Genomic DNA, 41154 nt, shown 5'->3' on the forward strand with positions numbered 1-41154 from the left:
AGGACCTCCGGTGCTCGTGGAATGGGTGCCTTCGACAGCTCCACTCCACGCCCGGAGGTCCTCCCCGGACAAGACCTACTCAGATCTCGTCGTCACACGTCCTTGACCAACGTCTCCGGTCAGTACACCTAGCGAAGCGTGGCGATGGGACGGGAGAGGTTGAAACGTTCAGTCACCAGGGCGACCGTCCAGTGCCCCGCCGCTGGCGTCCTACCGGCGTCTCGCAAGCCGAGCCTCAACCGAGACATCGCCGGACACTGCAGGTGACGTCTCCTGCGACCAATCGGGGCACCTGTCCCGACAACGCCAGGCCGCCATGACCGCGTTCGCGGTGGTCTGCCAACGTTCCGCAAGCGCGTTGACGTGCCGGTTCGACCACGGGGGACATCCGCGCACGGACACGAACGCCGCCAACTGCAACCAGTTCGGGCCGAGGCACGTCAGTCGGAGCCTCTCTCGCCGGCGAAGCCGCAAACATCCGGTGTCTTTCAAGGCGGCTTCGGAGACACCCGTCAGGGTGCCGTCTCACATCGGAGGCTCGGCGGCGCACATCAACCGGGACGCATGGAGCCGCAGCCCTCACGAGCAGCGGGGCGCGCACATATCCTTGGGCCGCTGAGGTCCGTTTGCGGGAGATACGTCGTCAGCCCGGACCGGAGGCCGAAGTCGCTGGGCATACGCGTCATGGGCAACGTCTCTTCCCGCACCGTTGTGATCGTCACGGACGGCAGCTTCTCCGGCGGCAAGCTAACGACGCCGCCAAGTACGCATCCGCTTGTGCACCCCGGGTGACCTCACAATCCTCCGCCATCTGCAGCCGGCGGTTCACAAGGCTGCGGCTTCAGCCCCACGGCCCCACACCAGCGCGGCCCGACCGTCGCCACCCGTCATCTCACTCAGCAGCTCGGGCACGCGGGCCCTGCCGGACGCACCTGTGTCCGCGTCGGCAGCGCTGTACGCGCATGGGCGCGGGCGACCCGGACACAACGTCGGTGAGCACGGCCATTCGCCGGCAGACGTTACCGTCGCCTACCGACGTGCCTACGAGGTCATCGACGACACCCGCGCACCGCAGTCTGCGACCAGAGCGCCGGGCACCGCGAGAGACACCTGTCGGCCCGGGCACCAAAGCTCTACTGTCGGCGAGCGAAGAGGCCGCGCTGAGGAACACAGAGGCCAGCCTGACGTCCAGCAGAAGCAGCCTGCAGATCGCCCACAACAAGGCATGCGGTGACCGCTGCGCCCGATCAACTAGAAGAAGTCAATGCCGCCATGTCCCTTAGAGCTATGGCGGATTTCTTGCGCAGCCCTGACCGCAGCCTTTCCTGTGATCTCGGACTCGACTGTGGGCCTCGTTGTGTAAGCTGGATCCATATAGGGTGGTTCGAACCGCGCATTCGGTACCAGCTTCGCCACGCTACTAGCGACTTTTTCCGACTCAGCCCACAGTTCTTCGGGGCTGCTTTCAAGGTCGCCGGCGATACGATGAGCGCTTTCAGTTAGCGCAGCGGCCACATCTCGAACCTGCTGGCCCTTAGCACTGGGGATCGCTTCGGCGATAAGACTTGCCAACGCCTGTTCAAGGCTTAGCTCGGGCGCAGTCACGATGTTCCCTTCGTCCCGTCGAGAGCTCCGGTCATGAGCGTGAGGGCCGTCTTGCGAGCAGCTTTGGCGCGCGCGGCAGAGGGAAGCTCTGGCGCGAAATCCCCAGCCTGGAGAATCTTGTCCTTCCAGCGTAGTACTGCAGCTTCTGCCACTGACTCACCCCCTAGCCGCGAAATAATGTAGTCTACCATCCCGGTCAAACCCTCCGCTCGCGCTGCATCCAACTCTGGCGTTCGGGGCGAGAAGTTGCCGGTTGCGGTTATGGATGCGGCGGCTTCTCTCGCCGCCTCTCGCCGCACATCGGGAGGCAAGTGAGGTTCGAACCCAGCGGCTAGCAGGCTCTCCGTGAGGGAAGCGACGAGGCTCTCTTTCCGTGGGCCAGTACCGCCAGACCTGAACTCGGTCACGGAGCCTTCTCATCTTGGGCCGCGGGTTCCGCCGCCAATGCCGTCTTACGCCTTCCTTGCATCTCCTGCGTCAACTCCCTCTTGATGTCCTCCAACTGAAGTGGCCGAGCGTGTCGGAGTTGTTCTTCAACGAGGAGCGCGGCCACCGCGCCAATGGAGGCTGGTAGCAGCAGATAACCAAAAACGGCCAGCAGCGTGGACGGCACGTCGGCTCCCACGGCAGAGAATGGATCCTCAGTTCCCAACGTGATACTAAGCGCGTGCCCGAAGGACCCGGCTCTACGATCAAGGACGGCCGTAGCGAGATAAAGAACCAGCCACAGCCCTACAGCCAAGGCGCCGAGGGTCTGAGCCCACCACCGTGTTGGATTTTCGGCGCGCGCTGGCCATGGCCGTAGCATCAGAAGATCCCCTCCCCTCGCACCTCGACATATCGTCCAGACTCACCTCTCGTCAGCGCAAGACCGAAGGCCGCCGCGTCCACGCGCAGACCCGCCCCGCGGCGGCGGCGGCGAGAGGGTGTCGGCTCGCGTGGTCATCCCAGTAAGGAAAGGGTCGACGGGTCGGCCGTAGGCCCGCAGGTGGTGACGATTGCCGTCCCGACGGTGACCACCAGCGCAACCGCGCGACACCGAGGAATCAGCCGGGCCCTGAGCCGGGCGGCCAGCCGCTCGTCTTGACGACCGGGTGAGTCCTCTTGGAGTGGTGTAGGTCGGGCCGCTGGCCGAGGTGACCGGCTTGTCGGTGCCGGACGTTGAGGGCGACCGCATGAGGCCCTGTGAGAACCCGCCGAGGAACTTCCAGAAGCGGACACGCTCACCTTCCCTGGAGCCACCGCCCTACGGTAGGCGCTCTCCCGCCTTCCCGCTGGCGTAGTTGTCAACGACGGTCGAAAGTTGACCCCCTAGCGACGGGTGGGTTCCACGTCGGCGCCACAAATACCGCTCTGGCCGCGTAGACGGCCCGTCCCTGAGATGCGCCACCGGAGCGAAGCCCCTCCAACCCGACCTGATCCTCCCGCGAGGAGGCGATAGAGAGATGAGCCCGGCTCCCCACCCACCCGGCCGGTCCCCACCGCATCAGGAGTAACCCGGGAACACTCACGTCCTCGCGGCCGGCCATCCTGCCGCCGGGCCCTCGCACGTCCAGGTCGTTCGTCCTCGCCGCTACGCGGCTGCGGGCGCTCCACCTGGACCCGCTTCAGGCACCGCCGGCACCCAGTCAATTGCCGCGGGGGGCCGAAGTTAAGGCTGTTGACACCGGCCCCCGTCTTCATAGAGAGCGGCCCACTCTCGGACTGGTGCATCAGGCTGCCAGTGCAGCAGGCCAACCGTCCGAGGTCACCACGGGGAGGGTCACCAAAGGTCCCGGCGAAGCTGAGGACCAGCCCGGCGGCCACCAACGACACTGACTGGCGCTGGTCCGCCCGAGCGGCAAGCAACCGGCGCAGCTCTTGCCCATCGACCTCGAGCCGGTGGTGCGCAAGGCCGACGTCGCGCCGACGGAACACAGCCTCGATTGGGTCCTCGTCGACCGGGTTGGCTAGCCGTGCCAGAGACCGGCGGGCGTCCTGCTGGTCGCGGAGGACCAGCCGTGGACCAGCTCCTCCAACGATCAATCCGATGACGGCACACGCGGGTCCGAGGGCGGCGGCTAAAGGCACGCCGGCCAGTGTCCGACTGGACGCGGTGACCGGCGGCGTGGCGCGCCGCTTGGAGCCGCACGGCCGAGATCTGAGGCTGCCCTGCGCATCGCCCATAGCGGCCCATTCAGGGACACACCAACGGATGTGCGTTGGGCGTCGTGGTCGCTGGACGCGACGTGCCCGGCCTCAGGCGCCCGACAGAGCTATTTCGACGTCTCGAAGGTAGTTGGCCATCTCGACTGGAACCTCTGACGCATACATGCGGTTGATCAGAGTCCGCACCGAGAAACTCTTGCCTCCCAATGCCTGACTCTCTCGGGAAACCTGGGCGATCACATCTTTCGGCGGCACCACCTCGAAGCGTCGTTCCGGATCAGCCCAGATTGCGTCGAATTCCGGCAGCGCCTGCAGCATTACGGTCTTGGGGTCGATGTCCCGGCGCGCTTCCTGTTGTCGTCGCCAAACGTATGCCGCCTGCGCCGCGGTGCGCTGGTCCTCTATGGCGCCATCAAGGAGTCCCTTCGCAACGTCTAGGTCGAGGTGTGCCGCCCGACCTATCAAGGCGACATTTAAGAAGTAGCTCTCCAACTCCTTGCGTTGCCACACGTGCGCGCTTATCCCTTGATTCGCGAGGCCATCAACGAGCTCTTTCACGACTATGGCACTGCGGTGATCTCGGTCCAGCAGGACCATCGGCTTGACTGCATCGCCAAGGAGATCCTTGGTCAGCCACGCAAACGGCTCGACTTGGTGCCAGTTTTGATATCCCCCCAGAGGGATCACCGCCAGTCCCACCTCGCTAGCGATGCGAGCCAAGCCAAGCCTCTGCGCAACGCCTCGGATGAGTTTCATGTCCTCGCCCTCCACAAAGAGAGCAACCTTTGATCGAAGTGCGCGGGCGAGCGCTAGGTTGAAGCTACTACCAAGACTGCTATTGAGTTGAGCGAAGTCTGCTGTCTCTCGCACCTTCTTGGAACTGCGTCGGGATCGATCGATCCACGTGACTGCGTTGCGAGACGCCTCCGCAAGAATCTCGGGGGCATGGGTGGCTAGGACCACCTGGCAGCTTCGTTCCTCGAGCAAGGTGACGAGTCGACGCTGTAGGTCCGGGTGTAGGAATACGTCCGGCTCATCGAGCACCAAGACGTCATCTTGCCGATGGCGCCACAAATGGAATAGCAGTTGAAGCCAGACTTGAAGGCCGTCGCCCATCCAGTACAGTTCGCGCTTACCGGCACTGATCGCTTCGGTGACGTACACATCCAAGACGGCCTGGCCGGGGGCGTAGGTCTTCTCGACCTCAATGTCGGTTATCTCGGGAGTCCCAGCATACAGAAAATCGAGCAACTCACCGGCCTCATCTTCCTCATCTTCCTCAGCTTCCGCGAGCGCGTAGTGTAGGAGATTGCGGAAGTGGCGACTCGTTAGTCTCGTGCCCATGTGGATGTCTACATGGGTCTTAGTCAGCACCTCTTCGCGATGCTCGACACCGGACAACGTCGGTATCACACCGATGACAGGCGTTCCTTCACGGACCTGCTTCGCCATGCGGGCGAGCAAGCCAGGCGCTCGATCGATGTAAAAGAAGGCCAAATCATCCTCATCCTGCGGCCAGACCACACGAAGGCGGGACCCAGATTTGAAGGTCAGTTCGAAGCCCGCCCCCTCCTCCCTGAACTCGTGATGGACGTTCTCGCCGTTGAACCATGCGAGCTCACGGTTCGCCACGGTGTTCAGTGCATAGCCGAGAACTTGCCGTGGGGTGGACTCAAATACACTGTCGGTAAAGGTGGCACTCGGGCTTCTTTTGCGAGCATGGCGCAGAAGCCCGCTTGCGAGCCTGACGCATTGAGCGAGCGTTGACTTGCCTGCATTGTTTGGTCCGACGATGATCGTCGTTTTGCTCAGGTGAAGCGTAAATGCATGAAACCCTTTGTAGCGATGAAGTCGTAGTCGCTCGATCACTCCGTGAGGGTAGCCAAGTAGTCCGACAGCGGCGGGTGCCTGCCGCCGACCGCAGCTCAGGCTCGTGTCGCGTCGCCAAGCACGTCCGGGTCGGGTGTCCCTGACGCCGCCTTCAGGAACACCGAGAAGCTAGAGACGGTCCTCCTGCGACGCGTCGCTCGCGACCCGCGCACGCGCAGCAATCGGAGCCGATCCAGCCTTGCCGACTCCAAGATCACGAGGCATCACACCTTGTGCACCTCCGGTCTCCCGACTGGTGGTGACAGGTTTCTGGAGACTCGTCCGGAGGCTTGACGGTATGGGTACCAGCGGCAACCCCGGATACCACGCGCGACGGCGGGAGCGAGAGCGGCGACGGCGCCAGCAGGCTGAGCGCACGCCGCTGACGAAGGCCCGCTCGGACTCGGCAGCAGCGGACGTGGACGGTGCTGAGCGAAGGACCGCCGCGACGGTCTGCGGATGGTGCGGTGCGCCGATCACTCCGGGAAGCCGAGGCCCGATCCCGAAGTGGTGCTCAGCGACCTGCCGGCACCGCGCTTGGGAGCAGGCCAGGGCCGCTGCCTCCGGTCTGTCCGCGGTGGAGCTTGTCGAGCGGCGGGTGGAAGTACGGGTGCCTCTCGTGCCCACCCGCCGCGACTGGCCCAGGCTGCTCGGCGAGCTCGCCGGGCAACTTCACGACGGGCGAGTCTACGACCGAGACTTGCCGGCCCTGGCCCGGGCACTGAAGCCGGTACTGGAGGTCTACCGGAGGCGCGCCCACCTCACCGGCGCTCCGCACCTGTACTGATCCCGAGGGTCCAGAACAACTGCAGTAACCCGAAGGAGCCGCTCCGGCATGAGGCAGGGCCAACGCCCAGCGCGTCCGGCTGGGCAGGCACTGGAGATGTTCTGAAGGCCGCTCCTCCACGGTTGGACGGCAACCGTCACGCAGCCTTGCGCGCCTGATCCGGGAGATGTCGACATGGGTGACCCGCAGCCGTTCCGAGACATCATGGCCGCCGACCGTCTGCTCCTCACGCCAGAAGAGGCGGCGGAGGCCCTCCGGGTCGGCCGCACGACTGTGTACGCGCTCATGAAGTGCGGGGATTTGCGTCCCGTCCACATCGGCCGCAGCTGCCGGATCTCCCAGGCAGAGCTCGACCGCTACGTCCGCCGGCTTGAGGCTTCCCCGTCCCGTCCACATCCCTCGCCGGACGCCGCGTGAATCCACAGCGCGCCTGCCCATTACCCGAGCGCTCCAGGACACTGAGCCTTCGAAACAGCGCCGAGGGGTAGCGGATGGCGGGACGCGCCTCGAACGGCGAATCGACGATCTACCAGGACGCCGAGGGGCGCTGGCACGGCTACGTCTCCGTCGGCTTCACCCTCATCGGCAAGCCGGACCGCCGGCACGTCACCGGAAAGTCCCGGGCCGTGGTCGTCGCGAAAGTCCGCGACCTCGAACGCAAGCGCGACGCCGGCACCATCAACGCCGTCTCCACCCCGACCGTCGCCGACTGGCTCGAGCACTGGCTCACCACCATCGCTCCGCGTCGGGTGCGGCAGCGGACGCTGGAGAGCTACGAGTCCGCCGTCCGCAAGCACCTGATCCCCGGACTCGGACGGCACCGCCTCGACCGGCTGCGCCCCGAGCACCTCGACCAGCTCTACACCGCGCTCCTCGATGCCGGCTACTCCCCCGCCACCGTGCTGCGCCACCACCGCATCCTGTCCCGGGCGCTCACCGTCGCCGTCCAGCGCGGGCACGTTCCCCGCAACGTGGCCAGCCTGGTCGATCCGCCCGCCCAGAAGCAGAGCGACATCGCCACCGCCCTCGACCTCGGCGAGGCCCGCGCCGTGCTGCACGCCGCGACCGGCGTCCGCAACTCCGCCCGCTGGACCGTCGCCCTCGCCCTCGGACTACGGCAGTCCGAGGCCCTGGCGCTGCAGTGGAAGGACATCGACCTGCTCACCGGCACGCTGACGGTCCGGCGCAGCATCCACCGGGTTCGGGGCGGCGGACTCATCTACGAGGAGCCCAAGACCCGCCGCAGCCAGCGCGCGCTCGCCCTGCCGATGCTTCTCGTCGCCGAGCTGCACCGGCACAAGGCCGCGCAGCTCGGTGAGCGGATGCTGGCGGGCTCCGAGTGGCAGGACGAGGACCTCATCTTCGCCCAGGGCAACGGTCGGCCGATCGACAAGAAGACCGACCACGACGACTGGACCCGCCTGCTCCACGAAGCCGGCGTCCGCCACGTCCGCCTGCACGACGGCCGGCACACCGCGGCCACCCTGCTGCTGAGCGAGAACGTGCATCCGAGGGTGGTCATGGAGCTGCTCGGCCACAGCCAGATGCGCACGACGATGGACATCTACAGCCACGTCATGCCGGCGCTGGCCCGCGAGGCCGCCGACCGGATGAGCGCCCGGCTGCTGCCAGGTAGGGGTGGGCGAACTGCAACCACAACTGCAACCAGAGACGACTCAGGCCGTCCTCCAGATGGAGAACGGCCTGGTCATCGGGGTGGAGCTGAGGGGACTCGAACCCCTGACCCCCACACTGCCAGTGTGGTGCGCTACCAGCTGCGCCACAGCCCCGATCCCGGCCCGGCGTCCTTCCTCCGAGCCGGGAGCAACTGTACAGGGCGGGTCGGCACGACCGACGGAGGGGGTCGGTGCCGCGGATCGCGTGGCGGGCCCGTGCTCAGGCCTGCTTCATCTGGGCGACGCGCACGTGGTTGCCGAACGGATCGCGGAGGCCGAAGTCGATGCCGTAGGGCTGGTCGACCGGCTCCTCGGTGATCTCGACGCCGCGCTCCCGGAGCTCGGCGTGGGTCTTCCAGGCGTCGTCGCAGGTGAAGAAGAGGTGGCCGCCGGCCGCCCCCTTGCTCACCAGCTCGCGCACCTGGGCAGCGGTCTCCTCGCTCATCGCCGGGGCGCCGGGCTTCTCCAGCAGCACCGCGTGCCCGGGGTCGGTGGGCAGCGCGACGGTCAGGAAGCGCATCGGCCCGAAGTGCATGTCGGTCTGCACCTCGAAGCCGAGCTTACCGACGTAGAAGTCGAGGGCGGCGTCCTGGTCGGGGACGTAGATCTGGTTGATGGAGATGGTCGTCAGCATGGGGCGGACGCTAGGGAGCCGGGGCGGGGAACCGCTTCTCCGAAACTGCTCGATCAGTGGCCGGCCGGGCCCAGGCCATCGCGAAGCAGGTGGGCACCGGCGGCAGCGGCCCGCGACGCCGGTAGGCGCTGGGCGGCTCCCCGACGACGTCGCGGAAGACGCGGCTGAACGTGCCGAGGCTGGAGAAGCCGACCTCCATGCAGACGTCGGTGACGCTGCGGTCGCCGGTGCGCAGCAGGAACATGGCCCGCTCCACCCGGCGGCGTTGCAGGTAGCGGTGCGGGGTCTCGCCGAACGCGGTCCGGAACGAGCGGATGAAGTGGGCCGGCGAGGCGAGGGCGATGCGGGCCAGCGTCGGGACGTCGAGCGGCTCGGCGTAGTGGCGGTCGATGGCGTCCCGCGCGCGCAGCAGCCGCCGGTTGCTCTACTCGACGGCGCCGGCCACGGGGCGATCAGACCACGCGGGCGCCCGCGTCAGATGTGGACGCCGCGCGCGGCCAGCCACGGGATCGGGTCGATCCGCTTGCCGTCCAGGCCGCCCTTGTGCACCTCGAAGTGCAGGTGCGGGCCGGTGGACTGGCCGCGGTTGCCCAGCAGGGCGATGGTCTCCCCCGCCTCCACGTACTGCCCCGGGGTGACCAGGATCTTGTCCATGTGGCCGTAGACGGTGACATCACCGTTCTCGTGGAGGATGTAGACGGCCAGGCCGAAGCCGCTGGCCGAGCCGGCCCGCAGGACCACGCCGTCGACGGCGGCGTACTCGGGCGTGCGCATCGGCGCCGCGAGGTCGATGCCGTAGTGGAAGGTGCCCCACCGGCTGCCGTAGCCGCTGGTGAGCCGTGCGCCGGCGACCGGCAGGACGGCTTTGGGGCGCGCAGCCTCGGCGGCGGCGGCCGCCGCCGCCTCCTCGGCGGCCTGCCGCTCCGCCCGGGAGGCGGCGACCTCCTGCAGGCGCGCCTGGGCCTCGGCGACGGTGATCGAGGCCTGCGGCAGCACCTCGACGCCCTCCTCGGCGGTCAGCAGTGCGTCCTGGGCCGCCATCACGGAGGTGGCCTCGGCCGCGGGCGCGCCCTGCAGGCTCATGCCGGCCGCGAGGACGCCGCCCAGCAGGAGCGAGCTCAGCAGCAGCGCCGGGCTGCGCCGGGTCTGCGCCCGGGGCGCGCGCCGGCCCGCCCTCCGCTCGGCCGCCCGACCGGTCTGGGGGCCGACCGCCGCCAGCACCGCCGTGCGGGCCTCCGGGCCGATACCAGCGTCCATGCACCCTGTCCGTCTCGCGTTCCACCACGTGCGCACACCCATCGAAACATTGCGTGACGCATCCGTGACCAAGCGTCCGGCGCGTCCTCCGGGACACGCCGAGGCGAGCCGCACCACCTGTCCCGCGAACCCCACGAGTCACAGGGGTGAATGACACCCGTGTGTTTTCGACCCGCCTGTCGGGGCGCCGGACCGATCGACGATCATGGACGCGCAGCACGGGTTCGGGACGCGTTTCGAGTGCCCCGCAACGGGCATTTCCCTCACTCGGCGTGAAACATCCGCGCCGCTCCGGCGCCTCCGCATCTGCGACGCGGCGCCGGACCTCGTTGCGCGGCACCCGGTATCACCCGTGTACTGCTGACCCCCGGAGACCCGGAACCGGTCGGCAGTGCGCCGCGCTCAGGACAGAGAAGGAGGGACGCGATGTCACAGGCCGAGCTCCTGTCCCTGCGGGGACCCGCCGGGACGGCTCCGGCCGGGCATCCGGGGTCCTCCGTCCCGCCGGCCGCCACCGTGGGGGCGGCCGCCGAGGTGCACCCGCTGACCGACGCCACCCTGCCGCTGCACGAGGCCCAGCTCGCCGTGCCCACCTACGACCGATCAGCGCTCACCCCGGCCGTGGTCCACTTCAGCGTCGGCGGCTTCCACCGCGCCCACCAGCTCCTCTACTTCGACGAGCTCGCCGAGCGCCGGATCAGCGACGACTGGGGCGTCGTCGGCGTCGGGCTGCACAGCCGCACGATGAAGGACGCCCTGGCCCCGCAGGACCACCTCTACACCGTCGTCGAGCGCAGCCCCGACGGCGAGCGTGCACGCGTCGTCGGCGTCATGGTCGGTTACCACTTCGCGCCCGACGACCCGGCCGCGGTGCTCGACCTGCTCACCGACGAGCGCACGCGCATGGTGTCGCTGACCATCACCGACAGCGGCTACCGGGTGGACCCGCGGACCGGGCTGTTCGACGCCGACGACGTCGACATCCGCCAGGACGTGGCCGAACCGTCCTCCCCGCGCACGGTGTTCGGCTACCTCGTGGAGGCGCTCGACCGCCGCCGCCGGGCCGGGCTCGACCCGTTCTCCGTCGTCTCCTGCGACAACATGCACCGCAACGGGGACGCCGCCCGCGCCGCCGTCGTCGGGTTCGCGCGGCTGCGCGACGAGGTCCTCGCCCGGTGGATCGCCGACCGCGTGGCCTTCCCCAGCAGCATGGTCGACCGGATCACGCCGCACACGAGCGCCGACGAGCGGGCCGCGGTGGCCAGCCGTTACGGGGTCGACGACCGGTGGCCGGTGATCACCGAGCCGTTCTCCCAGTGGGTCATCGAGGACACCTTCTCCGCGGGCCGCCCCCCGCTCGACGCCGTCGGCGTGCGGTTCGTCCCGGACGTGGGCGCCTACGAGCTGATGAAGACCCGGCTCCTGAACGCCAGCCACTGCGCCCTCGGCTACCTGGGCTCGCTGGCCGGGTACGCCAGCCTCGACCAGGTGATGGCCGACCCGGTGCTCGCGGGCTACATGGCCCGCCTGATGGACGTCGAGGTGACGCCGCTGCTGCCGGCGCCCGACGGCATCGACCTCGCCGGCTACAAGCGCACCCTCCTGCAACGGTTCGCCAACCCGGCGATCGCCGACGGACTGCCCCGGCTGTGCCGGCGGGGCTCCACCAAGATGCCGCACCACCTGCTGCCCTCGCTGCGCCAGGCGATCGAGGAGGGGCGGCCGCACGGCCTGCTCACCCTCGCCGTCGCCGGGTGGTTCCGGTACCTGCGCGGCACGGACGAGGCCGGCCGCCCGCTGACCGTCGAGGACGACCTCGCCGACCGGCTGCAGGAGCTCGCCCGCGCCGGCGGCAACGACCCGCGCCCCCTGCTCGGCGAGACGGCGGTGTTCGGGGACCTCGGCTCCCGGCCCGCCTTCGTGGCCGACCTCGGAGCGGCCCTGACGGCCCTGGACCGCGACGGCGTCCGGGCCACCGTGGCCGCCCGCACGCCCGGCCCCGCCGCACCGCCACGGTGACCGCCTCCCCGCCCACCCCGTCCCCGAAGGGAGACAACCTGGTGCCGACCCTCCCGCCGGCGCTCGTCGAACAGGTGCAGTACCTGCTCTGCGATGCCGACGGCAACCTCTTCCCCTCCGAGGAGCCGGCGTTCGAGGCCTCCGCCGAGGTCACGAACGCCTTCCTCGCGTCCCTCGGCATCGACCGCCGCTACACGGCGGACGAGCTGCGCCACGCGGCCACCGGCATGAACTTCCGGTCCACCGCCCTGGCGCTGGCCACCGAGGCCGGAATCCCCGACGCCGACGTCGAGCCGTGGGTCGCCGAGGAGCGCCGCGCCGTCACCGCGCACCTCGGATCCACGCTGCGGCCGCACCCGCCCACACTCGAGGCGCTCGGCGCGCTCGCCGGTCCGCTGGAGCTGGCCGCGGTGAGCTCCAGCGCACTGTCCCGGCTCGCCGCGTGCTTCACCGCGACGGGGCTCGACGAGCTCATCCCGCCCGCGCGCCGGTTCAGCGCGGAGGACTCGCTGCCCACGCCAACCAGCAAGCCCGATCCCGCCGTCTACACGCACGCCTGCGCGGAGCTCGGCATCGCCCCGGAGCAGGGGCTCGCGGTGGAGGACGCCGTCGCCGGGGTGCGCTCGGCCGTGGGCGCCGGCTGCCCCACCGTCGGCAACCTGCTGTTCGTGCTCCCCGAGGAGCGGGCCGCCCGCGCCGAGGCCCTGCTCGCCGCCGGTGCGCTCGCCGTCGTCGATTCCTGGCAGGAGCTGGCCGACCTGGTGCTCGCCTGCCCGCCCCGCTCCCACGACGCCCTGAGGGGGGCCACCCAGTGAAGATCGTCTACGTCACCTTCCGCGGCCACTTCTCCGACAGCCCGCGGGCGCTGTACGAGGCCCTGCGCGCGCAGGGGACCCCGGCCGAGCACACCTGGTTGTCCGCGCCGCACACGCAGGCGGGCTTCCCGGCCGACGTGCGCACGGTGACCTTCGGCAGCCCCGAGTCGATCGCCGCGCTGGAGGCCGCCGACCTGGTCATCAGCAACGACCACATCCCCCTGGACTGGGAGAAGCGGCCGGGCGCCACGTACCTGCAGACCTGGCACGGCACGATGCTCAAGCGCATCCACAACGACGTGCTGTGGGCACCGGAGGGCCGGCTGGCCTACCTCGACCAGGACATCGCCCGGTGGGACCTGCTGCTCTCGCCGAACGCGGCCACGACCGAGCGGCTGCGGAAGGCGTTCGGGTACGGCGGCGCCATCCACGAGACCGGCCTCCCCCGGAACGATCTGCTGAGCAGCCCGCGCAGGGACGAGATCCGGGCCGAGGTCCGCCGCGACCTGGGCATCGCCGACGACCAGACCGTGGTGCTCTACACGCCCACCTGGCGCGACGACCTGGTGTTCGAGGGCAGCGGGGAGCGCGACTTCGAGTTCCCGATCGACCTCGACCGTTTCACCGAGCGGCTGGGCGAGGACCACGTGCTGCTGCTGCGGCTGCACAACATGGTCATGAGCCGGCTGGAGGTCGTCGACGGGTCGGCCGTCCGCGACGTGTGCAACCACCCGGACATCGCCGGCCTGTACCTGGCCGCCGACCTGATGGTCACCGACTACTCGTCGACGATGTTCGACTTCGCCATCACCGGGAAGCCGCAGATCTTCTACACCTACGACCTGGACCGGTACCGGGATCAGCTGCGAGGCTTCTACTTCGACCTCGCCGAGGTCGCGCCCGGTCCCCTCGTCGCCACGAGCGACGAGTTGATCTCGGCGATCGCCGACATCGACACCGTCACCGCGGAGCACGCCGGGCGCTACGCCCGGTTCCGCGAGACGTTCTGCCACCTCGAGGACGGCGGCGCCACCCGGCGCGTCCTCGACCTGATCCTCCCGACCGCAGCCGCGGCAGGGCCGACCACCAGCTCGAACTCCGAGGGAGATGATGTCCGTGCGGACCGGTGACCACGTCCTCGAGCCCGTCCGTCTGGGTGGATCCCCCCTGACGGCCCGCACGACCCCCCGACCGCCGCAGACGCCGTCGGTGCAGGTCGTGATCCTCGCCGCCGGCATGGGTACCCGGCTGGGCCGGCAGGACCCCAAGCCGCTGACCCGGCTCGACGACGGGCGCAGCATCCTGCAGCGCCAGCTCGAGGGCCTGCGCGCCGTCCTGGGCGCCGATGTGTCGATCACCGCGGTGGTCGGCTACCGCAGCAAGCGGATCATGAAGGCCGCGCCCGACCTCCTGTTCACGTACAACCCGGACTTCTCCGTGACCAACACGTCGAAGAGCCTGCTGCGCGGGCTCAGGACCACCCGCGAGGGGGGCGTGCTCTGGCTGAACGGCGATGTGGTGTTCGACCCGGCCGTGCTGGAGGTCGCGCTCCCGTTCATGGCGGCCGACCAGAGCTTCGTCTGCGTCGACACCAGCACCGTCGCCGAGGAGGAGGTCAAGTACACCCTCGACGGCGACGGCTGCATCCGCGAGCTGTCCAAGATCGTGCGCGGCGGGCTCGGCGAGGCGGTGGGGATCAACTACATCTCCTCCGGCGACAAGGCGACGCTCATCGAGCACCTCGAGGCCTGCTCGCACGAGGACTACTTCGAGCGGGGCATCGAGACGGCGATCGCCCGTACGGGCCTGCGCGTGCAGCCCGTCGACATCTCGGAGTACGCCGCGGTCGAGGTGGACTTCGAGGGCGACCTCCAGCGGGCGAACACCCTGTTCGGCGGCGGGCCGGCGAACGTCGTCGCCGAGATCGCCTGACCGCGCGGGAACCGCCGTCAGGCCGCCGGCACCGGCCGGTCGACGGCGGTTCCCGCGGGCGCCGGCGAGGTGTCCCGGAACCGGCGCACCGCCGCGATCCCACCGGCGACCAGGCCGACGCCCAGGGACGCCAAGACGCCCACGGCCAGCCGCGCCAGGGGCTCCGGGCCGGCCGACAGCACGTTCGCCGACCACAGCACGTCGACGTCGGGCAGGCCCTGCACCAGCAGGAGCCACCCGGTGACGACCGCCAGCAGCCCGGTCATGGCGCCCTGTCCCCGGCGGGCGGCCCGCAGCCCGAGGACGGCGCACAGCAGCGCGGCCCCCGCCGGCAGGAGCGCGGAGACGACGGCGCCGGTGTGGGAGCCCACGGTGACCGGCGGCTCGGGCGTGGCCACCGCGTGCCAGAGCGCCGCGAGCGCCCCCACACCGAGGAGGACGCCCAGGGGCAGCGGCGTGCGGGCGAGCAGCCCCGCCGCCGCCGCGGCCAGCACCAGCGCGACCACCGGCGGCCACACCAGCCACGGCGACGGCGGCGGGCTCCAGGTCAGCACACCGGCGACCTGGGCCTCCGTCCCCCCGTGGCTCAGCGGCACGACCCACTCCGAGACGAGGTGCTCGCGGGTGGGGTCGGCGGCGACCTGCGGCGGCAGCACGCCCTCGCTCATCCAGTGGGTGCGGTGGTCGTGCCAGACGTAGGCGGGCTCGGTGGAGACCTGCTCCCAGTCGGGCGCGGCCTCCGCGTCGGCGGAGGCGGGCAGCGCCGTCCGCCCGTAGCGGTCGAGGTTGATCCAGGTGGCCGGGCTGTTGGCGTTCCGCCAGACGCCGTCGGGGCCGATCCGCAGGTAGGGCTCGTCGGAGTAGCCCGGGACCAGCACCTCGACGTCGGTGGTGTTCACCAGCTCGAGCTCGTCACCGAACTGCAGCGACCGCACGCTCACCCCCGGCAGCTGCGGGGTCACCGCCACCACGCGGGCGTCGAAGTCGCTCCCGGCCGCCCCGCCGCCGACGTGCGCCGACGCCGGCCCGGCCAGGGCCAAGAGCGCCACCACGGCCGCCAGGACCGCCAGCAGCCGGCCGGGGCCACGGCTCACGCGCCCGCCACCACCTGGAGGTCCTCGGCGATGTCCTGGTGGGTGTTCCCGGCGTCGAACGCCACGTGCGCCTCGTCGTCGCCGCCGTACAGGAGCAGCAGCGTGGAGTGCAGCCGGCCGTCGTCCTCGGCCTGCGGCACCCCGGCGGCGAGCTGCGCCTGCTCCACCGCCCGCTGGTCGCCCGTGAGGCCGACGAACGAGGTGGGCAGGTCGGCGTCGAAGCGGTCGAGGTACTCCCCGAGCACCTCCGGGGTGTCGGTCGCCGGGTCGGTGGTCACGAAGACGACCTGCACCTGCTCGGCCAGCGCCGGGTCGACACCCCGCAGCGCCACCGCGACGTCGGCCATCGTGGTGGGGCAGATGTCGGGGCAGTTGGTGTAGCCGAAGAACAGCATCGTCGGGCGACCCGCGGTGTTGGCCCGGAAGTCGTACTGCGCACCGGTGGTGTCGGTCAGCGTGAACGACGGGCGGCGGTAGGGCTCGGTCAGGTCGAGCCCGGCGTACCGGTCCTCGGCGCCCTCCACCACGGCCGCGGCGAGACCGGAGCCCGAGTGGTCGTGGTCCTCGGCGGCGTCATCCGCCGAGCTACCGCAGCCGGTGAGCAGCAGGCCCGCGGTGAGCAGGAGCGCCGGTGCGGCCCGGCGGGGACGTCGGACAGCGGGAGTCACGAGGACACGGTACGTCGGGAGGCGCGGACGCCGAGGACGACACCGGCGAGCGCGGTCATCAGCGCGAGGATGGAGAAGAAGAGCGCGAGGGCGCTGGGGTCGGCGGTGTGCCCGGCGTGCTCGTCGGCGGCCACCGCGACCTCGCCGTCCGCGGTGTCCTGCCCGCCGTCCGGGACGCCGGCGGCCAGCGACAGCACCGGGGCGGGGCGCTCGGGCTCCGCCTGGCCGGCGAGCGTGGGCTCGATCCAGGCCGATTCGCTACCGTCGCTGTAACTCTGCACCGCCGGGTAGCTGACCTGCTCCGACTCCGGGAACGGCCCGCCGGAGAGCGCGAACTCCTGGAACTGGCCGGGGGCGATGCCGACGCCGTCGGTCGCGCGGTACTCCACGACCGCGACGTACGAGCTGATCTCCCGGCCGTGCACCTCGACGGGCTCGGCCAGCTCGGCGGTCTCCGTGGTGATCGTCCAGCCCGGCACCGGCTGGGCCCGCAGCGACCCCATCGCGGCCTCCTCGGGGATCTGGATCCGCAAGGCGACCGTGCCGGCGGTGTCGCTCTCGTTGGGCACCCGGAAGGTCAGCTTGCCGAACCCGCCGGGGGCGGCGTCGCTCGAGGAGACCGTGACGTGCGCGGCGGCCGGGGTGGCGAGGACCACCGCGGTGAGGACGGCGAGCAGCACGGCCGCCGTCCGCCCGAGCAGACGGGTCGAGGACATGGATCTCCTTCTCGGGGGGGGGGGCGGCCGGACCGCCGAGGGCGGTCAGCGCACGGGGAAGTCGGTGGCCGCGGTGAGCGCGGTGAACTCGTCGAGCCGGACGGTGGCGGTCAGCGTCCACGTGCCCGCGCCTGGGATCGTCATCCCGTCGCCGATGAAGTGGCCGGGGCCGCCGGGCTGCAGGTCGACGTCGAGCGGGCCGATCTGCTGGCTGCGCTCGGTCAGCGTGACCCGGATCTCCGCCGGCTGGGTGAGCCGCCCGGCGTCGTCGAAGAGGTAGAGGTGCAGGGAGTTCTCGCCCGGCCGCGCGGGGTCGACCTGCACCTGCAGGCTGCCCGACGCGGCCCCGGAGCTGCCCTGCAGGGGCAGCACGACCTCCACCGGCTGGGCCAGCGCCGTCCGGGCCGGCGGGGTCGCGACGAGCACCGCCGACAGCGCGAGGACGACCGCCGCGAGCACCGCCTCCACGAGCAGCGAGCGGCGCAGCGCCGGCAGGTGCTCGGCCGCGGCCTCGGCCTGCAGCCGGTCGCGCTCCGCGGCGGCCTCGACCTCCTCCGGAGCGGGCTCGGTCCGCTCCGGCGCGACGCCCGACGCGAAGGCGTGCACGGTCGCCGTGCGGCGGCGCGGGGGCCGGCGGACGCCCAGCCGCTGCTGCACCCACACGCGGGAGATCCCGGCCGCGGCCAGGATGACCACGACCAGCAGCAGCTTGGCCGCGAGCAGCCGGCCGTACGTCGTCTCCACGAGCGCGACCGGCGAGGCGACCTCGCGCACCGATTGCACGACGCCCGACACGACGAGCGCCACGACGGCGCCGAACGCCAGCCGGGAGAACGCCGGCAGCGCGGCCGCCGCCCCGCCGGGCCCGGCTCCCGGCCGGACCGCGGCGGCGAGCAGACCGGCGAGCCCGCCCAGCCAGACCGCCATCGCCGCCGCGTGCACCGCCGCGACGAGCACGGCCAGGACCGGCCACGGGCCGGCGACCGGGTGGCCGACCGCCGCGGTCGCCAGCACCAGCCCGCCGCCGAGCACCACCACCGCGACCGTCGTCCCGCGCCCGGTCGCCCGCCACGCCCGGCGCAGCGCCAGCAGCAGGGCGACGGCCAGGGCGGCGCGCGCCAGCGCGGCCCAGCCCGCCCCCGACTGCGCCGTCGCGCCCATCAGCGCCGGGTCGGTGATCCCGCCCAGCCCGGTGCCCGCGGCGTAGGGGCCCTGCAGGAGGAACCCGGCGAGGGCGGAGACGGCGACGGCCGCCGCGCCACCGAGGGCCATCCGCCGCAGCCGCTCGGCCGCGCGCCCGGCGGGCCAGCAGACGGCGACCAGCACCGGCACGCCGATGGCCAGGGCCAGCCCGGCGTACCCGGCCCAGCGCGTCACGGGCAGCAGCGCCCCGACGACCGGGTCGGTGGCGGCACCGGCGTCGGCGGAGCCGGTGGCCAGGAGCTCGCCGTCGCCGACGGCGAAGGAGAAGGCGCCCGAGACCGGGTGCGAGTCGGCCGAGATGACGCGGTAGGTGACGAGGTATCCGCCGTCGGGCAGCCCGCCACGCAGCGGGATGGTGACGACGTCGCCGTCGACCGAGGCGTTCCCGGCGTCGACCCGCTCCTGGCCGGCGCCCAGCACCCGCGCGTACCCGGCGCCCAGCGACACCCCCTCGCTGAACCGGAGGGTCACCTCACCGGGCGCCTCCTCGATCGAGGCGCCCTCTCCCGGCGTCGTGGAGACCAGCGTCGCGTGCGCGGCGGCGGGGCCCGCCGTGCCGATGCCGGCGCCGAACCACGCGGCGACCAGCAGCGCGAGCAGGAGGAGGGTGCGCCTCACGCGGTCACCCGTCGGTCGGCGACCACGGCGGCGGGACGACGGCGGCGGCCGCGCCACGCGACCGCCGCGACCAGGAGGGTGCCGGCGAGGAGCAGGAGGTGGGCCGCGGCCCGGTCGGCGTGCACGTGCCCGGCCTGCAGGTCGGCGAGCGTCACCGGCACCAGCAGGGCGACGAAGGACCCCAGGAAGGGCAGCGCGCCCGAGGCCAGCCGCGGACCGGCCGCGACGGCGAGGAAGGCCGCGGCCAGTGCCAGGTTCCAGGCGCCGCTCTCGCGGGCCATGTGCACCGGGGCGCTCATCGCGCCCGCGCCGGAGGCGAGCAGCGGCCACGCCAGGGCGGCCTGCGCCACGCCCACGGCCAGCAGTGCCAGGCGCAGCGCCGTGCCGGCCAGCCGGGCGCGCGCGGCCGTCCGGGCGCCGGGCAGCTCGCGGGGCAGGGCCCGGAGGACCGCCGCGGTGAGGTCGGGCACCTCGGGGGCCGGGGCCAGCCGCGCACGCCGGGTCACGCGCTCGGCGGCGGCCGCCCAGCCCGCGCAGCCGGCGCACGCGGCCAGGTGCGCGTCGAGCTCGGCGGCGGGCACGCCGGAGGGCTCGCCGTCGAGGCGCGCGGAGAGCGCCTCGCGGCAGGAGGAGCAGGACATGGGTCATTAGTCTCCTCCGGGCGGCGTCCGGTTCCCGCCTCCCCCGGACTTTCCCGTGACACCCTGGGAAGGACATGGACGACCTGGCACGCGTGGCCGCGGACGCCGCCGACGGCGATCCGCTGGCTGCGGCCACCCTCGTGCGGGAGACCCAGTCCGACGTCTGGCGGCTCTGCGCCGCGCTCGGCGACCGCGCCTCGGCCGACGACCTCACGCAGGAGACCTACCTGCGGGCGTTCGGCGCGCTGCACCGCTTCGAGGGCCGGTCGTCGGTGCGCACCTGGCTGCTGGCGATCGCGCGCCGGGTCTGCGCCGACGCGCTGCGCTCCCGCCGCCGACGCCGGCTGACCCTGGTCCGGGAGCCCGCGGACCTGGAGCAGCTGGCCCCGTCGGGCGCCGCGGACGCCGTCGGCGAGAGCGCCGCGGTCGCCGACCTGCTGGCCCGCCTGGACCCCGACCGGCGCGAGGCCTTCGTGCTCACCCAGCTGCTCGGCCTCCCCTACGCCGAGGCCGCCGAGGTCGCCGGGTGCCCCGTCGGCACCATCCGCTCGCGGGTCGCGCGGGCGCGCGCCGACCTCGTGGACTCCCTCGCCCGGGTGAGCGCGGACCCGGGCCGGAGCGAGACCGCCCGCAGCTGACCGCGGGCCGCGTGGGCCCGTCCGCCACCCCCGTCCCATCCACCGGGACCGGCCATGCGTCTAAGTGCATCGATCTGGTAGACATTGCGCCGTGACGCGGACGACGATGCTGCTCCTGGTGAGCCGCCGGCACGTCGACCTGCTGCGCGTCTGCACCGCCGCCTGTCCGGGCTGCTGATTCCTCCCCGCCATCCCTGCGGGACCCGTATCGTCCCCCTCCACGCGGTCGCCCCTGCGCGCCCGCGCCCGTGAGACCCGGAGTCAGAGCCCCGTGAAGACCCTGATCCTGCTCGCCCTCGCCGGCCTGGGCGCCCAGCTCGTCGACGGCAGCCTGGGCATGGCCTACGGCGTCACCTCGACGACGCTGCTGCTCGCCATCGGCACCAACCCGGCGGCGGCGTCGGCGACCATCCACCTGGCCGAGATCGGCACCACGCTCGCCTCGGGGCTCTCGCACTGGAAGTTCGGCAACGTCGACTGGAAGGTCGTCGCGCGGGTGGGCCTGCCCGGCGCCGTCGGCGCGTTCGCCGGAGCGCACTTCCTGTCCGGCCTGTCGACCGAGATCGCCGCCCCGGTGATGTCGCTGATCCTGGTCTCGCTGGGCGCGTACATCCTGGTGCGCTTCACGCTGCGCGGCATCGACCGGCGCAACGTGGGCAAGCCGATCCGCAAGCGCTTCCTGGGCCCGCTGGGCCTGGTCGCCGGCTTCGTCGACGCCACCGGTGGCGGCGGCTGGGGCCCGGTGGGCACCCCCGCACTGCTGGCCAGCGGCCGGATGGAGCCGCGCAAGGTCATCGGCTCGATCGACACCTCCGAGTTCCTCGTGGCGCTCGCCGCCAGCGCCGGCTTCCTGCTCGCGCTGGGCTCCCAGGGCATCGACCTGATGTGGGTCGCCGGGCTGCTCGCCGGCGGCCTGGTCGCGGCCCCCATCGCCGCGTGGCTGGTGCGGCACATCCCGCCCCGGCTGCTGGGCTCCCTGGTCGGCGGGATGATCGTCCTCACCAACGCCCGCACCCTGCTGCGCAGCGACTGGATCGACGCCGGGGCCACCGTCAGCGCCGTGGTCTACATCGTCCTCGCCGCGGTCTGGGTGCTGGCCGTCGTCCACTCCTACCGGCAGTACCGGCGGGACACCGCGGTCGAGTCGGCCGACGCCGTCGCCGAGGTCGCCGAGCGCAACGACGTCATCGCCGACGTGCCCGCCGAGGAGCCCGTGGGCGCCGGCCGGCCCAGCGCCCCCCGCGACTGAACACCCCCACCGGTGGTGGGCTGGGATCAGGGGACCTGATCGTGCGGTGTCCTCCCTCACCGCGCACCGTGAGGGAGGACGCTCGATGATCAGGTCAGCTGATCATCGCGAGGAGGACAGGCGTACCCGCGGACCCCGCCCAGGGCGGAACCGCGCTACACCGCGCGGGACCCCTGCATGGTGGGCACCTGCGGGAGCGGCGTCGAGCGGGCCGCGGCGAGCACCATCTGCGGGGAGGACGGCAGGCCGCGCCGGGTGCACAGCCGCAGCGCCCGGGCGCCGGTGAGGACGTCGGTCTCCGGGGGGACGACCAGCAGGTCGGCGCGGCGGTTGCCGCCGGCCCAGGTGAGGCAGACCACCTGCGGGTCCATGCTGCGGAAGCCACCGGCGCGCACCGTCCGGCCCAGCACCTCCAGCTTGCGGGGCGCCGGCTCCCACGCGTCCAGGGGATAGGTGAAGCGCTCCACCCGCACCCCGCGCCGCTCCAGCGCCGCGATCAGCTCGGGGAGCTCCACGGCGAGGTCACGGCTGCGCGGGAACCACGCCCCGTCGAAGGCCGAACCACCCGACCCCGCGTCCGCGCGCAGGCTCACCCGGACGTCGATCCCACCCCGGAAGCCATCGCTCGCCGGAACCGTACGGGTGATCGTCGCCATGAGCGTCGGCCGCCTCTCGTCCACTCGTCCCCGGGCCACGGCACATGGCCCCGAGGAGAACGTAGGCGCGTCGACACACCCGTCCCGGGGACCACACGACGGGCGCGCCGCGCTTCCCCGGCCGGTCATCACGATTCGTGACCTTACGACCACGCCGCTGCGCCTCGCGGGCCCGGACAGCGCTCTGCCCCCGAGTGCCGGAGCAGCCGGGGGCAGAGCGTGCGCGATCACTCCCGCCGGGCGGGAGGGCGGCTCAGCTGGGCTTGGGCTTGCGGTTCTTGGCCTTGCCGCGCTCGGTCTGGTCCAGCACGACCTTGCGGATGCGGACGCCGGCCGGGGTGACCTCCACGCACTCGTCCTCGGCGCAGAACTCCAGCGCCTGCTCCAGGTTCAGGATCTTCGGCGGGATCAGCCGCTCCAGCTCCTCGGAGGTGGACTTGCGCATGTTGGTGAGCTTCTTCTCCTTGGTGATGTTCACGTCCATGTCGTCCGGACGGGAGTTCTCACCGACGATCATGCCCTCGTAGACCTCGGTGCCCGGCTCGACCATCATCGAGCCCCGCTCCTGCAGCGAGAACATCGAGTACGTCGTCGCCACGCCCTGGCGGTCGGCGACCAGCGAGCCGGTCGGCCGGGCGCGCATGTCACCCATCCACGGCTCGTAGCCCTCGAGGTTGTGGTTCAGGACGCCGGTGCCGCGGGTCTCGGTGAGGAACTCGGTGCGGAACCCGATGAGGCCGCGCGAGGGGACGATGTACTCCATCCGCGCCCACCCCGTGTCGTGGTGCACCAGGTTCTCCAGCCGTGCGCGGCGGACCGCGAGTGCCTGGGTCAGGGTGCCGACGTACTCGCCGGGGACGTCGATCGTGACCCGCTCGACCGGCTCGTGGAGCTTGCCGTCGATCTCCTTGGTGACGACGGTCGGCCGGCCGACGGTGAGCTCGAACTCCTCGCGGCGCAGCTGCTCGACGAGGATGGCCAGCGCCAGCTCGCCGCGGCCCTGCATCTCCCAGGTGTCGGGGCGGTCGGTGGGCAGCATCCGCACCGACACGTTGCCGACCAGCTCCTGGTCCAGCCGGTTCTTGATGAGCCGGGCGGTGAGCTTCTTGCCCGACTTGCCCGACAGCGGCGAGGTGTTGATCCCGATCGTGATCGAGATCGACGGCTCGTCGACGGTCAGCGGCGGCAGCGGGCGCGGGTCGTTCGGGTCGGCGAGGGTGTCGCCGATCATGATGTCCTCGATGCCGGCGATGGCGACCAGGTCGCCGGGGCCGGCGCTCTCGGCCGGGGTCCGGGTGAGGCCCTCGGTGACGAGCAGCTCGGTGATCTTGACGTTCTTGATGGTGCCGTCGGTCTTGCACCAGGCGACCTGCTGGCCACGCTTCATCTCACCGGAGTGGATGCGCAGCAGGGCCAGCCGGCCCAGGAACGGCGAGGCGTCGAGGTTGGTGACCTGCGCCCGCAGCGGCTCCTCGGCGTCGTACTCCGGCGCCGGGATGGTCTCGAGCAGCGTCTTCACCAGCGGGCCGAGGTCCGGGCTGTCGGGGACGGTGCCGTTCTCCGGGCGGTTGAGCGACGCCTGCCCGGTGCGGCCGTTGCAGTAGACGATCGGGAACTCGAGCGCGTCGACGTCCAGGCCGGTGTCCTCGAGCAGCTCCATGAACAGCTCGTAGCTCTCGTCGACGACCTCCTCGATGCGGGCGTCGCCGCGGTCGGTCTTGTTGACCGCGAGGATGACCGGCATCCCCTTGCCGAGCGCCTTGCGCAGCACGAAGCGGGTCTGCGGGAGCGGGCCCTCGGAGGCGTCGACGAGCAGCACGACGCCGTCGACCATGGAGAGGCCGCGCTCGACCTCGCCACCGAAGTCGGCGTGGCCGGGGGTGTCGACGATGTTGACGACGACGGGGTTGCCGTCCTCGTCCGCCAGGCGGATCGCGGTGTTCTTGGCCAGGATGGTGATGCCGCGCTCGCGCTCGAGGTCCATCGAGTCCATCACGCGGTCCTGCGTGGAGTCGTTGTCCGTCCCCTCGCCCTTGGCGCGGCCGAGCGCGCCGGCCTGACGGAGGAGGGCGTCGACCAGGGTCGTCTTGCCGTGGTCGACGTGGGCGACGATCGCCACGTTGCGCAGGTCGTTGCGGGTGGGCATGCGGAAGGGCACCTCAGGCAGGTCGGGGGCGCCGCGCGGACGCGCGCGGGCATCAGGTCAACAGCAACCGGAGCCGCGACCTTCCCTCCACTCTAGGTGCTCAGCGGGCGGGCGCCGTCTCCCGCGAGCGGTCGACCACCCCGAAGGTGAGGCCTGCGGCGACAACAGTGACCAGACTCACGGCGAACCAGGCCGGGAACCCGGCGCCCAGGGCCAGCACGTGGGCGAGCACGAAGGCGCCGACGTAGAGGGCGGCCAGCCCCGCGGTGACGGCGGGACCGCGCCGGCGGGCGGCGATCCAGGCGGCCCCGACGCCGCAGACGGCGAAGACCGCCCCGCCGAGCGCGCGGATGCCGGTGCCCTGCGCGATCCCGAAGCCGGCGGCCAGCCCGACGGCGACCAGGAGCGAGGCGGGGACGCGGGCGAGAGCGGAGGTCGACATGTTCCCCAGTGTCCCTGTCGACGAGTCGACCGCGCCGCCACCTGGCAGGGTCGCGGGCGTGCTCGCACGGACCCGCCTCCTGACGTTCGACGACGCCCCTGCGCTGACCCGGCTCGTCGTCGAGGACCGGGAGTTCCAGGCGCCGTGGGAGCCCGCCCGCGACGAGCGGTGGTACACCGAGGCGGGCCAGCGGGCCGACGTGCGGGCCGCCCTGGAGCGGCACGCGGCCGGGCTGTCACTCCCCTGCGTCGTCCTGGACGACGACGATGCCGTCGCCGGGCGGGTCACGCTGAACAACGTCGTCCGCGGCGCCTTCCAGTCCTGCAGCCTGGGCTACTGGGTCGCCTCGGCCGCCAACGGCCGGGGGCTGGCCACCGGCGCGGTCGGCGAGATGCTGCGGCGGGCGTTCGGCGACCTGGGCCTGCACCGCGTGGAGGCCGGCACGCTGCTGCACAACGCCGCCTCGCAGAAGGTGCTCGAGCGCAACGGGTTCACCCGCTACGGGCTGGCGCCGCGCTACCTCAGCATCGCCGGCCGGTGGCAGGACCACGTCCTGTTCCAGGTGCTCGACCCCGCGACGCCGTAGCCGTCCGGGACGTGCAGGAGGCCCCGGACGGCGAACCGTCCGGGGCCCCGGCGACGTGCTGGAACGGCCCCTCTGCAGGGTCCCGCGGCGAGCCTGCGAGGCGCGGGGGGCAGAGGGGTCCTTTCTCAGGCGGTGCGGAGCACGGCCTCGATCTCGAGCTCGACGTTGATCTTGTCGCCGACGACGACGCCGCCGCCGTCCATCGGCATGTCGATGTCCACGCCGTACTCCTTGCGGGAGATCTCGGTCTTGGCGCTGAAGCCGACGCGGGTGCCGCCGTAGGCGTCCGGGCCGAAGCCGTTGAGCTCGAGCTCCAGGACGACGGGCTTGGTGATGCCCTTGATCGTCAGGTCGCCCTCGACGGTCCAGTCGGCGCCGTCGGTCTTCACCGCAGTGGAGCGGAAGGTCATCTCGGTGTGGTTGCCCACGTCGAAGAAGTCGGCGGAGCGGATGTGCGCGTCACGCTGCTCCTGGCGGGTGTCGATCGAGTCCATGTTCACCTGGGCGGTGACGCGGGACTGGGTCGGGTCCTCGGCGGTCACGATCTCGCCCGAGAACTCGCGGAAGTAGCCGCGGACCTTGCTCACCATCATGTGGCGGACCGAGAAGCCCACGGTGGAGTGGCTCGCGTCGATGTCCCAGGTGCCGGCGATGTAGCCGGGGATCTGGACGGTGGTGGTGCTGCTGCTGCTGGTCATGGTGTCTCCCTTGGTCCTGCGGGGTGGGTCTCCGCCGACAGCGTAGTTGAGCGCTTGACTATTCCGCCAGTATTCTGAGGGCATGACCACGTCGGTGTCGCCGGAGTCCCTCCCCGCGGGTGAGCCGCGGTGGCTCGACCCGGAGGAGCAGAAGGCCTGGCGCGCCTGGCTCTACAGCGCCCAGCTGCTGCTCGACCGGCTCGACCGCGAGCTGAACCACCGCACCGGGATCTCGCACGCGTACTACGAGATCCTCGTCGCTCTCTCCGAGACGCCCGAGCGCATGATGCGGATGAGCGAGCTGGCCGACCGGTGCCTCTCGTCCCGCAGCCGGCTCTCGCACGCGGTCTCCCGCCTGGAGGAGCGCGGCTGGGTGCGCCGGCAGGTGTGCGCCGAGGACGGGCGCGGCCAGCTCGCCGTCCTCACCGAGGAGGGCTTCGCCGCGCTGGAAGGCGCGGCGCCGGTGCACGTCGAGGGGGTGCGCCGCGAGCTGTTCGACCAGCTCTCCCCCGCCCAGGTGGTCGCCATGCGCGACCTCGGCGAGACGCTGCTGCGCCACCTGGACGCCTCCCGCATCCCCTGACCCGGCCCGCCGGATCCAGCCGGTCGGGGCGAGATGCGCGGCATCGGGGTCGCCCCCGGTCGGGCGGCCCCGATGTCCCACATCTCGTGCGGACGCGCGAGGTCGCCCGGCTGCCCATCAGCCGGAGCCGACGTCGTCCGGGGGCAGCGGCCAGCGCGGCACCCCGGCGACGGCGCCGTCGGGCAGCCGGCCGGCGAAGCGCGGCGGACGCTTCTCCAGGAAGGCGGCCACCCCCTCGGCCGGGTCCGGCCCCTCCCCCAGCTCGACCAGCGCCCGCGACTCGGCCCGGTGCGCGTCCCACGGCGAGGCGGCGCCGAGCATCGACCAGAGCAGCTGGCGGGCGGCGCCCACGGCGAGACCGCTGGTGTTGGCGACGATCTCCCGCGCCAGCGCGTGGGCGGTGGGCAGCAGCTCGTCGTCGGGCACCACACGGGACACCAGCCGGCCGCGCAGCGCCTCGGCCGCGTCGAACACCCGCCCGGTCGCCACCCACTCCATCGCCTGGCTGATGCCGACCACCCGGGGCAGGAACCACGAGGACGCCGCCTCCGGCACGATGCCGACCCGGCCGAACACGAAGCCGAAGCGGGCCGACGCCCCGGCGATCCGGATGTCCATGGGCAGGGTGAGGGTCGCCCCGATGCCCACCGCCGGGCCGTTGACCGCGGCGATGACCGGCTTGCGCAGTGCGGCGAACGGCAGCGAGGCGACCCCTCCGGCGTCCCGCGGGTAGCCGCCGATGTCCTCGCTGAGCGGGCCGGGCGGGCGCACGCGGGTGCGCCGGTCGCCGAAGGTGTCGGGCCCGCCCGCGAGGTCGGCGCCGGCGCAGAAGGCGCGGCCGGCACCGGTCACGACCACCACGCGGACGTCGTCGTCGGCGTCGGCGGCCGCCGCCACCCGGGCGAGCTCGTCGGCCATGGTGAGGGTGAAGGCGTTGAGCCGGTCGGGGCGGTGCAGCGTCACCGTGGCGACGCCGTCGGCCACCTCGTACCGCAGCTCGGTCAGCCCGCCGGTCACCGGCCTGCTCCCAGCGCTCCGGTGACGGCCAGGCGGGCGACGGCGTCGAGGTGCTCGGCCTCGTCGCCCAGCAACAGCCGGTCCACCTTCGCCCGCCGCCAGTACAGGTGGGCGTCGTGCTCCCAGGTGAAGCCGATCCCGCCGTGCACCTGGATGAGCGTGGTCGCCGCCCGCTCGAAGGCCGTCGCCGCGCAGGCCTTCGCCGCCGACGCCGCCAGCGGCAGCTCGGCCGGGTCGCAGTCGGCCGCCCACGCCGCCCACCAGACCAGCGACCGCAGCTGCTCCACGCCCACCCACGCGTCGACCAGCATGTGCTTGATCGCCTGGTAGGAGCCGATCCGGCGGCCGAACGCCTCGCGCTCCTGGGCGTAGGCCACGCCCAGCTGCACGCACCGCTCGGCGCCGCCGAGGTCCTCGGCGGCCATGACGACGGCGCCCACCTGCCGGGCGCGGGCCCACAGCTCCCCGGCGTCCTGGGCCAGCACCCGGCGGGAGGTCAGCCGCACCGAGGCCAGCCCGCGGGTGGCGTCCATCGGCCGGCCGGGCACGACCTCGCCCTCCCCCACGACCAGGTCACCGCCGTCCAGGCCCAGGAAGAGGGCGGCATCGGCGGCGTCCACCGAGGGGGCGGAGCCGTCGACGCCGCCGTCGAGCACGGCGAACGCCGTCGAGCCGTCGGCGAGCTGCGCGGCCAGGTCCGGGGCGTCGGCGAGCAGGACGGCGGCGCGCGCGGCGGTGACGAGCGAGGGCGCCGCGAGCACGGCACCGCCCTGCTCGGCCACCACGGCGAGGTCCAGCAGCGGGCGGCCCGAACCGCCGGCGGACTCGGGGACGGTGATGCCCAGGAAGCCGATGTCGGCCAGCGCCTTGCGCCCGGGCTCGAGCCGGCCGCCCTCCAGGCCCGCCCGCGCCGCGGCCGGCGAGGCGTTGCCGCGGTAGAAGTCGCGGGCGCCGTCGGCGATGTCGCGCTGGTCGGCGTCGAGGTCGAAGTTCATCGCGTCCCTCCCGAGAAAGGAGCGGTCTTGTCGCTGCGGGGCTCCGGCGGCAGGCCCAGCACCCGCTCGCCGAGGATGTTGCGCAGCACCTGGTCGGTGCCGCCGGCGATGCTGATGCCCGGCAGCCAGGACTGGGTCCGCTGCCAGCGGTCGTCGCCGTCGGTGGTGGCGGCGTAGACGGCGTCGTCGCCCAGCAGCCGCACCCCGGCGTCGGCCATGAGGAGGCCGGCCTCGGTGCCGGCGAGCTTGCCGGCACTGGCCTCCGGCCCGGGGATGCCGCCCTGGCTGAGCACGGTGAGCCGCCGGTAGCCGGTGTAGCGGGCGGCGAGCGCGGCGACCACCGCGCGCCCGACCGCCTGACGGGCCAGCACCTGGCGCTCCGGTGGCAGGTGCGGCAGCCGCTCGCGCGCGTGCCGCGCGAACTCCTCGACCGGCGCGCCGATCGCGCCCCCGGCCCCGCCGATCGCCACCCGCTCGTTCATCAGCGTCGTCAGCGCGACCCGCCAGCCCTCGCCCGGCTCGCCGAGCCGCTCCTCGTCGGGGATGCGGACGTCGTCGAAGAAGACCTCGTTGAAGTCGGCCTGCCCACCCATCTGACGCAGCGGGCGCACCGTCACGCCGGGGGCGTGCATGTCGACGACGAACATCGTCAGACCGGCGTGCTTGGGCTTCTCCGGGTCGGTGCGGGTCAGCAGGATCCCGAAGTCGGAGACGTGCGCGAGCGTCGTCCACACCTTCTGCCCGTTGACCACCCAGCCGTCGCCGTCGCGGACGGCGGTGGTGCGCAGCGCCGCGAGGTCCGAGCCCGACGCCGGCTCGCTGAACAGCTGGCACCACACGTCGTCGGCGCGCAGCAGCCGGGCGAGGTAGCGCTCGCGCTGCTCCGGGCTGCCGTGGGCGATGACCGTCGGCCCGCACATGCCGATGCCGATGTGGTTGATCAGCGTGGGCACCCGGGCGCGGGCGAGCTCCTGGCCGACGATCGCCTGCTGCACCAGCGTGCCGCCCTGGCCCCCGTACTCGCGGGGCCAGGTGACGCCGACCAGCCCGGCCTCGGCGAGCACCCGCTGGGTGCGGCGCATCTCGGCCTCGTGGGTGCGGGCGTCGATGCCCTCCTGGCCCGGCTCGAGGTGCAGCAGCTCGCCGGCGTGCTCCTCGAGCAGGGCGCGCACCCGCGCCCGGTACTCGGCCTCGTCGGGGCTGTCGTCGAAGTCCACGGGCACGCCTCTCGTCGGGTGGGCGGGTCGGCCGCAGCGTGACAGGCGTCACCCGGAGCGGTCAACGGTGACTGTTGCGGGCGCTCCGCCCGGCCTACTGTTCCGCGGATGAGCGCCGAGCCCGTCGGAAACGCCCCCGCCCCGGGGCCGCGTTCCCGCTCGGAGCGGACCGCCGGCAGCCGCCTGCTGATCCTCGACGCCGCCGTCGCCTGCCTGGTCGAGGAGGGCTTCGCCGGCGCCTCGACGCTCGCCGTCCAGGCCCGGGCCGGGGTGTCCCGGGGCCGGCTGCTGCACCACTTCCCCTCCCGGGCCGAGCTGCTGGTCGCCGCCGCCGCACACCTGTCCACGACCCAGCTGGACGAGGTGCGGCGCCGGGCCGCCGCGCTGATGGAGGACGAGCCGACCGGGCGGGAGCGGGTGGACCGCGCCATCGACCTGATGTGGGCGACGTTCCAGGAGCCCCCGTTCTGGGCGGCGATGGAGCTCTGGACGGCGGCGCGCACCGATCCCGACCTCCGGGCGGCGCTGCGCGGCGAGGAGCGCCGGTTGCGCGCCTCGATCGCCGCGGTGGCCGACGGGATCTGGGGCCCGGAGATCGCCGGCGCCCCGGTGTACGCCGACCTCTGCGAACTGCTCTTCACGAGCATGCGCGGGGTGGCGCTGGTCTACGCCTTCGAGGACCGGCCGGCCGCGACCGACCCGCACCTGGCGCTCTGGAAGCGGCTCTCCGCGCGGCTGCTCGCGCTCGACAGTCAGGGTTGACCGCCCCTCCCCCGGCCACCAGCATGACGCAGGTCACACTGCGCCTGGCTGAGGAGAAGCCCGTGAGCGTCCAGATCCCCGTCCTGCAGGGCCGCGGCATGACGATGAGCGACATGCTGGCCCGGCACGCCCGGACCACCCCGGACGCGCCGGCGGTGCGCTTCGAGGGGTCGGGCCGCTCCTACGCCGAGCTGGACGAGCGGGTCGACCGGCTGGCCAGAGCGCTGCACGCGCGCGGGGTGCGCACCGGCGACCGGGTGGCCGTGCTCGCGCTCAACGGCCCCGAAACGTGGGAGGCCTACCTCGCCGGCGTGCGGCTGGGCGCGGTCGTCGTCCCGGTCAACTTCCGGCTGGTGGCCGACGAGGTCGCCTACGTGCTCACCGATTCCGGCGCCGTCGCCCTGGTCGTGGACGCCCCGCTGGCGGAGGTCGCCGCCAAGGCGCGCGAGCAGGCACGGGCGGTCACGACGGCGCTGGTGATCGGCGGCGGGGACGCCGGGCCGGGCAGCGAGGACTACGCGGCCGCGCTCGCGGCGGCCGACGGCGAGCGGCTCGACGTCGTCGTCGACGAGGACGAGGCCGCGTTCATCATGTACACCTCCGGCACGACCGGGCGGCCCAAGGGCGCGGTGCTGACCCACCGGAACCTGACCATGCACGTGTTCAGCCAGATCACCACGCTGGGCTGGGACCCGGCCGACCGCGTCTCCGTCCCCGGGGCGCCGCTGTTCCACATCGCCGGGCTGGCCGGCGGGCTGCCGCCGCTGCTGCTCGGCGGGGTCCACGTGATCCTCCGGTCCGGCGCGTTCGACCCGGCCGCGACCCTCGACCTCATGGAGCGGGAGAAGGTCTCCAGCATCTTCCTGGTGCCGGCCATGTGGGCGGCCGTCCTGGCGGTGCCCGACCTGGCCGCGCGTGACCTCTCGTCCCTGCGCCGGGTCTCCTGGGGCGCGGCGCCGGCCTCCACCACCCTGCTGCGCGCGCTGATCGACGCCTTCCCGCAGGCCGAGGTGGTCACCGCCTTCGGGCAGACCGAGTGCAGCCCGGTCACCTGCCTGCTCCGCGGCGAGGACTCCGTGCGCAAGATCGGCTCGGTCGGCACGCCGATCCTGAACGTCGAGGTGCGGGTGGTCGACGAGGCGATGGAGGACGTGCCGCGGGGTGAGGTCGGCGAGATCGTCTACCGCAGCCCGATGGTGATGAAGGAGTACTGGGGCAAGCCGGAGGCGACCGCGGAGGCCTTCGCCGGCGGGTGGTTCCACTCCGGTGACCTCGTGCGCCAGGACGAGGACGGCTACTTCTACGTCGTCGACCGCAAGAAGGACATGATCATCTCCGGCGGCGAGAACATCTACTGCGCCGAGGTGGAGAACGTGCTGGCCGCCCACCCGAAGGTCGCCGAGGTCGCGCTGATCGGCGTGCCGGACACCCGCTACGGCGAGGCGCCGCTGGCCGTGGTCGCCCCCCGCGACGCCGCCGACCCCCCGACGTCGGAGGAGCTCGCGGCGTTCTGCCGGGATCGGCTCGCCCGCTACAAGAACCCGCGGGAGTACTCGGTGGTGGCCGCGCTCCCCCGCAACCCGAGCGGGAAGGTGCTCAAGACGGCGCTGCGGCAGGAGCACTCGGCCGGGTCGCTGGTCGCCGAGCCCGTCGTCTGAACCCGCCCCCCTCTCCCGGCGATCATGGCGCCGTGACCGCCCCGGGACCCCGGGGAGTGGTCACGGCGCCATGATCACGGGACATCGGTCAGCCGGTGGCGGTGTCGAACAGGTCGCGGGAGACCACGCCGGTGTCCGGGTTGTCGGTGAACATCCCGTCGATGCCGGCCTCCCAGAAGGCGACGTGCTCGGCCAGCGCGCGGCCGTAGTCGTCGGGGGCGGCCCCGTCCTGGAGCGCCGGCGGCAGGAACACGTTCTCGTTGCGGAACGTGTAGGGGTGCACCAGCAGCCCGGCCTCGTGCGCGTCGTCGACGAGCGCGGTCGGGGTGCCGAGCGTCCCGTCGGCGTCGCGCGGGATGACCTGGTTCTTCTCCGGCCCGACGCCTTCGGCGTAGGTGGCGATCTCCTGCAGCCCCTCGGCGGTGGTGAGGTCGGCGTAGGTGCGCGGGTCACCGGCGGCCGTGAAGTCGTAGGGCTGCCCCGAGGCCGACAGCAGCTGGACCAGCGGCACGCGCACCCCCTGCTCCTCCAGCTCGCGCAGGTTCGCCGTCTCGAAGGACTGGATGAAGACCGGCGAGGTGTGCTTGTGCACGCGCGCCTCGCGCAGGTCGGTCATCAGCGGCTCCTCGAGGGAGAGCCCGATGCCGTCGAAGTAGGTGGGGTGCTTGGTCTCGACGTAGACGCCGATCTCTCGGCGGAGCTCCTTGGAGAGCCGGGCCCGCAGCTCGAGCACCTCGTCGAGGGTCGGCACCTGGTAGAGGCCGTCGTAGAGGGTGTTCTCCTCGCGCACCTCGGGCAGCCGCTCGACGGCGCGGAGGGTGCGCAGCTCGGCGAGGGTGAAGTCCTCGGTGAACCAGCCGGTCAGCGGGGCGCCGTCGATGACCTTGGTGGTGCGGCGGGAGGCGAACTCCGGCCGGTCGGCGACGTCGGTGGTCCCGGAGATCTCGTTCTCGTGCCGGGCGACGAGGACGCCGTCCTGGGTGCTCACCACGTCGGGCTCGATGTAGTCGGCCCCCATCCGGGCGGCGAGCTCGTAGGAGGCCAGCGTGTGCTCCGGCCGGTAGCCGGAGGCGCCGCGGTGGCCGACGACGAGCAGGTCGTCGGCGAGCGCCGTGGCCGGCTCGGGGGCCGGCGGCTGCGGCGCCGCGGTCGCGGGGACGGCCGCCGGGACGGCGAGGGACAGGGGGACGGCGACCGCGACGGCGGCGACCGCGGCGCGCAGGCGGCGTGCTCGGGACATGGGGGCTCCCGCGGGCTCGGACGGCGACCATCGCCGTCGGCTCCGCGAGGTCATCCCAGCGGCACCAGGTGCCCGGGGCCAGTCGTGAGCGGCAACTCCCGGTGACGAACTGGTGGAACGCAGATGCCGCCGCTCAGCCGGCCCAGACCTCGCCGACCCGCGCCGCGACCGCGGCCGCCTGGGCCCGCCCCGCCCGGGCCGCGGGCTCCCGCGCGGCGGGGTCGAGGACGTTGCGGCCGATCGCCGCCCGGGCCGCCTCGTCCGGCGAGACGACCGCGACGCGCGACACCATGCCGGTGACCTGGGCGTCGACGCTGGCCAGCGGGCCGACCCCCCGCGGGATGGGGGCGAGCACGACGAGCCGGTCGTAGCCATGGGCGAGGTCGGCGTTGGCCGCCGAGCGCATCCCGCCGTCGACGTACCGGCGGCCGTCGATGGTGACCGGCGGATAGACCCCGGGCACCGCGCAGCTCGCGGCCACCGCCTGCACCAGCGGGATGCCGGACTCGCGGTCGAAGGTGCGGAACTCGCCCGTGGCGGCGTCCACCGCGGTGATGACGAGCGCCCGCTCCGGCCAGTCGCGGGAGACCAGCCGGGAGCCGATGACGTCGATCCGCTCTTCCTCGCTGGGGGTGAGCCCCGCCTTCTCCGCGGCGATCGCCAGGGTGCCGATCCGCCTGCGGAACTCCACGTCGCGGCCGCGGCTGGCCACCATCGCCCAGCCGTACCGGATCAGATTGCCGCGGGTCATCCGCGCGACCTTCTCCTGCGTCGGCGGCTCGAGCTGCCGGGCGTACATCGCCTCGAGCGGGGCGCCGCCGGTGAGCTGCGCGCCGACGACCGAGCCGGCCGACGTGCCGACGACGAGGTGGGCCCCGGTGAGGTCGACGCCCGCCTCGGCCAGGCCGGCGAGCACGCCGATCTCCCAGGCGATGCCGGTGATGCCGCCCCCGCCGAGCACGAGGGCGGTCCGCTGGTCGCTCATGGGCGACATCCTCACAGAATCCTCGACACAGCCTGTGAGCTGGGCCACCCTGTGGCTCAGGTCACCCGACGAGAGGAAACGAATGACCACCGTGCAGTCCGCCCCGGCACCCACCGCGGCCAGCTGGCCGCCCGGGCTGCCCCGGTCCCTGGACTACCCGAGCGCCCCGGTGGGCTCCGTCCTCCGGGCCGCCGTGCGACGGTGGGGCGACCGGACGGCGTTCGTCGACCACGACGTGCCGCTCACGTTCACCGAGCTCGGGGCCCGCGCGCACGCGGTGGCGGGCTGGCTGGCCGACCACGGCATCGGGCGGGGCGACGTCGTCGCCGTCCACATCCCCAACTGCCGGCAGTACCCGCCGCTCTACTACGGGATCCTGCTGGCCGGAGCCACCTTCTCCCCCACCAACCCGCTGCTGCCCGCCGCCGACCTCGCCGCCCAGCTCGACGACGCCGGCGCGACGGTGGTCGTCACCTGGGACCAGGTGCTGCCCTTCGTCCGGGGCGCGATCGGGCAGACCGGGGTGCGGACGGTCGTCGTCACCGGCGAGGCGCACATCCTCGACTTCGCCGCCCGCATCGGCGGCCTCGAGCCCACCGACGTCGACCTCGCCGACCTGCTGGCCGGCGACCCGACCGACCGGCACCTCGACGCCGGCGTCGACGTCGAGCACGACCTCGCGCACCTGGCCTACACGGGCGGCACCACCGGCGTCAGCAAGGGCGTGGAGCTGCCGCACCGCCAGGTCGTCACCAACGTCCTGCAGTCGGGCTGCTGGACCTCCGGGAGCCTCCCCGCCCTCGACGAGGAGGGGGACGTGACGCTGCAGCAGGTGCTCGGCCCCGACGAGTGCCCCACCCGCCTGGGCGAGGCCCGGATCATCAACCTGACGCCCTGGTTCCACGCCATGGGGGCGATCGGCTACCTCAACGGCATGGTCATGGGCGGCACGATGACCGTCATCCACATGCGGTTCGACCCGGCGAAGTACGTCGAGGACATGATCAAGCACGAGGTCACCTCCATCGGCGGGGCGCCGCCGGTCTTCGTGGCGCTGCTGCAGGTGCCCGGGTTCGCCGAGGCCGACCTCTCCCACGTCCGCGGGATCAGCAGCGGCGCCGCACCCCTGCCGGTCACGCTGATCGAGCGGATGCAGGCGCTCATGCCGAACGCCACGATCGGCGAGGGCTACGGGCTGACCGAGGTCACGATGATGGCCACCGGCAACCCGTCCTTCCGCTCGGGCACCCGCAAGCCGGGCACCGTCGGCGTGCCGATCTTCGACACCGAGATCAGCATCCGGCCGATCGGCGGCGGCGACCCGCTGCCGGCCGGCGAGCGCGGCGAGGTCTGCATCCGCGGGCCCCAGGTCATGCGGGGCTACGCGCACCGCCCCGAGGCCACGGCCGAGTCGATCGACGCCGACGGCTGGTTCCACTCCGGCGACGTCGGCATCCTCGACGAGGACGGCTACCTCTCGATCGTCGACCGCACCAAGGACATGCTGCTCTACAAGGGCTACAACGTGTTCCCCCGCGAGCTCGAGGAGATCCTGTTCGGCGTCCCGGGCGTCGCCGGCGCCGCGGTGGTCGGCCGGCCCGACGAGGAGGCCGGCGAGCTGCCGGTGGCCTACGTCGTCCGCAAGGACGGCGCCACGGGCGCGGCGCTGACCGCGGAGTCGGTCATGGCCGCGGTGAACGACAAGGTGACCCCGTACAAGCGGCTGCGCGACGTGCGGTTCATCGACGCGATCCCCGTCTCGGCGGCCGGCAAGGTGCTCAAGCGGGAGCTCGCCGCCCGCGAGCGCGAGGCCGTCGGGGGCTGAGCCGGTGCGTGCCGCCGCACCCCGTTCGGGTGCGGCGGCACGCGGCCGCGCTCTGCGCTCACTATCGTCCGCGGCGTGGAGGAGCAGCGGAACGGGCTGGAGACCGAGCACACCGGTGTGCGGATCGCGCACACCGAGCAGTCGCCGGTCCGCCAGGTGTTGCGTCGCGTCGTCATCGCGGCGGTCGTCCTCTTCGTCGTCGTGGTCGTGGTCTACCTGGACCGCGACGGCTACGCCGACAGCCGTGGCGACGAGATCTCGTTCCTCGACGCCACCTACTACGCGACGGTCAGCCTCTCCACCACCGGCTACGGCGACATCACGCCGGTCACCCCGGGCGCGCGGCTGACCAACGTCCTGCTGATCACGCCGCTGCGGATCATGTTCCTGATCGTCCTCATCGGAACGACCCTCGAGGCGCTCACCGCGCGCTCGCGCGAGGAGTTCCGCATCCACCGCTGGAGGTCCCGCGTGCGCCAGCACGTCATCGTGTGCGGCTACGGCACCAAGGGCCGCAGCGCCATCCGCTCCCTGCAGGCCAGCGGCACCCCGCTGGAGAAGATCGTCGTCGTCGATCCCGACCCACGGGCGATCGACGAGGCCAACGCCCTGGGCCTCACCGGCATCGTCGGCGACGCCGGCCGTACCGAGGTGCTGCGGCGGGCCGCCGTGGAGCGCGCCCGGTCGGTCATCGTGGCGGCCAACCGGGACGACTCCTCGGTGCTCATCACCCTCACCGTGCGTCAGCTCAACCCGAGCGTGCCGATCACCACGAGCGTCCGCGAGGAGGAGAACGCCAACCTCCTGCGGCAGTCCGGCGCGGACACCGTCATCACCACCTCGGCGACGTCCGGCCGCCTGCTCGGCCTCTCCACCGACAGCCCCCGCGTGGTCGCCGTCGTCGAGGACCTCGTGACCGGTGGCCAGGGCCTCGACCTGCACCAGCGGACCGCGACCAGGGACGAGGTGGGGCTCGGGCCGCGGCAGCTGCGCGACATCGTGCTCTCGGTGACCCGGGGCGGGCGCACGCTGCGCTTCGACGACCCGCTGATCGGCACCCTGCAGCCCGAGGACGTGCTCGTCGTCGTCAAGGCGCACGAGCCCGGGAAGACCATGCAGCCGCCCACGCAGTAGTTCTGTCGTCCTCCGGACGACACCGCGGCCAATGGCCGTTCCCCTGCTGCGCTGAGCGCGTCCGTCGTCCCTGCGCGGACCCTCCGGGCCCACTCGGGACGACCCTGCGGTCAGTGGGTGCGCACCCAGGTGGTGGTGGGTTCGTCGCGGCCGCGGAGCTCCACCTCGCCCGCCGGGTGCCAGTGCCCCCGCTCCTCCCGTGCCGCTGCCAGCACGGTCGGTTCGCTGGCGATCGCGCGGCCCGGGTGGTCCTTGGCCAGGTCGGTGAGCCGCGCCGCCTCGTTCACCGGGTCGCCGATCACGGTGTACTCCAGCCGGCTGGCCGCCCCCACCTGCCCGGCCCACACCCGGCCGCACGCCACGCCCACCCCGACGTCGACCTCCCCGGCGGCGGCGACGGCGTCGCAGATGCGCCGGGCCGCCCGCAGCGCGGCACCCGCCGGGTCGGGGTGGTCGGCCGGGGCGCCGAACACGCAGAGCGCGGCGTCGCCCTCGAACTTGTTCACCAGCCCGCCCTCGCCCTCGATCGTCTCCACGACGATCCCGAAGAAGCGGTTGAGCAGGCCGACCATCTCCTCGGGGCCCGTGCGGCGCACCAGCGCGGTGGAGCCGGCGACGTCCACGAACAGCGCCGCGACGGTGCGCTCCTCCCCGCCCAGCGAGACACCGGTCGCCAGCGCCCGCTGGGCCACCGTCGTACCGACGTGCCGGCCGAACAGGTCGCGCAGCCGCTCCCGCTCCGCCAGGCCGGCGGCCATGGAGTTGACCCCCTCCTGCAGCAGGCCGATCTCCCCGGCGTCGTCCACCACGACCTCGACGTCGTAGTCCCCCGCCTCGACCCGCTGCACCGCGCGCCGCAGGTCGCGCAGCGGCCGGCCCACGGCGCGAGCGGTGAGCACGGTGGCCAGCGCGCCGACCAGCAGCGCGACCACGACGAGGAAGACGACGGCGGCGCGACCGGGCCCCTCGGGGTTGCTCGGGTCCAGGTACAGCAGGACGACGCCGATCATCGGCACCCCGCTGGTGAGCCCCCAGGTCAGCAGCAACCGGATGCGCACCCCGAGGGTCAGCGCCCCGTCGGGCGGGTGGGCGGCCAGCGCGCGGGCGGTGACGGCGCGGGCGGCCCGGGCGACCAGCAGGTAGGTGACGCCGGCGGTGACCACGCCACCGAGCACGACGGCGACGGCGATCCGGGCGCCGACCCGGGCGTCGGGGAAGGTGACCGCCGCGACCGCGCCCATGAGCACCGCGCCCAGCAGCCACACGACGGCGGCGACGAGGGCGGTGTCCAGCGGGAGCCGCAGCGCCTGCCGCGCCTCCTCACCCGAGGGCTCGCGGCCGGCCACGAGCCAGCGGTTGGTGGCGCGCTGCCGCCGCAGCCCGGCGACCACCGCCAGCGGCAGGGCGACGGCGAGGTAGCCCGCGGCCGCCCAGAGCACCTCGGCGCGACCACCGCTCCCCCGGCTGCCCTCCACCCCGAGGAGCAGCAGGACCACGGTGCCGACGCCGATCAGGTTGGCGCCGACGACCAGTCCGACGATGACCGGGACGGCGAGGCGGCCGCTGGGCGCCCACTCGGCCATGTCGGTGAGCCGACGGCGCACGTCGTCGCCCGCGATGGTCACGACCGGCTCAACGAGCGCGGGGCGCGCACGGCACGGCCGCTCACCCGGTCGGGGCGGGGCGGGCGGCCGCGGGCCGCCCCGGCAGCGTGCGCCCGAGCGCCAGCGCGCCGATCCCGGCGAGGACGACGCCGATCAGCGCGACCCGCAGGCTGAACGCATCGGCCAGGATCCCGATCAGCGGCGGGGAGAGCAGGAACCCGATCCGCAGCAGCCAGTTGATCACCATCAGGCCCTGGCCGTGCGGCAGACCGGGGAGCTCGTCCGCGGCGTGGTAGACGGCCGGGATGAGGGTGGCGACGCCCAGGCCGGCCAGCGCGAAGCCGACCAGCGTGGTGGCCACCGAGGGGACGGCCAGCGCCAGCCCGAGACCCACCGCGGCCATCGCTCCCCCGGCCCGCGCGACCCGGCGCTCCCCGAACCGGTCGACGACGCGGTCGCCGGTCAGCCGACCCACGGTCATCGCCGCCATGAGGGCGACGAAGCCCAGGCCGGCCGTCGCGGCGCCGGCGTCGAGCTCGGTGCGCAGGTAGAGGGCGCTCCACGACGCACCGACGTCCTCGATCAGCGCGCCGCAGGCGGCGAGCAGGCCGAGCACCGCCAGCGCCGGGACTGCGGCCCGACGCCTGGGGCGCGCCAGCGGCACCTGCTCGGCGACCGGCTCGGGCTCGTCGGTGCCGGGGAGGACACCGCGGGAGACGACCAGGGCGGCCGCGCCGAAGACCACGGCGGAGACGCCGAGGTGCACGGTCAGGGGGATGTCGAGCCCGGCCGCCGCGGCGCCGAGCAGCCCGCCGGTGACCGCGCCGATGCTCCAGACGCCGTGCAGGGAGTTGATGATCGAGCGGCCGTAGAGCCGCTGGACCCGGAGGCCGTGCGCGTTCTGCGCGACGTCCACGACCGCGTCGAGGGCGCCGACCACCAGGAAGGCGGCGGCCAGGGCCGGCCAGTTCGGCGCGACCGAGACCGTCCACACGACCACGCCCAGCAGCGCAAGCCCGTAGGAGGCGACCCGGCCGGAGCCGAACCGGCGGTTGAGCGCGGCCGAGGACAGCCCGGCCAGCAGTGCGCCCAGCGGCACCGCCGCCAGCGCGGCCCCCAGTGCGGTGCTGCTCAGCTCGAGCTCGGCCTTGACCGCCGGCAGCCGTGGCACGAGCCCGGCGTAGAAGACGGCGTTGAGGAAGAAGCAGGCGGCGACGGCGATGCGGGCGCGGCGCAGGCGCGCGGGCTCGACGGTCGCGGAGGCGGAGGACATGGCTGGGTCGGGGCTCCTGGGCTCAGCCGGCGAACCGGAGCAGCGCGGCGCGGAGCTGCGCGGCGTCCATCGGGTCGGTGGAGAGGGCGCTGTGCAGGACCAGCCCCTCGACGAGGGCGTCGACCTCCCGGGCGGTCACCGGGTCGAGGTGGCGCTCCAGGCTGCGGCGGCTCCGGGACATCCAGTCCTGGGTCACCGCGCGCAGGTCAGCGTCGCGCGCCGCGGCGACGTAGAGCTCGACGGCGAGCACCAGGTCGCGCTGCGAGCCGAGCAGGTCGCCGGTGAGGTGCTCGACCAGCGCGTCGAGCGCCGCCGCGCGGTCGGGGGCGGCCGCCATCCGGGCGTCGAACCGGGCGGCGACGTCGTCGACGTGCCGCGTGAAGGCGGCGGCGAGCAGCTCGGTGAGCGAGCCGAAGTGGTAGGTCAGCGACCCGAGCGGCACGTCGGCGGCGCGCGCGATCGCCCGGTGCGTGGCCGCCGTGACGCCCCGTGCGGCGATGACGTCGAGGGTCGTGTCGACCAGGCGGTCGCGCCGGCCCGGATCGTGCCGGCGGGTGCGACGAACCACCGCAGGTGCCCCGCTCACGGGGCGGGCTCGCCCAGGCGGCGGAGAGCTCATCGGAACGAGCGTACGCATAGCGCCCCGGCGCGGGCGCGTGGGGGGGGGGGGGGGGGGGGGGGGGGGGGGGGGGGGGGGGGGGGGGGGGGGGGGGGGGGGGGGGGGGTGGGGGGGGGGGGGGGGGGGTGGGTGTGGTCGGGTCGGC

General features: G+C 73.0%; 36 protein-coding genes, 1 tRNA gene and 1 pseudogene. 14 read left to right on the plus strand and 24 right to left on the minus strand.

Going from position 1 to position 41154, the window contains the following annotated elements; all coding sequences use genetic code 11:
- Positions 1-1251 precede the first annotated feature (1251 nt).
- The 3 genes from ACI79P_RS19970 to ACI79P_RS19980 all read right to left on the minus strand — a co-directional run bounded on the left by ACI79P_RS19970 (position 1252) and on the right by ACI79P_RS19980 (position 5622).
- On the minus strand, positions 1252-1605 hold the full coding sequence (locus ACI79P_RS19970) for a hypothetical protein (RefSeq protein ID WP_456582807.1): 354 nt from the start codon (positions 1603-1605) through the stop codon (positions 1252-1254).
- A gap of 403 nt (positions 1606-2008) precedes the next feature.
- On the minus strand, positions 2009-2230 hold the full coding sequence (locus ACI79P_RS19975; protein ID WP_456582808.1) for a hypothetical protein: 222 nt from the start codon (positions 2228-2230) through the stop codon (positions 2009-2011).
- A gap of 1613 nt (positions 2231-3843) precedes the next feature.
- Positions 3844-5622, minus strand: coding sequence for an ATP-dependent nuclease (locus ACI79P_RS19980; RefSeq protein ID WP_456582809.1), 1779 nt, complete (start codon positions 5620-5622; stop codon positions 3844-3846).
- Positions 5623-6613: 991 nt separating this feature from the next.
- On the opposite strand from ACI79P_RS19980, the gene ACI79P_RS19985 reads away from it, so the two are divergent.
- Together ACI79P_RS19985 and ACI79P_RS19990 are read left to right on the plus strand one after the other, a co-directional pair.
- Entirely contained in the window at positions 6614-6826 is a 213-nt protein-coding gene (locus ACI79P_RS19985) for a helix-turn-helix domain-containing protein (protein WP_456582841.1), read from the plus strand.
- Between the two features lie 74 nt (positions 6827-6900).
- Positions 6901-7926 (plus strand): annotated as a pseudogene (locus ACI79P_RS19990) (tyrosine-type recombinase/integrase); the annotation flags it as partial.
- A 200-nt stretch (positions 7927-8126) separates the two neighbouring features.
- Here ACI79P_RS19990 and ACI79P_RS19995 read toward each other — a convergent pair.
- From ACI79P_RS19995 to ACI79P_RS20010, 4 genes are all read right to left on the minus strand, one after another.
- Positions 8127-8199 (minus strand) — tRNA-Ala (locus ACI79P_RS19995).
- Positions 8200-8305: 106 nt separating this feature from the next.
- Positions 8306-8719: a VOC family protein gene (locus ACI79P_RS20000; protein ID WP_456582810.1), complete on the minus strand. Its 414-nt coding sequence runs from the start codon at positions 8717-8719 to the stop codon at positions 8306-8308.
- 10 nt (positions 8720-8729) lie between these two features.
- On the minus strand, positions 8730-9131 hold the full coding sequence (locus tag ACI79P_RS20005; RefSeq protein ID WP_456582842.1) for a helix-turn-helix domain-containing protein: 402 nt from the start codon (positions 9129-9131) through the stop codon (positions 8730-8732).
- Between the two features lie 62 nt (positions 9132-9193).
- Positions 9194-9976, minus strand: coding sequence for a M23 family metallopeptidase (locus tag ACI79P_RS20010; RefSeq protein ID WP_456582811.1), 783 nt, complete (start codon positions 9974-9976; stop codon positions 9194-9196).
- Between the two features lie 426 nt (positions 9977-10402).
- Here ACI79P_RS20010 and ACI79P_RS20015 point away from each other — a divergent pair, with 426 nt between their 5' ends.
- The 4 genes from ACI79P_RS20015 to ACI79P_RS20030 all read left to right on the plus strand — a co-directional run bounded on the left by ACI79P_RS20015 (position 10403) and on the right by ACI79P_RS20030 (position 14742).
- The gene (locus tag ACI79P_RS20015) at positions 10403-11995 is read left to right on the plus strand and encodes a mannitol dehydrogenase family protein (RefSeq protein ID WP_456582812.1); all 1593 of its coding nucleotides are present in this window, start codon (positions 10403-10405) and stop codon (positions 11993-11995) included.
- Between the two features lie 41 nt (positions 11996-12036).
- The gene (locus tag ACI79P_RS20020; protein ID WP_456582813.1) at positions 12037-12810 is read left to right on the plus strand and encodes an HAD family hydrolase; all 774 of its coding nucleotides are present in this window, start codon (positions 12037-12039) and stop codon (positions 12808-12810) included.
- The gene (locus ACI79P_RS20025; RefSeq protein WP_456582814.1) at positions 12807-13940 is read left to right on the plus strand and encodes a CDP-glycerol glycerophosphotransferase family protein; all 1134 of its coding nucleotides are present in this window, start codon (positions 12807-12809) and stop codon (positions 13938-13940) included. Before ACI79P_RS20020 ends, ACI79P_RS20025 begins: the two co-directional genes overlap by 4 nt.
- A gap of 79 nt (positions 13941-14019) precedes the next feature.
- Entirely contained in the window at positions 14020-14742 is a 723-nt protein-coding gene (locus tag ACI79P_RS20030; RefSeq protein ID WP_456582815.1) for a phosphocholine cytidylyltransferase family protein, read from the plus strand.
- A 17-nt stretch (positions 14743-14759) separates the two neighbouring features.
- Here the strand turns inward: ACI79P_RS20030 and ACI79P_RS20035 are convergent, their stop codons facing one another.
- Genes ACI79P_RS20035 through ACI79P_RS20055 form a run of 5 tightly spaced genes read right to left on the minus strand, consistent with a single transcriptional unit; the run spans position 14760 to position 19682 of the window.
- Positions 14760-15836 (minus strand): hypothetical protein, encoded by a 1077-nt coding sequence (locus ACI79P_RS20035; RefSeq protein ID WP_456582816.1) that lies wholly within the window; start codon positions 15834-15836, stop codon positions 14760-14762.
- Entirely contained in the window at positions 15833-16504 is a 672-nt protein-coding gene (locus tag ACI79P_RS20040) for an SCO family protein (RefSeq protein WP_456582817.1), read from the minus strand. Before ACI79P_RS20040 ends, ACI79P_RS20035 begins: the two co-directional genes overlap by 4 nt.
- Positions 16501-17220 (minus strand): YcnI family copper-binding membrane protein, encoded by a 720-nt coding sequence (locus tag ACI79P_RS20045; protein ID WP_456582818.1) that lies wholly within the window; start codon positions 17218-17220, stop codon positions 16501-16503. Before ACI79P_RS20045 ends, ACI79P_RS20040 begins: the two co-directional genes overlap by 4 nt.
- A gap of 45 nt (positions 17221-17265) precedes the next feature.
- Positions 17266-19041, minus strand: a complete 1776-nt coding sequence (locus ACI79P_RS20050) for a copper resistance CopC family protein (protein WP_456582819.1) — start codon at positions 19039-19041, stop codon at positions 17266-17268.
- Positions 19038-19682, minus strand: coding sequence for a zf-HC2 domain-containing protein (locus tag ACI79P_RS20055; protein ID WP_456582820.1), 645 nt, complete (start codon positions 19680-19682; stop codon positions 19038-19040). The genes ACI79P_RS20050 and ACI79P_RS20055 overlap by 4 nt, the downstream gene beginning before the upstream one ends.
- 74 nt (positions 19683-19756) lie before the next feature.
- Here ACI79P_RS20055 and ACI79P_RS20060 point away from each other — a divergent pair, with 74 nt between their 5' ends.
- Positions 19757-20320, plus strand: a complete 564-nt coding sequence (locus ACI79P_RS20060; RefSeq protein ID WP_456582821.1) for a sigma-70 family RNA polymerase sigma factor — start codon at positions 19757-19759, stop codon at positions 20318-20320.
- A 271-nt stretch (positions 20321-20591) separates the two neighbouring features.
- Positions 20592-21569, plus strand: a complete 978-nt coding sequence (locus ACI79P_RS20065; protein WP_456582822.1) for a sulfite exporter TauE/SafE family protein — start codon at positions 20592-20594, stop codon at positions 21567-21569.
- Positions 21570-21724: 155 nt separating this feature from the next.
- Here ACI79P_RS20065 and ACI79P_RS20070 read toward each other — a convergent pair whose 3' ends face one another.
- The 3 genes from ACI79P_RS20070 to ACI79P_RS20080 form a co-directional block, all read right to left on the minus strand.
- Entirely contained in the window at positions 21725-22162 is a 438-nt protein-coding gene (locus tag ACI79P_RS20070; protein WP_456582823.1) for a DUF5994 family protein, read from the minus strand.
- Between the two features lie 316 nt (positions 22163-22478).
- Positions 22479-24371, minus strand: coding sequence for a translational GTPase TypA (typA, locus tag ACI79P_RS20075; protein ID WP_456582824.1), 1893 nt, complete (start codon positions 24369-24371; stop codon positions 22479-22481).
- Positions 24372-24471: 100 nt separating this feature from the next.
- Positions 24472-24813, minus strand: coding sequence for a hypothetical protein (locus ACI79P_RS20080; protein WP_456582825.1), 342 nt, complete (start codon positions 24811-24813; stop codon positions 24472-24474).
- A gap of 58 nt (positions 24814-24871) precedes the next feature.
- Between ACI79P_RS20080 and ACI79P_RS20085 the strand changes: the two genes are divergently transcribed.
- Positions 24872-25399, plus strand: coding sequence for a GNAT family N-acetyltransferase (locus ACI79P_RS20085; RefSeq protein ID WP_456582826.1), 528 nt, complete (start codon positions 24872-24874; stop codon positions 25397-25399).
- 125 nt (positions 25400-25524) lie between these two features.
- Here the strand turns inward: ACI79P_RS20085 and ACI79P_RS20090 are convergent, their stop codons facing one another.
- Positions 25525-26097: a YceI family protein gene (locus ACI79P_RS20090; protein ID WP_456582827.1), complete on the minus strand. Its 573-nt coding sequence runs from the start codon at positions 26095-26097 to the stop codon at positions 25525-25527.
- Positions 26098-26179: 82 nt separating this feature from the next.
- On the opposite strand from ACI79P_RS20090, the gene ACI79P_RS20095 reads away from it, so the two are divergent.
- Positions 26180-26680 (plus strand): MarR family winged helix-turn-helix transcriptional regulator, encoded by a 501-nt coding sequence (locus ACI79P_RS20095; RefSeq protein WP_456582828.1) that lies wholly within the window; start codon positions 26180-26182, stop codon positions 26678-26680.
- Between the two features lie 117 nt (positions 26681-26797).
- Here ACI79P_RS20095 and ACI79P_RS20100 read toward each other — a convergent pair whose 3' ends face one another.
- The 3 genes from ACI79P_RS20100 to ACI79P_RS20110 are packed head-to-tail and all read right to left on the minus strand — an operon-like array spanning position 26798 to position 29909.
- Positions 26798-27697 carry an enoyl-CoA hydratase-related protein gene (locus ACI79P_RS20100; RefSeq protein ID WP_456582829.1) on the minus strand — a complete coding sequence of 300 codons (900 nt, stop codon included), beginning with the start codon at positions 27695-27697 and terminating at the stop codon, positions 26798-26800.
- Positions 27694-28692 (minus strand): acyl-CoA dehydrogenase family protein, encoded by a 999-nt coding sequence (locus ACI79P_RS20105; protein WP_456582830.1) that lies wholly within the window; start codon positions 28690-28692, stop codon positions 27694-27696. Before ACI79P_RS20105 ends, ACI79P_RS20100 begins: the two co-directional genes overlap by 4 nt.
- Positions 28689-29909 (minus strand): acyl-CoA dehydrogenase family protein, encoded by a 1221-nt coding sequence (locus ACI79P_RS20110; RefSeq protein WP_456582831.1) that lies wholly within the window; start codon positions 29907-29909, stop codon positions 28689-28691. The genes ACI79P_RS20105 and ACI79P_RS20110 overlap by 4 nt, the downstream gene beginning before the upstream one ends.
- Positions 29910-30017: 108 nt before the next feature.
- Here ACI79P_RS20110 and ACI79P_RS20115 point away from each other — a divergent pair, with 108 nt between their 5' ends.
- On the plus strand, positions 30018-30671 hold the full coding sequence (locus ACI79P_RS20115) for a TetR/AcrR family transcriptional regulator (RefSeq protein ID WP_456582832.1): 654 nt from the start codon (positions 30018-30020) through the stop codon (positions 30669-30671).
- 62 nt (positions 30672-30733) lie between these two features.
- Positions 30734-32329, plus strand: coding sequence for a long-chain-fatty-acid--CoA ligase (locus tag ACI79P_RS20120; protein WP_456582833.1), 1596 nt, complete (start codon positions 30734-30736; stop codon positions 32327-32329).
- Between the two features lie 88 nt (positions 32330-32417).
- Here ACI79P_RS20120 and ACI79P_RS20125 read toward each other — a convergent pair whose 3' ends face one another.
- Entirely contained in the window at positions 32418-33569 is a 1152-nt protein-coding gene (locus ACI79P_RS20125) for a glycerophosphodiester phosphodiesterase (RefSeq protein WP_456582834.1), read from the minus strand.
- Positions 33570-33702: 133 nt separating this feature from the next.
- Positions 33703-34554 carry a patatin-like phospholipase family protein gene (locus ACI79P_RS20130; protein ID WP_456582835.1) on the minus strand — a complete coding sequence of 284 codons (852 nt, stop codon included), beginning with the start codon at positions 34552-34554 and terminating at the stop codon, positions 33703-33705.
- An 82-nt stretch (positions 34555-34636) separates the two neighbouring features.
- Between ACI79P_RS20130 and ACI79P_RS20135 the strand changes: the two genes are divergently transcribed.
- The gene (locus tag ACI79P_RS20135) at positions 34637-36379 is read left to right on the plus strand and encodes a class I adenylate-forming enzyme family protein (protein WP_456582836.1); all 1743 of its coding nucleotides are present in this window, start codon (positions 34637-34639) and stop codon (positions 36377-36379) included.
- Positions 36380-36454: 75 nt separating this feature from the next.
- Positions 36455-37513, plus strand: coding sequence for a potassium channel family protein (locus tag ACI79P_RS20140; protein WP_456582837.1), 1059 nt, complete (start codon positions 36455-36457; stop codon positions 37511-37513).
- Positions 37514-37623: 110 nt separating this feature from the next.
- Here ACI79P_RS20140 and ACI79P_RS20145 read toward each other — a convergent pair whose 3' ends face one another.
- The 3 genes from ACI79P_RS20145 to ACI79P_RS20155 are packed head-to-tail and all read right to left on the minus strand — an operon-like array spanning position 37624 to position 40976.
- Positions 37624-39138 carry an adenylate/guanylate cyclase domain-containing protein gene (locus ACI79P_RS20145; RefSeq protein ID WP_456582838.1) on the minus strand — a complete coding sequence of 505 codons (1515 nt, stop codon included), beginning with the start codon at positions 39136-39138 and terminating at the stop codon, positions 37624-37626.
- 40 nt (positions 39139-39178) lie between these two features.
- Positions 39179-40390, minus strand: a complete 1212-nt coding sequence (locus tag ACI79P_RS20150) for an MFS transporter (RefSeq protein WP_456582839.1) — start codon at positions 40388-40390, stop codon at positions 39179-39181.
- A gap of 22 nt (positions 40391-40412) precedes the next feature.
- The gene (locus ACI79P_RS20155) at positions 40413-40976 is read right to left on the minus strand and encodes a TetR/AcrR family transcriptional regulator (RefSeq protein ID WP_456582840.1); all 564 of its coding nucleotides are present in this window, start codon (positions 40974-40976) and stop codon (positions 40413-40415) included.
- Positions 40977-41154: the final 178 nt, after the last annotated feature.

This window comes from Blastococcus sp. SYSU DS0510 (genome assembly GCF_054050835.1).

Excerpts from the sequence above, each read along its gene's own strand:
- ACI79P_RS19985 (WP_456582841.1), top strand. The coding sequence starts at position 6,614 with ATGGCCGCCGACCGTCTGCTCCTCACGCCAGAAGAGGCGGCGGAGGCC.
- ACI79P_RS20000 (WP_456582810.1), bottom strand. The coding sequence starts at position 8,719 with ATGCTGACGACCATCTCCATCAACCAGATCTACGTCCCCGACCAGGAC.
- ACI79P_RS20010 (WP_456582811.1), bottom strand. The coding sequence starts at position 9,976 with ATGGACGCTGGTATCGGCCCGGAGGCCCGCACGGCGGTGCTGGCGGCG.
- ACI79P_RS20015 (WP_456582812.1), top strand. The coding sequence starts at position 10,403 with ATGTCACAGGCCGAGCTCCTGTCCCTGCGGGGACCCGCCGGGACGGCT.
- ACI79P_RS20045 (WP_456582818.1), bottom strand. The coding sequence starts at position 17,220 with ATGTCCTCGACCCGTCTGCTCGGGCGGACGGCGGCCGTGCTGCTCGCC.
- ACI79P_RS20055 (WP_456582820.1), bottom strand. The coding sequence starts at position 19,682 with ATGTCCTGCTCCTCCTGCCGCGAGGCGCTCTCCGCGCGCCTCGACGGC.
- ACI79P_RS20060 (WP_456582821.1), top strand. The coding sequence starts at position 19,757 with ATGGACGACCTGGCACGCGTGGCCGCGGACGCCGCCGACGGCGATCCG.
- typA (WP_456582824.1), bottom strand. The coding sequence starts at position 24,371 with ATGCCCACCCGCAACGACCTGCGCAACGTGGCGATCGTCGCCCACGTC.
- ACI79P_RS20080 (WP_456582825.1), bottom strand. The coding sequence starts at position 24,813 with ATGTCGACCTCCGCTCTCGCCCGCGTCCCCGCCTCGCTCCTGGTCGCC.
- ACI79P_RS20090 (WP_456582827.1), bottom strand. The coding sequence starts at position 26,097 with ATGACCAGCAGCAGCAGCACCACCACCGTCCAGATCCCCGGCTACATC.
- ACI79P_RS20095 (WP_456582828.1), top strand. The coding sequence starts at position 26,180 with ATGACCACGTCGGTGTCGCCGGAGTCCCTCCCCGCGGGTGAGCCGCGG.
- ACI79P_RS20105 (WP_456582830.1), bottom strand. The coding sequence starts at position 28,692 with ATGAACTTCGACCTCGACGCCGACCAGCGCGACATCGCCGACGGCGCC.
- ACI79P_RS20115 (WP_456582832.1), top strand. The coding sequence starts at position 30,018 with ATGAGCGCCGAGCCCGTCGGAAACGCCCCCGCCCCGGGGCCGCGTTCC.
- ACI79P_RS20125 (WP_456582834.1), bottom strand. The coding sequence starts at position 33,569 with ATGTCCCGAGCACGCCGCCTGCGCGCCGCGGTCGCCGCCGTCGCGGTC.
- ACI79P_RS20130 (WP_456582835.1), bottom strand. The coding sequence starts at position 34,554 with ATGAGCGACCAGCGGACCGCCCTCGTGCTCGGCGGGGGCGGCATCACC.
- ACI79P_RS20135 (WP_456582836.1), top strand. The coding sequence starts at position 34,637 with ATGACCACCGTGCAGTCCGCCCCGGCACCCACCGCGGCCAGCTGGCCG.
- ACI79P_RS20150 (WP_456582839.1), bottom strand. The coding sequence starts at position 40,390 with ATGTCCTCCGCCTCCGCGACCGTCGAGCCCGCGCGCCTGCGCCGCGCC.